Consider the following 53334-nt stretch of genomic DNA (forward strand, 5'->3'; position numbering starts at 1 on the left):
TGAACCGGGGATGGGCCAGACGCGCCCGCCAGGTCGCCACGGCGTCGGGGTCGAGATGGCTGTACAGGTCCGGAAGGTCGTGGGCGGCTCGGGCGAGCAGATCGGTCACCTGTCGCGACAGGAACGGATCAAGCCGGTCGGCGATGCGACGGAACAGGGTCTGCTTCGTTCGCAAGGCCTTCCAAGCGTCGTGGCCGACGGTCATGGGCCGGGCCAGCCGTTCTATGATGAGGGCCGTCTCGCGGCGCTGCAGGACAGGCTGGGCGTGGGACATGTCAACGCCGACCCGTCCGCTGTCCCAGCCGAAGAATTTGACCGCTGACTCAATCAGGCTGTCGGCCGCCGGGCCGCCGCGGGCGATGGCGTGGGCCAGCCAGTACTCGGTGTTTGCATGAACTCGCAGCGAGTCCATGGCGGGCGAGCGAAAGATGCGCAGCATGATGCCGAGCGCATCGCCGGAGGGCGCGGTGGTCTGGCGAAGCAGGCCTTCAAGTTGGTCGCACAGGGCGGCGTGCGCCGCCAGCCGGGCCTTTTCGGCCTCCAGCTCGGCGGCGATCTCAGGCGACAGCTTCGGTTCAGGCGCGGACGGTGGAGGGGCGACGTCCCACCGGTCTGTCCCGGCGTCGTTCCAGCCTTCACCCGAGTCAGCCTCAGGCTCCGTCCAGCGGTCCGCATCGTCGTCCGCCCAGCGGTCGTCGGAAGCAGGCGCATCGATGACAGTTTCGGCCTTTTTCTTGCGCGGCTTGCGCGCAGGGGGGACAGCCCAGCCGCGGCGGGCCATGTCGAGGGCGCGTTCATAGGCCTCGCGCAAGGCCTGAAAGCCTTCGGCGTCGTCTTCGGGATGGACCTCTTTCAGACGACGGGCGTAGGCGCGGCGAACCTCGCGCTCGTCATTGGTCGGCTCGAGACCGAGAATGGACCAGATGGATCCGCCTAGAGCCACGTCTGGCCCTCGAACTGGTCGAGGACGGCGGTGAGCTGGCCGATGGCGTGCTCGATCTCGCGCGGGTCCTGGCCTTCGACCACCAGTTCGAAGCGGGTGATCTGGTCGCCGAGGAACTGGCGCGTTTCGCCGAGTGCATCCTCGTAGCAGCGGTGGCCGCGGGCGAGGACGGTCTTCACCGCATCGGAATCCCGCGGGTGCTGCTTGAGCGCAGCGAGCGCGGCGCGGCGCTTCTCGAAGTCCGGTGCGGCGGCGACATCGTCATCGACGATCATCAGCTGACGGGTCTCACCGGTCTTCATCACCGTGACGTCGACCTCGAGCAGGCCGTTGATGTCATAGGTGAACCGGACATCGGTGGCGCCGTCCTCGGCGCGGCCGCCGGCGAGGGGGACCTTGATTTCGCCGAGGTGGACGTTGTCGACGACATGGCGCGACTCCCCTTGATAGATGCGCAGGATCAGCTCGCGCTGGTGATCACGCATCGGGGCGTAGTTTTGTGTCCGACTGGCCGGAATGACGGTGTTCCGCTCGATAATCGGCGAGAAGATGCCGTCGATGATGCGTCCGCCCGGACCGCGCTCGGCGACCTCGACCCCCAAGCTGTAAGGGCAGACGTCGGTCATGACGACTTCCTTCAGGGCCACGTCGCGGGACTTGAGCCCGGCCTGGACGGCGGCGCCAAGGGCGACGGCCTCGTCCGGATTGACGGCGTTGGCGGGGAACCGGCCGAACATGCGAGTGATGGCCTTGCGGACCACGGGCATGCGGGTCGAGCCGCCGACCAGAATGATTTCGGACAGGTCCTCGGAGCGGATGCCCGCGTCGCGCAGCGAGCGCAGGACCGGATCGCGCAGGCGGTTGAGCAGGCCAGTGCAGAGGATTTCGAACTCTTCGGTGCTGATCTGCCGCTCGATCGCCTGGTCCTTCCAGACGATGGACATGGTGGCCGAGGAGCCCTCGGTCAGCGCGCGGCGGGCCCGCTCGGCGGCGACGCGGATGCGTTCGCGCAAGGTGGGGTCAGCGCGGTCCTTTTCGCTGATGTCCTTGCCCGCGGTGCGGCGGAATTCCTCGATGAGGACGTCATTGAAGTCCTCGCCGCCCAGACGATTGTCGCCGGTGGAGGCCCGGACCTCGATCACGCCCTCGAAGATTTCGAGCACGGAGACATCGAAGGTGCCGCCGCCGAGGTCGAAAACCAGGAAACGGCTCTCATTGCCGAGTTCGTGGATGCCGTAGGCCAGTGCGGCGGCGGTGGGTTCGTTGAGCAGGCGTTCGACGCGAAGGCCTGCCAGTTCACCGGCGCGGCGGGTGGCCTTGCGCTGCTTGTCGTTGAAATAGGCGGGGACGGTGATGACCGCCTCGGTCACCGGCTCGCCCAGATAGGCCTCGGCGTCGGCCTTGAGGCGGCCGAGAACGAGGGCCGACAGTTCCTCGGCCGTGAAGTCACGTTTGCCCAGGGGCGTCGCGCGGTTGGCGCCCATGTAGCGCTTGAAGGCCGTGGCGGTGTGGCGGGGGTGGGTGGACTGACGCTCCCGCGCGGCCAGGCCGACCATGACTTCGCCCGAGGTTTCATCGACGTTGACGGCCGAAGGCGTCAGGACGTGGCCGAGACTGTTCGGAATCAGCTCCGCCTTGCCATTGCGAAAGACGCCGACCGCGCTGTTGGTCGTGCCCAGATCGATGCCGATGATCACGCGTATCCCCCGAACGCCACTCGATTTTCCCTACCTTGACGGCGGCTTTCGGGGAAGTGCCCCGGCGACACAAGGCCCCGATCGGCGTATGGAGCCGCCGATGACCGCCTTCTGGGAAACCAAGACCCTCGACCAGATGACCCGCGAACAGTGGGAAAGCCTGTGCGACGGCTGCGGTCTGTGCTGCCTGGTGCGGTTCGAGGACGAGGACACCGGCGAGGTGATCCCGACACGGGTGCACTGCAAGCTGTTCGACCCGGTGCGATGCACCTGCTCCGACTACGCCAATCGGAAGGAGCATGTGCCGGACTGCATCAAGCTGACGCCCTGGAACATCGAGGCGCTGGAGTGGATGCCAAAGTCCTGCGCCTATCGCCGCATCCATGAGGGGCGGACCCTGGCGCCGTGGCATCATCTGGTCTCGGGCAGCCGCGAGACGGTGCACGAGGCGGGCGTTTCTGTGCGCGGGCAGACCGTGTCGGAACTGGCGTTGAAAGAGGCCGAAGACGCGCTGGACTTCGAGGCCCCCGAGTGGCGGGAAGAGCGCGGCGTCTGAGGCTGTCGCGAACCTTCGTCCGAACTGGCGCTGAGAAGCGCAGGAAGATCAGCCACTTGTAAGAAAGAGTCCGCGATCTTCCAACGGTCGGGCGCTGGCGCCCCATACTATTGGCAAGACGGAAAAGACCGGCAGGCGGCGTCCCCCGGTTCCGGGCCAACGGAGATCATCATGCTGAACTGGCGACGGCCCTTCGGGGATCGGCGGCGCGTCGCCGCGCCCGAGATCAAGGACAGCCGGGTCGGCGCCCTGATCGCGTTGGCGGGCGGCGGCCGGGCGCGTTGGACCCCCCGGGACTACGCCAGCCTTGCGACGGAAGGCTTCACCAAGAACCCGGTGGCCTACCGGTGCGTGCGGATGATCTCGGAGGCCGCGGCGGCGACGCCGCTGGCGGTGTTCGCGGGCGGCGTTCGGGCCGACGAGCATCCCCTGGCGGACCTTCTGGCGCGGCCCAATCCCGAGCAGTCCGGAGTGGAATGGCTGGAAGGGGTCTATGGCGCGCTGCAGACGGCGGGGAACGCCTATGTCGAGGCGGCGGGGGACGTGGCGCCGGACGAGCTGTGGTCGCTGCGGCCCGACCGGATGAAGGTCGTACCGGGGCGAAGCGGTTGGCCTGAGGCCTATGAGTATTCGGTGCACGGACGGTCCGTGACCCTGGCGCGGGCGGCGGACGGCTGGATGCCGGTGCTGCATCTGAAACTGTTCCACCCGGTTGACGATCACTACGGCTTCTCGCCGCTGGAGGCGGCCGCCTTCGCCATCGACGTGCACAACGCGTCCGGGCAATGGAACAAGGCGCTGCTGGACAATTCCGCGCGACCGTCCGGGGCGCTGGTCTTTTCGGCGAGGGACGGCGAGCGGCTGACCGACGAGCAGTTCGTTTCCCTGAAGACCCAGATCGACGACCTGCACAGCGGCACGGCGAACGCCGGCCGGCCACTGGTGCTGGAGGGCGGACTGGACTGGAAACCGCTGAGCTGGACGCCGGCGGAGATGGATTTCATCGCCGGGAAACACGCGGCGGCGCGGGAGATCGCGCTGGCCTTCGGAGTTCCGCCGCAACTGCTGGGGATTCCCGGGGACGCGACCTACGCCAACTATCGCGAGGCTAATGTGGCTTTCTGGCGCGGGACCGTGGCCCCTCTGGTGCGCAAGACGGCGGCGGCGTTGACCGGCTGGCTGGGTGGTCGCTTTCCGGACGTGCGGATCGAGCCGGACATGGATGCGGTTCCGGCGCTGCAGCCCGAACGGGAGGCACTATGGGCGCGACTGGAGGCGGCGAGCTTCCTGACCGACGAGGAGCGTCGGCGCATGGCCGGCGTGGGGGCTTGAGCATGGACGGCGTGCGAAAAATTCCCGTGGCCCTGATCACCGCGCTGGCGGTGCAGACGATCGGCGGCCTGGTCTGGGCGGGCGGCGCGGCGGCGCGGATCGGAACCCTAGAGGATCAGGTCGCCGAACAGAGGCTGGTCGCGGAACGGCTGGCGCGACTGGAGGCCCAGGGCGAGGCGACGCGGGCGGCCATGGATCGGATCGAGCGACGGCTGGAGACGCAACGATGAGCCGGTTGGTGGAACGGGCGGCGTCCATCCTGCCGGAGGCCGTCGTCATCGAAGGCTACGCCTCGCTGTGGGGCGTGGCGGATCTGAACCGGGACGTGGTGGCGAAGGGGGCGTTCGAGGCCTGTCTGGCCAGGACGGGCGCCGGCGGGGTGCGAATGCTGCACCAGCACGAGGGGCGGGCGGTGGTCGGGCTCTGGAACCGGATGGTCGAGGACGATCGAGGCTTGTTCGTCAGTGGACAGATCCTGGACTGGTCAGCCGAGGCGCGGTTCGCCGGGGCCTTGGCGAAGGCCGGGGCGATGGACGGGTTGTCCATCGGCTTTCGCGCGGTCCGGGCCCGGCGCGACGGGGCGCTGCGGGTGCTGACGGAAGTCGATCTGTGGGAGGTGTCGCTGGTGACCTTTCCCATGCTGCCGGGGGCGCGGTTCAGTCCGGTCCGATAACCCGAGAGGTTTGCCATCCATCGACCACCTTGCGGACGGCCGTGAGGAACGTCTGCTGCTTTACGGCGCGGCCCGCGACGATGGCGAAGAAGACGCCCAGGGCGAAGGGCAGGCGGAAGACGAAGACGAGCAGGAGGGCGATCACGCCGATCAGGGCCCAAAGCCCGATCAGCAAAGACATCTGGTCCGTGGGAACCCGGGGTTCGGGCGTGGGATCGGGTGTCAGGACCGAGGCCGGGAGGTGGCGCGGGGGCGCATCGACCTCCTGAACCCGCTGGAGCGCGCCGACATTGACGAGCGGGGGCGGTTCGACCGGCCGGGCGGCGGGATCGTGGTCGTTGTGACGATGCAGGTCCAGCAGGGGGCTGGGCGGCATTTGCCGCGTCGGCTCGAAGGGAATGGACTGCCCCCGGGCGTCGACGGTGAAGACCTGATCGAAGGCCACGGTGGCGAAATCGATGGCGCGGGTGTCCTGGCCGTAGCTGTCGCCGAGGAGGCCGAGCAGGACGCCGTGGCGGACGCGGGCCTTGAAGGCGATCGGGTCGGGGAGGTGACCGACCATGACGTGGACCGTACCGAGGTCGCCGGTCGGGCCCGTGGTGGGCGCCGGACGGCTGCGATCGACGATCATTTCGGTGAACAGGCCGAAGCCGGAGTTGCGGCGTTGGCTGGGCCGGCTTTCCTCGAACTGGCCCGCCAGATCGGGGATCTCCGCGCGGAGGTCGTGGACCAAGGCGTCCATGACGGCCCGTTCGAGACGGGTGTAGCGGCTCATCGGACGGCGCCCGGGAGCGCGGCCGTGAGGCGGGCGAAACGAAGAGTTCCGGGGCGGTTCACGTCCCGACCCTAACCGCGATCGGCGGTTCTTCAACACCGGAGACAGAATGAAAGAGACCAAACAGGCCCCGGCCACGCCGGAGGCGCGCGCCGCCATGCATGAAATGATGGCCGCGTTCGAGGCGTTCAAAGGCGCCAACGACACGCGGCTGGATGAGATCGAGCGCAAGGCGTCGGCCGATACGCTGCTGGAAGAGAAGGTGGCGCGTATCGACCAGGCGGTGGCCAGCGCTCAGGCGCGGCTGGACCGGGTGGTCAGCGAAGGGCGTCGACCGCCGCTCGGGACCGAACCCAAGGTGATCGAGGCGCCCGAGGCCAAAGCGGCCTTCGACGGCTATCTGCGCGCGGGCGCATCATTCGGGCTGGAGCTGAAGGCGGGGCTGTCGTCGGCGTCGAACTCGGCCGGCTATGTCGTGCCTGAGCAGACCGAACGCGCCATCGAGCGGCGATTGATGGCCGGATCGCCGATGCGCGAGATCTCGACGGTGCGCACGGTGCAAGCAGGCGTCTTCCGCAAGCCGGTGTCCATCGCCGGCGTGGGCTCGGGCTGGGTAGCGGAGACGGCGGCGCGGCCCGAGACCGATCCGGCGACGCTGGCGCTGCTCGAGTTCCCGTCGGCCGACCTCTATGCCTGCCCGGCGGCGACCCAGTCGTTGCTGGACGACGCTCTGGTCGATCTGGACGAATGGCTGGCCGCGGAGGTCGAGGACGCCTTCACCGCGCAGGAAACCCAGGCCTTCGTCAACGGCGACGGGAGCAACAAGCCGCGTGGCTTCCTGGACTACACGATCGTCGCAGACGCCGATCAGGACTGGGGCGAGATCGGCTACGTCGCCTCCGGCGCGGCCGGCGCCTTCGCCCCGACCAGCCCGGCGGACCGCCTGATCGATCTGATCTACGCGCCGAAGGCCCAATACCGGCCCAACGCCCGCTTCGTGATGAACCGGCGCACGGTCTCGGCGGTGCGCAAATTCAAGGACGCGGACGGCAACTACATCTGGCAGCCGGCGCAGCGGGCGGGTGAGACGGCCTCGCTGCTGGGTTACCCGGTCACCGAGATCGAGACGATGCCGAACATCGCGGCCAATGCGGCGGCGATCGCGTTCGGCGATTTCCGGCGCGGCTATCTGATCGTCGACCGGGCGGGGGTGCGCGTGCTGAGGGACCCGTACTCGGCCAAGCCCTATGTGCTGTTCTACACCACCCGGCGTGTCGGCGGCGGGGTGCAGGACTTCGACGCGATCAAGGTGATGAAGTTCAGCGCGACCTAGCCCGCTGAGGGAGTGAGTTGGCGGCGGGTGGCGAGCGAGTCGCTACTCGCCGCCCGGCGTTCGCCACCATCAATCAAAGCGAGGTCGATATGACCGCACCGGTGTCCCTCACCGAGGCGAAGCTGTTCCTGCGCGTCGAGCACGGCGCTGAGGACGGGCTGATCCAGACATTGATCGACGCGGCCCGGGCGCGGGTCGAGGGCGACGTGGGCCTGATCCTGACGTCCACCTCGCCTGCTCCATTGCGGCTGGCCATCCTGATGCTGACGCTGCGCGGCTATGAGCGCGGCGAGACCGAAATGCCGATCCAGCCGGTCGAGGCCTGGCTGGCGCCGTACCGCGTGGTGCGGTTGTGATCGCCGCGCGCATGCCTTTGCTGGCCCAGGTGTTCGAGGTCATCGAGGCGGAGACGCCCTATGGCGGACGCAGCCTGACCTATGAGCTGATCGGTTCGGCCTGGCTAAGGGCGGGGCCGACGCGACGACGGGACAGGAGCGAAGCGGGGACCTTGACGACGGTTGAGACCCTGACGGCCGAGAGCCGGCTGGATTCCCGACTGACCGCCGGGCGTGTGCTGCGCTTCGGCGGAGGAGACTGGCGGATCGTCTCGGGCGAGCCGGTCGACCGCCGGAGCATCCTTCATCTGGAGCGGACGCGATGAGCCATGAACTGGCCCTGCAGAAGGCGCTGATCGTGCATTTTAAGCACGATCCGGCGACCTCGGCCTTGCTGGGCGGTCGGATGTGGGATGCGCCGCCGCCGGAGCCGAGCTATCCGCACCTGCTGATCGGCCGCAGCGAAAGCCGGCCGGTCGCGGCGGACGGCGGCGGGATCGAGCATCTGCTGACGTTGACCATCGTGTCCCGCTTCCAGGGCGCGGAGGAAGCCAAGGCCGCCCTGGCGTCGGTCCGTGCATGCCTGACTGATGCGACGCTGGAGGCGGACGGGGTGCGGACCGTCAGCCTGGGCGTGCGCTTCAGCGATGTCTGGCGGTCGCCCACCGGTCCCCGAACCTATGCGGTCCTGCGTGTGCGGGCCGTGACCGAAGAAATCTGAACCGGACGGAGATTCACATGAGCGCTCAACGCGGCAAGGACATCCTGCTGAAGATCGAAAGCGGGGGCGGCGGTTTCACGACCGTGGCGGGGTTGAGGGCGCGGACCATCGCGCTGAACGCCCGGACGGTCGACGCGACCGACGGCGACAGCGCCGGGCGTTGGCGTGAGCTGCTGTCCGGCGCTGGAGTGCGGTCGGCGGCGGTGAACGGACAGGGCGTGTTCCGGGATGCGGCCTCGGACGCCCTGATCCGCGAGGCCTTCTTCAGCCAGGCGACGCGGATCTGGCGGCTGATCGTGCCGGACTTCGGGCAGCTGGAGGGACCGTTCCTTGTGGCGGCGCTGGAGTACGCCGGGGAGCATGAGGGGGAGGCGACTTTCGCGATCAGCCTGGCCAGCGCCGGCGAGATCGCCTTCGAGGCCCTGTGATGAATGGCGCACGGGGCGAGGCGAGGGTTCGACTGGCCGGCGAGGAACGCACGCTTTGCCTGACGCTGGGTGCGCTGGCGGAGATCGAGACGGCGTTGGGCGTGGAAGGGTTGGGCGGATTGGCGGACCGGATGCGCCGGTTGTCTGCGCGCGATCTGACGGCGGTGCTTACGGCTTTGCTCAGAGGCGGGGGCGAGACGGCGCTGGCCGGCGACCTGGTCGTGGCGCTCGATCCGCGCGAGGCCGCTGAAGCGGTGGCGATGGCGTTCACGGCGGCGGCGGAATGAGCAACCGCTGGGGTGAGATGCTGCGGACCGCAGTGAGCCTGGGGATCCGGCCGGCGGTCTTCTGGCGCCTTTCGCTGAGGGAGTGGCGGATGCTGACGGCGCGGCCTTCCGGGCCGGAGCCCATGGGACGCGATGCGCTCGAACGACTGGCGGAGGCATGGCCCGATGAATGAGATGTTCAGGCCCGATGGGCTGGAGGAGACGCCCCGACGGGTCGCGGAAGCGGCCGCGGCCCTGGAAAGTCTGCGGGAGCCCGCAGAGCGGGCGGCGGCGGCGGTCGAAGACGCCTTCGGGAAGGCGGCCGACGGACTGGCGCGATCATTGGCGAGGGCGGCGGCGGATGGGGAGATCACGCTCGCCGAACTGGCGCGCGCTGTGCTGACGGTCGTCAACAGCGCGGGCGGCGGAGGGGCGTCGGGGTTGTCGGGCGCCATCGCCAATGCGGTGTCGGGACTGTTCTCGGGCAGCCGGGCCGATGGCGGACCCGTCTCTGGCGGGGGAGCCTATCTGGTCGGCGAGCGTGGACCGGAAGTGTTTCGTCCGATGGGCTCGGGGACGATCGAAGCGGCGACGGGGAGCGCGGTGACGGTGAATGTGTCCCTCGGCGGCGGGGTCCCGGGTTTGCTGCGCTCCGAGGCCCAGATCGCGCAGATGCTAGCTCGAGCGGTGGCCTTGGGCGCGAGGAGGCTTTGATGTCTTTCCATGAGGTGAGACTGCCCACCCGTCTGGCGTTCGGATCGACGGGCGGGGTCGAGCGGCGAACCGAGGTGGTGACGCTGGGGTCGGGCCACGAGCGGCGATCGACGCCATGGGCGGCCGGCCGAAGGCGTTATCTGATCGGGGCCAACCTGCGATCGCTGGACGACATGGCGACGCTGACAGCCTTCTTCGAAGCGCGGCGGGGGCGGTTGTACGGCTTCCGGTTTCGGGACTTCTCGGACTTCAAATCCTGTGCGCCGGGCGCGAGCGTCGGTCCGGCGGATCAGAGGCTGGGGCAAGGCGACGGAGCGCAAACGATGTTTACCTTGCGCAAGACCTACGGCGAGGGTCCGGACGCCTGGAGCCGCCTGATCGCCAAACCGATCGACGGATCGGTGCGGGTGGCCGTCAATGGAGTGGAGACCTCGGCCTTCACGGTCGATGTGGCGACGGGTCGGGTGACGCTGGCGGCGGCCCCTGCAATCGGAGCGGCGGTCACCGCCGGGTTCGAGTTCGATACGCCCGTGCGCTTCGACTCCGATCGGATCGAGGTGACGCTGGAGAGTTTCGACGCCGGCCGGGTAGCCGCCTTGCCGCTGATCGAGATCAGGATCTGAGACATGCGCGACATACCGACCGAGCTGGTCGCCCGCATTGAAAGCGGGGCGGCGACGCTGTGCCATGTCTGGCTGCTGATGCGGCAGGACGGCGAGCGATTGGGCTTCACGGACCACGACCGCGACCTGGACCTTGACGGCGTGATCTGCCGCGCGGCCAGCGGCTGGACGGCCGGGGTAATGGAGAGCGCGGTGAATCGCGTCGGGACGGTCTCAGTGGCAGGTGTTCTGGATGACGCGATGATCCGCGCGGAGGATCTGAACGCCGGTCTGTACGACCGTGCGAGCATCGATCTGTGGCGGGTGGATTGGGCCAGGCCCGAACTCAGGGTGCGGCTTTGGTGCGGACGGCTGGCCCGGGTGCGGCGGGAGGGTGAGGCCTTTACGGGAGAGCTGGAAGGGCCGTTCGCGGCGCTGGATCGGGTGGTCGGCCGGACCTTCGGCCGGGGCTGCGAGGCCGAACTGGGCGACAGTCGGTGCGGCGTGGTGCGCGCCGCCTTTCCGGGCCTGACCTGCGACCGGCGCTGGGCGACCTGCGTAGGCGTGTTCGGAAACGGGGCCAATTTCCGGGGCTTTCCCGACATCCCGGGCGACGATTTTCTCGCTGCATCTCCCGTGGAGGGTGGTCGGAACGACGGCGGGAGCCGCCGGTGAGGGCGCGGGTGCTGGCGGCGGCCCGGAGTTGGCTGGGAACACCCTATCGACATCAGGCCAGTATGAAGATGCAGGGGGCGGATTGCCTGGGGCTGGTGCGCGGGGTGTGGCGCGAGGTCGTGGGCGTGGAACCGGAGGCGGCCCTCGCCTACGGGCCCGACTGGGCGGAAGCGGGCGGTGAAGAGCTGTTGTGGGCTGCGGCGCGGCGATGGCTGGTCGAAATTCCGGTGGCGAGAGCGCAGGCGGGAGACGTGTTGCTGTTTCGCATGGCGGCGGGTGTGCCGGCCAAGCACTGCGCCATTCTGAGCGATGAGGCCGGCGAGGGGCGGATGATCCACGCCTATTGGGGGCGGGCGGTGGTGGAGAGCTGGATGGGGCGGTGGTGGCGCCGGCGGCTGGTCGCGGCTTTTGCCTGGCCCGCGCCCCGGGTCCTGGAAACAGACGGAGAATAGAGAAGATGGCGCAGGTGGTGCTGGGCGGCGTTGGGCAGGCCCTGGGCGGCGCGCCGGGCGCGATGCTGGGTAATTTCATCGGCCGCGGTATCGATCAGGCGGTCGTCGCGGGCCTGCAGCCGGCCCGGCAACGCGGGCCGAGGCTGGAAGGCCTGAAGCTGCAGAGCACTTCGGAAGGCGCTCCGATGGCCTGCATTCTGGGACGTGCCCGCGCGGTCGGACAGCTCATATGGGCCGCACGCTTCCTGGAGAACCGCCACACGTCGTCGGCCGGAAAGGGAGGGCCGCGCACAGTGGAGTACGGCTACTCCCTGAGCTTCGCGGTGGCGCTGTGCGAAGGCGAGATCGACGGCGTCGGAAGGATCTGGGCCGATGGCCAGCCGATGGATCTGTCCGGGGTCGTCTTCAGGGTGCATCGGGGCGGCGAGACCCAGGCGCCGGATCCCCTGATCGAGGCGGTTGAAGGCGCGGCGCCCGCCTATCGCGGGACAGCCTATGTGGTGTTCGAGGACTTGCCTCTGGGGCCGTTCGGCAACCGGATTCCGCAGCTGGCCTTCGAAGTTTTCAGGCGGCCGCGGGGCGTGGAGGCGCGACTCGAGGACCGGCTCGAGGGCGTCTGCCTGATCCCAGGCGCTGGGGAGTTCGTGCTGGCGACCGAAGCGGTTCTGCGGCGCGAAGGGCTGACGCGGACGACGCCGGAAAACGTCCATGGCGACGGGCGCGCCGATCTGACGGCTTCGCTGGATCAGCTCCAGGCGCAACTGCCGAATCTCAAGCGAGTCAGCCTGGTGCTCGGCTGGTTCGGTGACGACCTGCGCGCGGAGCATTGCCGGATCCGGCCCGGCGTCGAACGCGTCGGGAAGGCGACCGAGCCCCTGTCCTGGTCGGTGGCCGGGTTGGAACGACAGGACGCGCACCTGATCTCGGTCGCGAGCGGCGGCCCGGCCTATGGCGGCACGCCTTCCGATGACTGCGTGCGACAGGCCGTGGCGGAACTGAAGGCCCGGGAGCTGGAAGTGACATTGTACCCCTTTGTCTTCATGGACATTCCGGCGGACAACGCCTTGCCCGATCCGTATGGCGGATCGGCGCAGGCGGCCTATCCGTGGCGAGGGCGTCTGAAAGGGCGTGACGGTGCGGCTGCGGCGGATGATGTGGCTGAGGTGTTCGGCGCCGAAGACGGCTGGGGGCTCAGGCGTCTGGCGCTGCACTATGCGGCTCTGGCGGTGGAGACCGGCGCCGACGGATTGCTGATCGGCTCGGAGATGCGCGGGCTGACGACGACGCGCGACGTCCCCGGCGGCTTCCCGGCGGTCGGCGCATTCCGCGATCTGGCCGCCGAATGCAGGGCCGTAGTGGGCGCGGACGTCAAGTTGTCCTACGCCGCCGACTGGTCGGAGTACGCCGGCCCGCGCGATGGCGGAGACGTGCGGTTTCACCTTGACCCGCTGTGGGCCGATCCGAACATCGATTACGTCGGCATCGACTGGTATCCGCCGCTGGGCGATTGGCGCGACAGGGATGGCGGGCTGGATGCGGCGAACCACAAAGGTCCGGATGATCCTGCCTATCTGGCGGCCCAGGTCGCGGGCGGCGAGGGCTTTGACTGGTTCTACCGCGACGACGCCGATCGCGCTGCGCAGATGCGGACTCCGATCACCGACGGTCTGACGGGTGAGGACTGGGTGTTCCGGGCCAAGGACCTGGTCGGCTGGTGGAGCCATCCGCATCATGAGCGGACCAGCGGGGCGCGCAATGCGTCTCCGACAGCCTGGCTGCCCGGCATGAAGCCGGTACGGCTGGCGGAGTTCGGCTGTGCGGCAGTGGATCGGGGCGGCAATGCACCGAACCTGTTTCAGGACCCGAAGAGCGCAGAGAGCGCCCTGCCGCCGTTCTCGACCGGAGCGCGGGACGACCGGATGCAGCGGCGCGCGCTGGAGGCGGTGCTGAGTCATTTCGCGGAGAATAATCCGCTATCGCCCATCTACGGCGGACCGATGCTTGAGGCCGCCGACGCCTGGTGCTGGGACGCCCGACCATGGCCGGCCTTTCCCGGTCGAGACGACATCTGGGCCGATGCGTCGGGCTGGCGCTGCGGCCATTGGCTGAATGGCCGTCTGCACGGCGAGACGCGGGACCTGATCCACGCGCTTCTGGAACGAGGCGGGCTGGACACGTTCGAGATCGGCGCGGTGACGGGGCAGATGGATGGATACGTCGTCGATCGCCCGATGCGGGTCCGCGACGCGCTTGAACCTCTGCTGGCGGGGCTCGGGATGCGCATGGTCGAACGGGGCGGGCGCATCGCCGTGATCGGCGATGAACCGGTGACGGCGAACCTTCAGGTTGAGGCCTTCGCCTTGCCGGACGAGGGAGCTGCGGTCGGCGTGGAGCGGAGCCTGGAGCCGCGCCCGGCGATCGCGCGGGTGCGCTTCATCGACGGGGCGCGGGACTATCAGATCGGTTCGGTTCTGGCGCGCACGGCCGGGGACGGCGGGGACGTCGATCTGGACTTGCCCGCGGTGTGCGGGCCGGCGCTGGCGCAAGCGGCCGCGGAACGCGCCCTGATCGCCGGCGAGGGCGGGCGCCTGAAGGTGACGCTCGGCCCGGTCGAGGCCCTGCGGCTGGAGCCCGGCGATGTCGTCGCCATCGACGGATGGAGCGGGCTGTGGCGCGTGAGCGGCCTTGATGTCTCCGAGGCCGCCTCGGCGACGCTGGAACCGGTCCGATCGGTTCACCCTGGCGATGACATGACCGTCCCTGGCCGTCCCGATGACGGCGCTGTGGTCGGTGCGCCCTTCTTCCGCATGCTTGAGCTGCCGCCCTTACCGGGCGTGGAAGACGCCGTAGGGCCGCTCGCGGTGGTGGCGGCGGAGCCTTGGCGGCCGATGCAGGTTCGGGCGGGGACGTCGACCGACGCCCTGACCTTGCGCACGGATGTCGACCGGCCCGCGACGGTGGGCGTCCTGACAGCGCCCCTGTCGTCCGGCCCGCGGCACCGCTGGGACGAGACCTCCGTCCTGACGGTTCAGGTGGAGGGACGGGCGCCCGAAAGCCGGAGCGAAGCCGCTGTACTGGCCGGAGCCAATGCGGTCGCGGTCGAAACCCCTGCGGGATGGGAGTTGCTCCAGTTCCGGCAGGCGGACTTGCTCGGCGACGACGTGTGGCGGCTTTCGGGACTGCTGAGGGGACAGCAGGGCACCGAGGCGGCGATGCGCGTGGGCGCCGGAGCCGGAGCTATCGCAGTGCTTCTGGACGCCGTTCCGCCGAAGGTATTGTCGCCCCGGGCGGAGCGCGGTCTGCCGTTGCTCTGGCGTGCGGGACCGACCGGCCTGCCGGGCGGGCGAGGCGTCAGCGAACTTCATTGGACGCCCAGGGGGCTGCATGATCGGCCGTGGAGCCCCGCGCACCTGCGGTGTCGGGCGCGATCGAACGGCGACTATGACCTGACCTGGGCGCCTCGCGCCCGTCTCGACGGGGACCGATGGGACGGTGAAATCGCCGCGAGCGATCCCTCGCGGTTCCGGGTCCAGGTCATCCATGAGGGCGCGCCCGTACGGAGCGTCGAGGTCGAGACGGCGGCGGTCGTCTACGCGGGGGCGGATGTCGGGGCCGATTTCCCGGCAGGGCCACCCGAAGGCGTCATGATCTCGGTGGCGCAGTGGGGCGAAGGCTATGGTTGGGGCGAGACCGCGACCACGACGCTCTGAATTCGTCCATGAACGACGGAAGTGGTTTGCGGAATCCGCCGGATGACCTAACTGAAACGCTCGGCATCCAGCGCAGGAGCGGACTCGAACGTGGCGGGCGATCCCTACAAGGAACTGGGCGTGGCCCGGGGCGCGAGCCAGGACGAGATCAAGAAGGCGTTCCGCAAGCTCGCCAAGGAACTCCATCCCGACAAAAACCCCGGCAACAAGGACACCGACGAGCGCTTCAAGCGCGTGACGGCGGCCTTCGACATCCTGGGCGACAAGGACAAGCGGACGAAGTTCGACCGCGGCGAGATCGACGCCGACGGGCGCGAGCAGTTCCGCGGCTACGGCGGCGGTGCGGCGGGCGGCGGGCGTGGCCCCGGCCAGAGCCCGTTTGGCCAGGGCGGCCAGCGCGGTGGTTTCGAAAACATCGACCTGGATGAAATCTTCGGCGGCATGTTCAGCGGCGGAGCCCGTCCCGGGACGCGCGGTGGCGGGTTCGCGGCCAAGGGCCAGGATGTGCGGGCGACGCTGGAGATCGGCCTTGAGGATTCGATCTCCGGTGCAACCCGGCGGATCCAGTTCTCGGACGGGCGCACGTTGGACGTGGCCATTCCCAAGGGGGCAGGCGACGGCCAGACGATCCGTTTGAAAGGGCAGGGCATGCCCGGCCGCGGCGCCGAGAACGGCGACGCCCTCATCGAACTGAAGCTGATGCCGCACCCGATCTTCACGCGTGACGGGGCTGACCTGACCATGGATCAGCCGGTGCCGCTGTACGATGCGGTGCTGGGGGGCAAGGTTCCGGTCCGGACGCCGGAGGGCACGGTCAGCATGACCATCCCGGCCGGCTCCAGTTCGGGCAAGGTGCTGCGCCTGAAGGGGCGGGGCGCCTACGCCAACGGCAAGCGCGGCGACCTGCTGGCCAAGCTGATGATCGTCCTGCCTGAAGACGACATGGCGCTGACCAAGCTGGCGCAGAAGGCGCGGGACGAGGGGCCGATCCGGCCGTTCCGGGACTAGGGCGGCGATGGCCAGCAAACCCAATATCAAACCGGCCCGCCCGTGGTTCTCCTCCGGGCCGACGGCGAAACGACCCGGATGGTCGTCGCAGGCCTTGTCGCATGACCTGCTGGGCCGCGGCATTCGCGCGCCCGAGGTGGTGGCGCGGTTCGCCCACGGACTGAAGCTGACCCGCGACCTGCTGCAGGTCCCGGCGGACTGGGCTCTGGTCTATGTGCCCGGTTCCGACACCGGCGCCGTCGAGGCGGCCATGTGGTCGATGCTGGGCGAGCGTCCCGTACAGGTCCTGGCGTTCGAGAATTTCGGCAAGGTCTGGGCGACCGATGCGAAGACCCACCTGAAGCTGGAACCCGAGGTGCTCTCGGCGCCGTGGGGTCAGTTCCCTGATGTGTCGAAGGTCGATCCGACGAAGGATCTGATCTTCCCCTGGAACGGCACGACCTCGGGCGTGAAGGCACCGGGGGCCGACTGGATCGCCGCGGATCGCGAGGGAATCGTGATCTGCGACGCCACCTCGGCCGCCTTCGCCATGCCCTTGCCGTGGGACAAGCTGGATGTGGTGACCTTCAGCTTCCAGAAAGCGCTGGGCGGCGAGGCGGGACTGGGCGTGGCCGCGTTGTCGCCCTGGGCGGTGGAGCGGCTGGACCGCTACGAGCCGCCACGGCCGGTGCCCAAGGTGCTGCGGCTGCGCGATGACAAGGGCTTCGACCGGCTTCTGGCGACCGGCTCGATGCTGAACACCTTTTCGGTCTGGACGTTGGAAGACTGGATCGATGGGGTCGAATGGGGGCTGTCGGTCGGCGGTCTGGACGCCCTGATCGCCCGGACGGACGCCAATGCGGCGGCGCTGGACAAATGGGTGTCGCGCACGCCGTGGGTCGAATATCTGGCCGAAACCGCTGACATCCGCTCGACCACCTCCGTCTGCCTGAACATCGTCGATCCACGCGTTAGGGCCATGGACGACGATGCGCGCCGCGATCTGGTCATCCGCATGAAGGCGCTGGTCGAGGATGACGGCGCAGCGTTCGACATCGAAGGCCACCGCAACGCGCCTGCCGGACTGCGTGTGTGGTGCGGCTGTACGGTCGACGCCGACGACATCGAGGCCCTGACGCCGTGGCTGGACTGGGCGTTCGCGACGGCGATGGCGGATTATTCCGCCGACTGACGGGACACCCGGCGATTCCCCGGTTATAGGCTGCGCCCGCATTCCGGATACCGGACAAGCGGAGAGTGAACCTTGGCGAACGTCGCAGTGGTCGGCGCCCAGTGGGGCGACGAGGGCAAGGGCAAGATCGTCGACTGGCTGTCGAACCGGGCCGATATGGTCGTGCGGTTCCAGGGCGGTCACAACGCGGGCCACACGCTGGTCGTCGACGGCAAGGTCTACAAGCTGGCGCTGCTGCCGTCAGGCGTGGTGCAGGGCAAGCCCTCGATCATCGGCAACGGCGTGGTGGTCGATCCATGGCACCTGGTCGGCGAGATCGAGAAGATCCAGGCCCAGGGCGTCGCCATCACCCCCGACATCCTGACGATCGCGGACAACGCCTGCCTGATCCTGCCGATCCATCCGGCGCTGGACGTGGCGCGCGAAGCCGCCGCCAGCGCGCCGGGCGCCAAGATCGGCACGACCGGCCGCGGCATCGGCCCGGCCTATGAGGACAAGGTCGGCCGCCGCGCCATCCGTGTCTGCGACTTGGCCAACGAGGAAGACCTGAAGGTCAAGATCGACCGCCTGCGCTCGCACCACGATCCGCTGCGCGCGGGCCTGGGGCTGGAGCCGATCGATCCGGCGGCCCTGCTGGCGCAACTGCTCGAGATCGCGCCGAAGATCCTTCCTTACGTGAAACCGGCCTGGCGGGTGCTGGATCAGGCCAAGAAGGACGGCAAGCGCGTGCTGTTCGAGGGCGCGCAGGGCGCCTTCCTGGACGTGGACCACGGCACCTATCCCTATGTCACCAGCTCCAACACGGTGGCCGGACAGGCGGCGGCGGGGGCGGGCATCGGGCCGCGCGGCGTCGGCTATGTGCTGGGCATCGTGAAGGCTTATACGACCCGCGTCGGCGAAGGCCCGTTCGCCTGTGAGCTGAACGACGAAGTCGGAGAACATCTGGCGGTCGTAGGCCGCGAGGTCGGCGTGAACACCGGCCGTGCGCGTCGCTGCGGCTGGTTCGACGCCGTGCTGGTTCGCCAATCGGTGGCGATCAACGGCATCGACGGCATCGCGCTGACGAAACTCGATGTGCTGGACGGTCTGAAGACGCTGAAGATCTGCGTCGGCTACCGCATCAACGGCGAGGTGCTGGACTACCTGCCGTCCAGCCTGAAGGATCAGGCGTCGGCCGAGCCTGTGTTCGAGGAGCTGGAAGGCTGGACCGAGAGCACGGGCGGCGTGCGGACGTTCAAGGACCTGAACGCCCACGCGCTGAAATACGTGCGCCGGATCGAGGAGTTGATCGGGGCGCCCGTGGCCCTGCTGTCGACCAGCCCCGAGCGGGACGACACCATCATGATGCGCGATCCCTTCCTCGGTTAAGCCGGAACGCCAGCGTTCAAGGCAATTTAACCCCACGCGGTCATAGGGTGGCGGACCTGAGGGAGGTTCGTGCGTGTTCGCAATTGATCGTCGTATCCTGGCCCGGATCGAACCGGTGACGAAGCGGGTCCTGATCGTGGATCCGAACCCTCACGCCGCGCGTCTGCTCAACGACATCGTCAAGGCGCTCGGCGCCCGCGACATCATCATCGAGGTCGATGAAGAGCGGGCGATGAAGGCCGCCGCTGCGCTGGAACCTGGGATCGTCTTCACCGAACGCACCGGCCCGGGCCTGGCCGGTGAAAGCCTGTCTCGCCGCATCCGCCGCTCCGATATGGACTGTCGGCGCGCGCCCATCATCATGGTGACGGCCGAGGCCACGGCCACGACCATCCTCGGCGCTCGCGACGCCGGCGTGCACGAATTCCTGCGCAAGCCCTTCACCAGCGGCGATCTGTTCAAACGGGTCGAGAACGTGGCCCTGAAGCCGCGCGACTGGATCGAGGCCGTCGGCTACGTCGGTCCTGACCGCCGCCGCTTCAACTCGGGCGAATACACCGGTCCGGCCAAGCGCAGGGGGGACCGCGCCGCCAGCGGCGCCGCCGCCGTTGAGGCCGCCAAGGACCAGGCCATGCGCATCCTGGCCTCGGCCCTGGACCAGTTCGATCACGATCCGATGCAGGCCGTCCGCGCGATCCGCGAACAGGCCGCGACGCTGAAGACCATCGCGATGAAGGTTTCGGACACACGGTTGGTGGTCGCCGTCGGCGCGCTGGAAGTCAGCCTGGCCTCGGGGCCTGGCACCAAGGAAACGTTGTCAGCCCCCATCGGCGCTCTGCTGGCCATGCATCAGGCCCAGCCCATGAAAAAGGCGGGCTGAAAACAGCCCGCCTTCGTTTCTTTCCTTTGGCGCTAACGCTCGCGACGCAGCTCGCTGCGTGAGCGACCTTATGCGTTGACCAGGTTCCGCTCTTCAGCGGCGGCGCGCATGGCCTTCTGCAGCTTCTCGAACGCCCGCACCTCGATCTGGCGCACGCGCTCGCGGCTGACGCCGTACTGGCCGGCGAGTTCTTCCAGCGTGACCGGATCGTCCTTCAGGCGACGTTCGGTCAGGATGTGCTTCTCGCGGTCGGTCAACTCCTGCATGGCTTCCTGCAGAAGGCCCATGCGGAGCGACTTTTCCTCGCTCTCGGCCAGCGCCGTCTCCTGCGAAACGGCGGTGTCGTCGGCCAGCCAGTCCTGCCATTCGCTCTCGCCGTCGGCGCGGAGCGGTGCGTTCAGCGAGGCGTCGCCGCCGAGACGGCGGTTCATGCTGATGACGTCCTCGTTGGTCACGCCCAGCTTGGTGGCGATGGCCTCGACGTGCTCAGGGCGCAGGTCGCCTTCCTCGAAGGCCGAGATCTGGCTCTTGGCCTTGCGCAGGTTGAAGAAGAGCTTCTTCTGCGCCGCGGTGGTGCCCATCTTCACGAGCGACCAGCTGCGCAGGATGTATTCCTGGATCGAGGCGCGGATCCACCACATGGCGTAGGTCGCCAGGCGGAAGCCCTTGTCCGGATCGAATTTCTTGACGGCCTGCATCAGGCCGACGTTGCCCTCGGAGATCACTTCGCCGATCGGCAGGCCGTAGCCGCGATACCCCATGGCGATCTTTGCCACGAGACGAAGATGCGAGGTTACGAGGCGGTGGGCGGCTTCGGGGTCCTGATGCTCGGTCCAGCGCTTGGCCAGCATGAACTCTTCGTCCTTGGCCAGCATCGGAAACTTACGGATTTCCGTGAGATAGCGCGACAGCCCCTGTTCAGGCGACATTACCGCGAGAGATTTAGCGACAGCCATGTGGTCCCTCCGACCGAAACTATGAGCGGGTCCATCGGAAACGGCCACCGAATGTGCGCCGCCGCCTCACCCCTCAACTGATGAAGTAGGGACGGGTTTCCGTCTTTGTCAGAGGCGGATCGTCACACGAAAGCGTGACCGTTGCCCGGGCGCCACTACGCCAGTCGAGGGAGCTTATAACCGATAGTCCGTCCTTAATCAAGACTGACTATTCAGAGGCCCAGAATCTGGCGGTAGGTCGGGTGAACGACGTCCGCGTGTTCCGGGTGCTTCTGGAAATAGGCCGAGAAGAACGGACAGACGGGCAGGATCAGAAGGCCGCGCGCGCGGGCGTCCTCGATCACGTACTTGGCCAGGCGGCTGGCGATGCCGCGGCCCTCCAGCTTCACGGGCACCAGGGTCTCGGTGATCATCAGGTTGGGCGGCGACAGGTTGTAGGTCACCACGGCGATCTCGCCCTCGACCGGCAGTTCGTAGCGTTTGGCGTCGGCGTTATCGCGGATGTCTGAGTCGGCCATGGGAGTGTCCTTCAAAGCTCTGACAGCAGGGCCTCGAGCCGCTGCATGTCAGGAGGGGGAGGGGTTTCGAACCGCAGGGTTTCGCCCGTCACTGGATGGACGAACCCCAGGACGGCGGCGTGCAGGGCTTGTCGTGTCAGCCCGGCCTCGGCGATGGTCGCCCGAACGGGCGCCGCCGGGCTGCCGGAGCCGTAGGTCGCGTCACCTAGGATGGGAGAGCCTTTCGAGGCCAGATGCACGCGGATCTGATGGGTGCGGCCCGTATGCAGGGTGCAGGCGACCCGGGCGGACAGGGGCGCGCCGCCCGCACGGACGGGCTCGCCGAAGGTGCGCTGGACCACATAGTCGGTGATGGCGTTGCGGCCGCCGGAGCGTAGCACGGCCATCTTCTTGCGGTCCGACGACGAGCGGCCGATCAGGGTCTCGATCCGGCCCCTTTCCGGACTGGGCGCGCCGCGCGTCAGAGCGATGTAGGTGCGTTCGATATCGTGCGTCGCGAACAGGGCCGAGAGGCCCGCATGCGCCCGGTCGGTCTTGGCCGCGACCATCACGCCCGAGGTGTCCTTGTCCAGCCGGTGGACGATCCCCGGCCGGGCCACGCCGCCGATCCCGGACAGGCTGTCGCCGCAGTGGGCCAGCAGGGCGTTGACCAGCGTGCCGGTCTCGCTGCCCGGCGCCGGATGGGCGGCCATGCCCGCCGGCTTGTCGATGACGATGAGGTCCGCGTCCTCGTAGAGCACGGTCAGCGGAATGGCCTCGGGCTGCGGAGTGGCCGGCGCCACGGGCGGCAGGATGACGACGTACTGACCCGCCCGCGCCTTGGCCGAGCCGCTGGTGAGAGTTTCGCCCTCGAAGCTGACCGCGCCCTCGGCCAGCAGCGCCTGCAGACGGGCGCGCGAAAGGGTGGGGAAGACATCCGCCAGCGCCTTGTCCAGACGCACGCCCGGCGTCTCGATGCGGGCCTCCAGCACCGTCGTCTCGTCGTCTTCCGTCAGCAGGGGTTCGTCGGACACCAGGCGCTCCGCCGCCGGACGGCGGTTCCGTCCGTCTAGCATGCTCTGGACCGGCGGCGTCAAACGGGGGCTTGGTCAAAGCTTAACCGTAAGTTACCCTCCGACCCTCTTCCGGGGAGGGGTCCCATGCGTACCGTTCTGTTGAGCATCGGCCTGATTGTCGCCACCACGCTGCTGGGCAGCTGCGCGACGATGAGCGCCGAAGAATGCGTGGCCGGCGACTGGAGCGGCAAGGGTTTCTCGGACGGCGCGGCGGGCTATGCCCAGAGCCGTCTGGGCGAGCATGCCGCAGCCTGCACCAAGCACGGGATCACGCCGGACGACGACGCCTACCGGGCCGGTTGGGCTCAGGGCGTGCTGCGCTACTGCACCCCGCCGAACGGCTTCGCGCAGGGCCGCAACGGCTCCGCCTACAATGGGGTCTGCCCGGCAGATCTGGAGGATGACTTCCTGCCCGCCTATCAGGACGGCCAGCTGGTCTATGCTTCGGAGCAGGCCATCTCCAATGCGCGCAGCAGCGTCGATAGTCTGGGCGGGCGGCTGGAAGAGCTGGACGACAAGCTCGCGTCCAAACAGCGCGAGCTGCGCGGCGAAGGGCTGACGGACGAGCAGCGCGACCAGCTCCGCAACCGTATCCAGGAAATCCGCCGAGAGCGCGAGGATACCGAGCGCAACTGGCGCCGTGCGCAGCGCGACCTCGACGACGCGGAGCGCAATGCGCGCGACGTCCGCTATCGTCTGCAGCGCCACTACGGCGCCTGGTGAATCCGGCGGGCGGGCGTCACGCGCCCGCCCTGCCGACAGGCGGTCAGGCCGCCTTCTTTTCCAGCTTGGCGTCCCACTGACCCAGCGAGGCCAGGCCGTTCATGCGGGCGCGGTGGTGGAAGGCCGCCTGGGCCTTGGCGACGTTCTCGGCCTTGCCCGACCAGGCGCGCTGCGGCGCGGCCTGCAGGGCGCGGCCGTACGAGAAGGTCATCTTCCACGGGAAGCCGCCGATGCGGTTCATGGCGTCCAGGTGAGCCGTCGCCTGTTCGTCCGTCTGGCCGCCCGACAGATAGGCGATGCCCGGCACGGCCGACGGCACGGTGGCCTTCAGGGCGGCGATGGTGCGCTCGGCGACTTCCTCGACCGTCGCCTGACGCAGGCTGCCCTTGCCCGAGATGACCATGTTCGGCTTCAGGATGATGCCTTCCAGCGCCACGCGCTGCTCGGCCAGTTCGTTGAAGACGGTCTGCAGCACCTGACGGGTGACCTCGTCGCAGCGCGCGATGTCGTGCGAACCGTCCATCAGCACTTCCGGCTCGACGATCGGCACGATCTGCTCCTGCTGGCAGATGCGGGCGTAGCGGGCCAGGGCGTGGGCGTTGGTCTTGATCGCGCCCCAGGTCGGGATGCCGTCGGCGATGTCGATGACGCCGCGCCACTTGGCGAAGCGGGCGCCGCGCTCGTAATGGGCGCGCAGGCGCTTGGACAGGCCGTCCAGGCCCTTGGTCGCCGTCTCGCCCGGGAAGCCGGCCATCTTGGAGGCGCCCTTGTCGACCTTGATGCCCGGGATCGAGCCGGCGGCCGAGATCAGGTCGACCAGCGGCGTGCCGTCCTTGGCGTCCTGGTACAGGGTTTCCTCGAACAGGATCACGCCCGAGATGTGCTCGCGCATCGTCTGCTCTGAGCGGAACATCAGCTCGCGATAGTCGCGGCGATTCTCTTCGGTGTTCTCGACGCCGATCGCGTCAAAGCGCTTCTTGATCGTGCCCGTGGATTCGTCAGCCGCCAGAATGCCCTTGCCGGGCGCGACCATGGCTTCGGCCACGAGGTTGAGAGCCGCCAGATCCATCGGATTTCCCCTGAGTTGATGATTTGCGTGGCGGTCTAGCGCCGAACGCGGACGAAGTCATCACGCCTTGTTACAGGCGCGGGGCTCAGCGGCCCTTGAAAAACGGTGTCCTTACTGCGCCTGCAGCGCCTCGACGCCGGGCAGGGGTTTGCCTTCCATCCATTCCAGGAAGGCGCCGCCGGCTGTGGAGACGAAGGTCATGTCGTCGGCCACGCCCGCATGGTGCAGCGCCGCGACCGTGTCGCCGCCGCCGGCCACCGCCACCAGCGCACCGGCCTTTGCCAGTTCCGCCGCATGCTTCGCCGCGGCCACCGTGGCGGCGTCGAAGGGCGGCACCTCGAACACGCCCAGCGGGCCGTTCCAGATCAGGGTCTTGGAGGCGTCCATGGCGGCGATCAGGCGCGCCACGGTCTCGGGGCCGGCGTCCAGGATCTTGTCGTCGGCGGACAGAGCCTCGCCCGCCTTGACGGTCCGCGTCGCGGCGCCCGGCTTGACCTCGGTCGCGACCACCACATCGACGGGCAGCAGCAGTTCACAGCCCTTGGCCTTCGCCGTCTCCATGATGGCGCGGGCGGTGTCGGCCATGTCCTTCTCGGCCAGCGAGCCGCCGATATCCACGCCCTGCGCATACAGGAAGGTGTTGGCCATGCCGCCGCCGATGGCCAGGCGGTCCAGCTTGGCGACCAGGTTCTGCAGCAGGTCCAGCTTGGTCGAGACCTTGGCCCCGCCCACGATGCCGATCACCGGCTTGACCGGATTGCCCAGCGCCTTGTCCAGCGCATCCAGCTCACGGCGCATCGACTCGCCCGCATAGGCCGGCAGCAGGCGCGCCAGTCCCTCGGTCGAGGCGTGGGCGCGGTGCGCGGCGGAGAAGGCGTCGTTGACGTAGACGTCGCCCAGCTCGGCCAGCTGCTTGGCGAAGGCCGGATCGTTCTTTTCCTCGCCCGCATGGAAGCGAATGTTCTCCAGCAGCACCACGCCGCCCGCATCCAGGTCGGCGATGGCGGCCTTGGCGTCCTCGCCGACGCAGTCATTGGCGAAACGGACGGGCGCGCCCAGCAGCTGCTCCAGGTCGTCGACGACCGGCTGCAGGCTCATCGACGGCACGCGCTGGCCCTTGGGCCGGTCGAAGTGGGCCAGCAGGGCCACCTTGGCGCCCGCGTCGCGCAGCTTGTTTATCGTCGGCAGGGCTACGCGCAGGCGGGTGTCCTCGGTGACCTTCCCGGCCTCCATCGGCACATTGAAGTCCACGCGAACCAGCGCGGTCTTGCCGGCGAGAGAGCCTGCGTCGTCGAGAGTGCGGAAGGTCATGGCAGGCATCCGGTTACATCTGGCTCCACGCCCAGATGACGTAGACGAAAAAGACGGTGACGAAGGTGAGCATCAGTAGCAGGCCGCCGACAAGAATGCTCAGCAGAAGCCTTGGAGGACGAACCGATCCGCGCCGCCGCCAGAGGATGATCACCCAACCGGCGGAAAGCAGCCAGAAGATCGGGATGAGGCGGAGGAAGAGGTTCCACAGGCCGCCGGAGGTCAGCAGGTTTCCCTGCGACAACCCTTGGCCAATGTAGTGGGGCAGGTCGAAAGCGGTCGGGCCACAGTACAGGGCCAGCGGCGCTGACAGAACCAGAAGGACCGTCAGCGCCCACTTCATTCTAGAGGAACTTCGCCATCACCAGCGCGGTGTCGGCCATACGCGTCGCGAAGCCCCACTCGTTGTCGTACCAGCTGAGGACGCGGGCCAGCTTGCCGTCGACGACCTGGGTCTGCGGCAGGGCGGCGGTCGAGGACGCCGCGATGTGGTTCAGGTCCGACGAGACCAGCGGGTCGGTCGTCGTGAACAGCACGCCCTTCATCGGGCCATCGGCGGCGGCCTGCAGGGCGGCGTTGATCTCGGCGACGGTCACTTCACGACCGGCGACGACCTTCAGGTCGACGACCGAGACGTTCGGGGTCGGGACGCGGATCGACGAGCCGTCCAGCTTGCCCTTCAGTTCCGGCAGGACCAGGCCCAGGGCCTTGGCGGCGCCCGTCGAGGTCGGGATCATCGACAGGGCGGCGGCGCGGCCGCGGTACAGGTCCTTGTGCATCGTATCCAGCGTCGGCTGGTCGCCGGTGTAGGCGTGGATGGTGGTCATGTAGCCGCGCTCGATGCCGAACAGGTCGTTCAGCACCTTGGCCACCGGGGCCAGGGCGTTGGTGGTGCACGAGCCGTTCGAGACGATGATGTCGTCGGCGGTCAGGGTCTCGTGGTTGACCTTGTAGACGATGGTCTTGTCGGCGTTCTCGCCCGGGGCCGAGATCAGCACACGCTTGGCGCCGGCCTTCAGGTGGGCCTCGGCCTTGTCACGGGCGGTGAAGATGCCGGTGCACTCGAACGCGATGTCGACGTTCAGTTCCTTGTGCGGCAGGTTCGCGGGATCGCGCTCGGCGGTCACCTTGATCTTGCCCAGGCCCACGTCGATCCAGTCGTCGCCGTGCTCGACCGTGCCGGGGAAGCGGCCGTGGACCGAGTCGTACTTCAGCAGGTGGGCGTTGGTGGACACCGGGCCCAGATCGTTGATCGCCACCACTTCGATGTCGCGACGGCCGTGCTCGACGATCGAACGCAGGACGAGGCGGCCGATGCGGCCGAAACCATTGATGGCGACGCGGACGGTCATGGGCAGGGCTCCTTTGGAAGCGCGATGTTCAGGGTCGGCGCTTCAATGGAACCCCCGGGCCGGGGATTCAACCCCGCGACCGTAACAAGGCGTGATCAACTGTAACGCCGACCCTCAATCGGTGCGGCGCGACCGGGGCCCCGGACCATTCGGGCTCAGCCCGTCGAAGGCCGTCACCCGCCCGCCCGCATCGCGGCTGAAGCGGTAGCGCCGCGAGGGATCGCCGACCACGGTGAAAGTGTCTCCGTCCAGCCGCCGCAGCAGAACCGGCGGGCGCCGGCCGCGCGCGATGGCCAGGCCGTCGCCGCTCACCGACACCGCGGCCTCGCCGTAGGTCCCGGCATAGGGGGCCAGATCGCCCGGCGCGGTCGATGCGGTCAGCGCCTCCAGCGCCCAGGCGGCGTCGCGGCGCCCGGCGTCGGCCGCGACGATTCGCTCCAGCGCCAGCGCCTGCGCGCGGTCCAGCGCTTCGTTCCACGGCGTGGCCTCGTCGGGCTGCACGCCGCTGCCTTCCCAGTTTCGGCCCGTGACGGGATTTCGGGGCGACCCTTGCGAGATGAAGACCGCGAACCCGCCGCCGACGGGAACCATGCCGCCCGGATTGGCCGCGCCTCCGGAGGCCTCGCCGACGATCGTCGCGCGGCGGGCGCCCTGCAGGGTGTAGGGGAAGGCCTCGCCCGCCGATCCGGTCCGGGCGCTGATCAGCACATACAGCGGCACGTCCAGCCGGGGCGTCGGATAGAAGACCGTCGGGGCTTCGCTCTCGGTCCCCTCCCGGCTGTGGAAGACGTTGTAGATCGGCGCGGTGGCCGGGGTGAAGGCGCTGGTCAGATAGCCGACCATCGACGGCGCGCCGCCGCCGTTGTCGCGCAGATCGAAGATGACCGCGTCCGTATCCGCCACGAAGGCCAGGGCCGCGTCCGCCGCCTTGCGCGCCGGGTCATCCGGATTGGCGAAGTCGATGTTCGAGAACTGGCGCAGGTCGATGTAGCCGATGTTGCCCGGCAGGATCTCGACCTTGCGGAAACCGTAATGGGCGCGCGCCTCGGGGTTTTGACCCCGCGCCATGGGCCGGGGCGGCGGCCCGCCCTCGCCCGGACGCGGGCGCGCGGCCGGCGCGTCCGGATCATAGGCGACGTTGAAATGCGCGTCGGCGGGCCGCAGGCGGGCGCTCAGCGCGGCGGCCAGGTCCGGTCCGTCCGTCAGGGCGTCGAAGGCGCCGGAGGCGGCGACCTGTTCCAGATCGCCGGCGATCCGCTCGGCGGCGGCGGGATCGAAATAGAGCTGGCGGATGCGGGCCGCGACGGCCTCGGCGGTCTGGCGCGGCGTCTGCCGCTCCGCCGCCGCGACCGGCGCAGGCGGCTGCTGGGCCAGGGCGGGCGTGGCGGCCAGCAGGGCGGCGGCGATCAGGAGATGACGCATCAGGCGGACTCCGCGGGGTTCAGGGGCAGATGCAGCCGGGCGGTCAGGCCGCCGCCCGTTCGGTTGGACAGGATCACGTCCCCGCCCGAGGCGCGCGCCGCCTGCCGGGCGACGGTCAGGCCCAGGCCCGCGCCGCCGGTCTCGCGGCTGCGCGACCGCTCGCCGCGATGGAAGGGCTCGAACGCGGTCTCCAGTTCCTCTTCCGGCAAGCCGGGCCCGTCGTCCTCGACGGTGACGACCGCGGCTCCGTCGGCGGCGAAGGCCTTCACCCGCGCGCCGCCGCCGTACTTCACGGCGTTGCCGATCAGATTGTCCAGCGCCCGGCGCACGGCGGCCGGGTCGGCCAGTACGGGCAGGCCGCCGCCGCCGTCGAACGCCGCCGCCGCCCCGGTCTCGGCGAAGCCCGCCACGCAGTCGGCGGCCAGGGCGTCGAGGTCCAGCGCCTCGCGCCGCTCCGGCTGCGTCTCGCCGCGTACGAAGGCCATGGCCTGGGCGATCAGGGCGTCCATCTCCTCGATGTCGGCGGCCATGCGGTCGCGCACCGCGTCCGGCGCCTGCTCGGCCCGGAAGCGCAGCCGGGTCAGGGGGGTGCGCAGGTCGTGGGCGATGGCCGCCACAGTCTGGGTGCGCTGGCGCATGTGATTGCGCAGGGACGCCTGCATGTCGTTGAACGCGTGGATGGCGGTGCGCACCTCGCTGGGGCCCGAGGGCGTCAGCGGTTCGGCGTCGGGATCGGCGCCCAGCCGTTCGGCGGCGTCGGCGAAGACCCGGATGGGCCGGGTCAGCCGCCTCGCCATCCACCACACCAGCGGGGCCAGCAGCAGCATCGAGATCATCAGGCCCAGCAGCACCCTCTGCTGCCAGGGCGACAGCAGGCCGCGCGGCGGCTCGACCGTGGCCCAGCGCCCGTCGTCCTGCTGCACCGAGGCGGTGAAGGGGGCAAAGGTCAGCCGGTCGGCCTGGATGGTGAACTGCTGGATCGTCGAGTTCATGATCGTGCGGCCGTCGCCTTCCGCACGGCGCATGGTGAAACGCGTCGGACCGTTCGGGGACGTCACGACCGCGCCGCTGCGGACGGTTGTCGCGCTTCCCGGACCTTCGGGGCGGACGAAGATGAAATCCGTCTCGCGCCTGGGGCCTTCCGCCTCGGGCGGCCTTTCGCGGCGCGGACCCCGACGGCGCGGACCGTGCTCGACCGAGACCCGCACCTTGCCCGGCGCGACGTCCAGCCGTTGGGCCAGGTAGCCGGCTATGGCCAGGGCGATCGGGTCGCCGGCGTCGCGGTCGCTGCGTTTGACGGGTTCATCGGTGATGCGGCGGCGCAGGGGGCGCCCGTCGGAGGTCTCGGCGGTTTCGCCCTTCAGCGCCTGGACGGCGGCGGCCATGCTGAAGCCCACCGGCTTGGGATCGGGCGACAGCACGACCAGGCCGAAGGTCACGGCCTGCGACAGGATCAGCGCCACCGCCGCCAGCGCGGCGACCTGGACGAAGACCGGGAAGGAGGATGGACGCTTCAAGTCGCGGCCCGTTGCCGTTCGACCTTCACGTCGAACATATAGCCCTCGCCGCGCAGGGTCTGGATCATCTCCAGCCCCGAACCGTCATCCAGCTTCTTCCTCAGGCGGCTGATCTGCACGTCCATGGCGCGGTCGAAGACATCGGCGTCCGCGCCCCGCGCCCGCTCCAGCAGCTGGTCGCGGGTCATGACCCGCCCGGGCCGCTCGGCGAAGGCGCGCAGCAGGGCGAATTCACCGGCGGACAGGCTGACCGGCTCGCCGTCCGGCCGGGTCAGGTCGCGCCGCAGCAGGTCCAGCCGCCAGCCGGCGAAATTCAGCGCCGGTCCGGTCGCGCCGGGCTCCTCGCGCGGGCGGCGCAGCACCGCCCGCACCCGGGCCAGAAGCTCGCGGGGATTGCAGGGCTTGGCCAGGTAGTCGTCGGCGCCCAGTTCCAGGCCGATAATCCGGTCGGTGTCCTCGCCCATGGCGCTCAGCATCACGATCGGCACGCCCTTGCCGGACATGCGGCGGCAGACGGACAGCCCGTCCTCTCCCGGCATCATCAGGTCCAGCACGATCAGGTCGGGCGCGCGGGCCGCGATCGCGCGGTCCATCTCGGCGGCCGAGGCGGCGCCCACGGCGTCATAGCCGTGCTGGATCAGGTAGTCGCACAGCACCTCGCGGATGCCGGGATCGTCGTCGACGACGAGAATGCGTTGAGTGTCGTTCTGCATGGCCGCCATTCTGTCGAACCTTGAAGACGCCGTCATTTCAGCACTGAAACATTGTCCGCGAACGCTGAAATATCGATGCAAGGCGGTGGTGCTTCAACAGACCGTCGAAAACTCCGGAAGGCCCTTCGCCCATGCTGACCCTGATCGCCCTGTCCGCGGCCCTGCTGCAGGATCCGCCCGCGCCGCCGCCCCCGCCGGAAGTGCGCAGCCACTTCGTCTTCATGGGCGCCGGCGGCGACGGTCCGGGCAATATCGACGCCGACGGAGACGGCCAGGTCACCCGCGAGGAGTTCGCCGCCCCCCTGAACGACGCGTTCGCCAAGATGGACAAGGACGGCGACGGTCGTCTGTCGCGGGACGAGCTGGCGTCCGGACATGGACCGGGCGACGGTCATGTCGCTGTCCGGCGTCTGGGCGGCGGAGCCGGCGTGGAACGGTTCGAGTTCCGGCGTCCGGGTCCGGGGGGCGAGCGCGCCGCCCGCATCGAACGCGACGGCGAGCACACCATGGTCTTCGTCGGTCCCGACGGCCCGGGCGAGGACGGTCGCGTGGTGGTCCGGACCCTGCCGGACGGCGGTCCCGGCGTCATCCGCTTCCGGCGCGGGCCCGGCGGCGAACCCGGCGGACGCGTCGAGGTCCGCACCGCCGTCAGCGACCACGGCTCCGACGATCTGGACAAGGACGGCGACGGCAAGATCAGCGAGGCCGAGTTCACCGCGCCGCTGCGTGAGGCCTTCTCCCGCATGGACGCCGATCACTCCGGTTTCGTCGAGGAAGGCGAGGGCGCCGGCGAGAACCAGGTCCACGTCTTCGCCCGTCGCGTCGCGCCGGCCGATGGCGAGTGATCCGCACCCGGCGAATTCGTGATTTGGCCGTCATACGGCGGGCGCCCTAACGTGGGTTGATGTCCTTCCGTCGTCTCGTTTCACGACTGACCGTGTCAGCCGCGATGGGCCTTGCGCTCGTCGCGGCTCCGTCGTTCGCCGGGGCGCGCGCTACTGACGAGGCGCCCGCCGTCGCGGCCCCTGCCGCCTCGCCGGTCCTGTCCCCGCGCGAACGGATGCGGATGAACCAGCGGGTCTTCGACCAGGTCTGGGGCGAGGTCCGCACCCAATACTACGACCCCCGCCTGCATGGGGTCGACTGGAACGCGGCGCGCGGCGTCTACCGCCCGCGCGCCCTGGCCGCGCAGGACGACCGCACCCTCTATGTCGTGCTGGACGAGATGCTGGGCCTGCTGGACGACGACCACGCCGGCGCCGCGCCGCCCGCCGTCGTTCGCCGCCAGGACACCCTGCGTCAGCCCCGCGCCGCCATCGGGGTCACCCTGCGGCCGGATCCTGCCCATCCCGGCGACTACACCATCGAGTCCGTCCGTCGCGGCTCTCCGGCCGAGGCGGCGGGCGTGACCGAGGGCTGGCGGCTGCATACGGGCGAAGGCCTGTGGAGCCCCGAACAGGATGTGGTCGCGGGCCGCGTGATCAACCTGGCCTTCGTCGATGAGGAGGGGCGGCCTCGCCCTCTGGATCTGACCCCCGTCGTCATGGAACCCCAGCCCGCGTTCGTCGCCGACCGCTCGCGGCCCGGCGTGGTGGTGCTGAAGGTCGACGGCTTCGAGCCCGGGCTCGGCCGCTGGATGGGGCGGGAACTGGCGGACCTGCCGCCCGAAACCGACGTCATCGTCGACCTGCGCGGCAACCCCGGCGGGCGGCTGATGGAGGCCGAGGCCGTGCTCAGCTGCTTCCTGCCGCGCGATCAGGTCTGGGCCACGCGCACGCCGCGCTCGGGCCGCCAGATCGTCATGCGCGCCGGCGGCGGCTGTGGCGAGCTGAACGGGCCGGTGGCCAATCCTGTCGCCGTTCTGGTCGATGGCGACAGCCGCAGCGCCGCCGAACTGACCCCCGCCGCCCTGCAGGAAGCCGGGCGCGCCACGGTCGTGGGCGAGCGGACCGCCGGCGCGGTGCTGGTGTCGCAGGAGACGCGTCTGCCCGATGGTGGACGCCTGACGCTCAGCCGCGCCGACTTCGTCACCTCGGGCGGGGTGCGGCTGGAGAAGCGCGGCGTGACCCCCGATTATGAGGCCGCCGCGACCCGCGAGGATCGTCAGGCCGGTCGCGATCCGGCCCTCCAGGCCGCGATTTCCGCCCTTGCGGCCCGGCCCCAGGGCGAAACAGCCTTGGCCGGAGCGGCTCCTGCGCTCTAGCTTGGGCGGATGATCCGCACCGCTCAACGCCTCCTTGTCGTCGCTTTCGCCCTGTCGCTGGCGGCCTGTGCCTCAATCCCCTACGCCCGTCTGGATGAACTGCCCCCGCCGGTGCGGGTCGCCGACGGTTCACCGGCGCGAGCCGCGCTCAACGCCGAGGTCTATGACGCCGCGGTCGGTTATGTGGAGCGGCTGTTCTACAAGCGCGACTTCGGCGGCGTGCCCTTCAGGGAGGCCGCCGCCTCCCGCCGCGCCGCCGCCGTGGCCGAGCCGGACGAGGACGGCTTTTACGCCCGGCTGACCGAACTTCTGGAGCTGCTGGACGACGACCACACCCACACCCTCAGCCCGGTCGAGCGGGAGATGGTGCGCGCCCGCGAACAGGGCGAGGCGCGGGCCGGCTTCGGCATCGTGGTCACCCCGCGTGGCGACGAGCGCTACGTCGCCCTTGTCCGTCCGGGCACGCCGGCGGCGGAGGCGGGCGTCCTGCCGGGCTGGAAGATCCACACAATCGCGGGCCGTCCGGCGCTTCTGGCCTCGCCACCCGTCGTCGGCCGGACCGACCGGGTCGTCTTCCTGGACGAGGAGGGCCGGGAGCATGCCCTGGACCTCACCGCCGTCCTGACCCCGCCCATCGCCCGGTTCGAGACGCGGACGCTGGAGGGCGGCGTCGCCTATATCCGCTTCGATGACTTCGACCAGACCCGTTACGACCAGTTCAAGGCCGAGATGCAGCGGCTGGCGGGCGAGCCGCCTCCCGGCCTGATCCTTGACTTGCGCACCAATGGCGGGGGGCAGTTGAACCTCGAAGCCCTGACGATGTCCTGGTTCTTCACCGAAGACCGGGACGTCGTCATCCTCAAGGGACGCTTCATCGACAAGCGGATGCACGTCGATCCGGCCCCGCAACCCTATCTGGGACCTGTCGTCATCCTGACCGGCCCCGGTTCGGCCAGCGCGGCCGAGCTGCTGGCGGGTGTGATGCGCGAGCACGGCAGGGTCACCATCGTCGGGGGAACCACGCGCGGGGCGGTCACCGGCACCCGGGCGATCAATCTGCCGGACGGCGGTCTGCTGCGGGTCGGAATGCTGGTCATGACCACGCCCAACAGGGTGACGCTGGAGAAGGTCGGGGTCACGCCCGACATCGTCGTGCCCGACGACTGGCGCGCCGTCCGCGAGGGGCGTGATCCGGCGCTGGAGGCGGCGTTGGCCGCCGTCCGCGACCTGGCGTCTAGCGCAGCGCCACGCTGATCCGGAGGGAGGCCACGACCAGGGCCGACGCGTCTCGGTCGCCGCCGGGATTGTTCACCCATTGGACGCTCGGCTGCAGGGTCACGCGCCCGAAGGTGTCGGCATAGGTCAGCTCGATTCCTTCCTCGGCGTGGGCGGCGTCGATGCCCTCATCGCGGAAATTGGCCCGCGCCTTGTTCGACAGCAGCCCCTGATGCAGGCCCAGCGACAGGGCCGCGTCGGGCCGTGACGGGAAGACGTGGTCCAGCCGCACCCCGGTCTGCCAGCCGCCCTCGAAATCGGTGGTGTCGCCGTCCGAAAGCCCGACCCGCAGGAAGGCGCGCGCGTTCAGCCCGGCGTCGTTCTCATAGAAGCCGCCCTCGGCCAGGGCATAGGCGCCCTGGGCCTGGCGGTGAGCCGGATCGCCCAGGACCGTGGTGTCGCGGATATCGTCCTGGTCCTCGCCATAGCGCCAGCCGCCGACAGCCAGCCGCACCGGACCGTTCCAGCCCGCTTCAGCCAGGTAGAGGGCGCCGCTGTCCAGGTCGGTGTCCACATGGGCGTCGCCCAGCGAGCCCGCCTCGGCGTTCACCGCCGCGACCTGCACATAACGGCCGTCCAGGTCGCCCAGCCGCAGGCGCACGGCCAGGGCGGTCGAGGGGAAGATGGAGGGGCCGTTGGGACCGGTCGCCGCCAGCTCCGAGCCGATGCCGAACGGCGGGGCGATCAGGAGGTCCGAGGCCGAGGTGGAATAGAATTCGCTATTCACGTCATACAAGCCGGCCAGCACCGAACCGGCGCCGAAGTCCTGCTCGACCCACAGCTCGTAGACGCGGGCGCCCTGGTCGGCGACCTCGATGTTGTCGACGCCCTGCAGCGTTCCGGCCACCGCATTGGGCTCGCCGCCGTTGTTGTTCAGCAGATAGACGTGAAGCTTGGCGCCGCGCAGGCCGATCAGCCGCTCAAGATCGCCGTCGATGATGACGTCCAGATTGTCCAGAAATCGCCCGGCCCTCGCCGGTCCGCCTGAGACGACGCCAGTGATATCGGCGGTATAGGTAACCTCGGTCGTCCAAGCGCCGCCTGTGTCCTGAGCCGAACATTGGGATGAAATCGCGATTGAACCCAGAACCGCGGCGGCGGACAGGCCAAACAACTTGATGCGTCTCGAAGTCGTCATATAGAATGTTCTTCACGTCAGGAGAATTGTAGCCCAGTCGTGAGTCATTACACATCGACTTTGCACAGATTGACTTCTACCGATAACGATTTGAACTTGACTTAAGCTTCGCATACGTAGTTTCCACCGAGCAAAAAAGCGAAGTATTAACCGCTTTCGGTGGAATTAGCCTTCAATCGAGAGGGCTGTATGTTCAAGACGATCCGTACCAAGGTCGCGTTCGCGGGCCTTTCCGTTCTCCTGCTTTGCGGATTCAGCGCCGGCGCGGGCCTCTGGATGACCACCGCCCTGGGCGACGCCCTGGAGCAGTCCAGCCATTCGTCGGAGGTGCTGCGCAATCACATGCTGGCCGACATGATGCACGACGCCCTGCGCTCGGACGTGTTGTCGGCCATTCTCTCCTCCGACCCCTCCGCTGGCGTCAGCCTCTCCGATGTGCGGACCGAGACGGGCGAGCATGTCGCCACCTTCCGCGAGGCCATGGAATCCAACCGCGCGCTGGCCACCGACCCCCAGATTCGCGAGGCCCTGACCGGCATCGAGGCCCCGCTGCAGGCCTACATCGCCTCGGCCGACCGTATCGTCGACCTGGCCGGCCGGGACCCCGCCGCGGCCCGCGCGGCGCTTCCGGCCTTCAAGACCGCCTTCCTCGAACTCGAAACGCAGATGGAGACGGTGTCCGAGCGCATCGAGGCCGTCGCCGGCGCCGCCAAGGCCTCAGCCGACGCCCAGGCCGCCCTGGGCGAACGCATCATGCAGGGCGCCATCGGCCTGGGCGTGCTGTTCAGCGTGATGCTGATCATCGCCTCCCTGCGCATGGTCGTGGTCCCGATCCAGGCTCTGGCGCGCGAGATGCGCGCCCTGGCCTCGGGCCAGACCGGCGTCGACCTGACCAGCGCCCGCCGCGGCGACGAGATCGGCTCCGTCGGGCGTGCGGTCGAGGACCTGCAGGCCCTGATCGTCGAACGCATGAACGCCGAGACCGCCGAGGCCGACCGCCGCCGCGCTGCCGAGGACGCCCAACGCCGCCTGACCGAGAGCGAGCGCGAGGCCCAGGCCCGCGACCAGAGCCTGGTCGTCACCGCCCTCGGCGACGGCCTGGCCTCGCTCAGCAAGGGCGACCTGACCCACCGCATCGACGAGCGTTTCCCCGTCGACTACGAGCAGCTCAAGGCCGACTTCAACGCCGCCATCGCCCAGCTTGAACAGGCCATGTCGCAGGTCGTCGCCAATGTCGCGGGCATCCGGTCTGGCTCGGGCGAGATCAGCCACGCCGCCGACGACCTGTCGCGCCGCACCGAACAGCAGGCCGCCTCGCTCGAAGAGACCGCCGCCGCGCTGGACCAGATCACCGCCACGGTGAACCGCACCGCCTCCGGCGCCCGTCAGGCGGCGGGCGTGGTGCTCGCCGCGCGCGGCGACGCCGAAACCAGCGGGGCCGTCGTGCGCGACGCCGTCGCGGCCATGAGCGCCATCGAGCGCTCGGCCCAGGAGATCAGCCAGATCATCGGCGTCATCGATGAGATCGCCTTCCAGACCAATCTGCTGGCCCTGAACGCCGGGGTCGAGGCCGCGCGCGCCGGCGATGCCGGCCGCGGCTTCGCGGTCGTCGCCTCCGAAGTTCGAGCCCTGGCCCAGCGCTCGGCCGAAGCGGCCAAGGAGATCAAGTCGCTGATCTCGGCCTCGACCAGCCAGGTCGACACCGGTGTGAAGCTCGTCGGCCAGACGGGCGAGGCCCTGCAACGCATCGTCGGCCGCGTCGCCGAGATCGACGGCCTGGTCTCCGAAATCGCGGCCTCGGCCAATGAACAGGCCACCGGCCTCCAGCAGGTCAACACCGCCGTCAACCAGATGGACCAGGTCACCCAGCAGAACGCCGCCATGGTCGAGCAGTCGACCGCCGCCAGCCACTCGCTGTCGCAGGAGGCCGATGTGCTGGCCAGTTCGGTGTCACGCTTCCGCACCTCGGGCGCGGCGACCCAGCCGCAGACCGCCCGCACGCAGGCCCGTCCGGTCGCACAGATGCGGACCGTGGGTCGCGGCGGCGCGGCGCCCCGGCCGCACGCGGTCGAGGACGGCTGGGAAGAGTTCTAGGCGCGGCTCAGTTCGCGACCGGCTTCACGCGCGACGCCGCCTCGCGGGCGCGCTCGCGGGCCTGGTCGGTGTCCGCGCCCCGGGCCAGGGCCACGCCCATGCGGCGGCGCTCGAAACTCTCGGGCTTGCCGAACAGCCGCAGGTCGGCGGTCGGCACCGACAGGGCCTCGGCCACGCCCTCGAAGGCGATCCCTACGGCGTCCATGCCGCCGTAGATCACCGCGCTGGCGCCGATGTCGCGTTGGCTGACGTCGACCGGCAGGCCCAGAATGGCGCGGGCGTGCAGGGCGAATTCGCTCATCGTCTGGGTCGCCAGGGTGACCAGTCCGGTATCGTGCGGACGGGGCGAAACTTCCGAGAACCAGACCTGGTCGCCCTTCACGAACAGCTCGACCCCGAACACGCCCAGGCCGCCCAGCGCGTCCGTGACCTTGGCGCCGATATCCTGCGCCGAGGCCAGGGCGACGGCGCTCATCGCCTGCGGCTGCCAGCTCTCGACATAGTCGCCCTTCACCTGCCGGTGGCCGATGGGCGCGCAGAAGTCGGTGCGGGTCGAACCGTCCGCCGCCTTGGAGCGCACGGTCAGCAGGGTGATCTCGAAATCGAAGTCGATGCGGCCCTCGACGATCACCGTCGCCGTCTCGACCCGTCCGCCGGACTGCGCATAGGCCCAGGCGGCGCCCGCGTCCTCCAGCGCCTCGATCATCGACTGGCCCTTGCCCGAGGACGACATCACTGGCTTCACAAACACCGGCAGGCCGATGCGATGCGCCGCTTCCGCCAGTTCGGCCGCCGAGGTCGCGAAGGCGTAGGGGCTGGTCGGCAGGCCCAGTTCTTCCGCCGCCAGCCGCCGGATGCCCTCGCGGTTCATGGTCAGCTGGGTCGCGCGCGCGGTCGGGATCACGGTCGCCAGGCCGGCGGCCTCGATATGGGCCAGCACCTCGGTGGCGATGGCCTCGATCTCCGGCACGATGATGTGCGGCGCCTCGGCCATGATGACGCCGTTCAGCACCTGCGGGTCGGTCATCGGGATGACGTGGCTGCGGTGCGCCACCTGCATGGCCGGGGCGTTGGGATAGCGGTCCACCGCGATCACCTCGGCGCCCAGCCGCTGCAGCTCGATGGCCACCTCCTTGCCCAGTTCGCCTGAACCTAGGAGCATGACCCGCACGGCGGTGTCGGACAGCGGCGTTCCCAATTTCATCGCGGGATCTCCAGTCAGTTTTCGGGCGGGACGGCGTACAGCCGCCGAAAGGCGTCCAGCGCCGCGCCGTGATAGATGGTGGCGTGGCTCTCGGTCGGGCGGGGCTGATAGTCCCAGGTGAGGCCCGGCATGGCGTACTGGCGCAGGTTGCCGACCAGCACGTCCATGGCCGCCTGCATCTCTCCGCCTTCGTCGGCGATGGTCAGGATCAGGGTGCGTGGATCGTTCGAGTGATCGCGCAGATGGGCTCCGGCCTGCCGCGCCAGCCGCCCGCCGTCCCACCACAGGCTGGGGCTGACGGCGACGTAGGCGTCGAACAGCTGCGGCTCCTTCAGGAAGGTCTCGACCACGAACAGCCCCGCCAGCGACTCGCCCATCAGGGCGGTCTCGCCATTGGTGCGGAAGCGGCCCTCCACGAACGGCTGGACCTCCTTCCACAGGAAGTCGCGGAAGCGCGCCGACTGACCCTGCGTCGGATAGCGGGCGATCAGTTCCGGATCCTCGGTCGGCAGGGCCAGTTCGTTGCGGCGGTCGACCGAGGCGACGCCGACCACGATCACGTCCCGCGTCGTGCCGACGATGGTCCCCAGCTGGGCCAGGCCCGAGATGTGGTGGAAGTCCTGCGCCTGCCCGCCGTCCAGCAGGTAGAGCACCGGATAGGTCTTGCCGCTCTCGGCATAGCCGGGCGGCAGCCAGACGTTGATCTCCCTCGTCCCGCCATAGGTCGCGGAGGGCAGGGCGTAGGACTGGCCGATGACGATGGGCGTTGGTTCGGGCCCCGTGGTCTGCGCGGCCGCGGGGGTCGTGAAAGCCAGCAGGGCGATCAGGGCGGCGACGGCGCGGATCATCAGACGGTCTCTCCTTTGGCGGGCTCGATCAGGTCCCAGGCGTTGCCGTACAGGTCCTCGAACACCGCCACCACGCCATAGGGTTCATGCCGCGGCGCCTCCCGGAAGGCGACGCCCGCCGCCGTCCATGCGGCGTGGTCGCGCGCGAAGTCGTCGGTCTCCAGGAACAGCCAGACCCGCCCGCCGGCCTGATCGCCGATGCGGGCGACCTGTTCCGGCGTCGTGGCCTTGGCCAGCACAAGGGCGGTATCTCCGCCCTTCGGCGTCACCGTTACCCAGCGCTTGCGGCCCTGGTCGATATCGGCGGTCAGATCGAAGCCGAGCTTGCCGACATAGAAGGCGATCGCTTCGTCGTAGTCACGGACCAGCAGGCTGACGGCGCCGAGGCGGGACACGGCCTTACAGCCGCGCCTTGACCGCCGCGACCACGGCCTGGGTGGTGATGCCGAACTTCTCGTACAGCACTTCCGCCGGGGCCGAGGCGCCGAAGCCGGTCATGCCTACGAAGGCGCCGTCCTCGCCGATGAAGCGCTCCCAGCCCTGCTGGATCGCGGCCTCGACGGCGACGCGCACCGTGCCCCGGCCGATGACCGAGGCCTGATAGGCCTTGGGCTGCTGGAAGAAGAGCTCGAAGCAGGGAACCGAGACCACGCGGGTCGGCGTGCCTTCGGCTTCCAGCTGGTCGGCGGCGGCCAGGGCCAGCGGAACCTCGGTGCCGGTGGCGAACAGGGTCGCCCTGGCCTCGCCCTTGGCGGCGCGCAGCTCATAGGCGCCCTTGGCCGTCAGGTTCTCCGACGAGGCCGTGACGCGTACGGCGGCGGTCTTCTGGCGCGACAGGGCCAGGGCCGAGGGGGCGTCCTTGGTCTGCAGCGCGATCTTCCAGGCCTCCATCGCCTCGATCGTGTCGGCCGGGCGGAAGACCAGCAGGTTCGGAATGGCGCGCAGGGCGGCCAGGTGCTCGACCGGCTGGTGGGTCGGGCCGTCTTCGCCCAGGCCGATGGAGTCGTGGGTCAGCACGTGGATCGCGCGCACGCCCATCAGGGCGCCCAGGCGGATCGCCGGGCGGCTGTAGTCCGAGAACACCATGAAGGTGCCGCCGTACGGGATGACCCCGCCGTGCAGCGCCAGGCCGTTCATCGCCGCGGCCATGCCGAACTCGCGGATGCCGTAGTTGATGTAGCGGCCCTCATAGGTCGGGGCGTCCAGGATCGGCGTGTCCTTGACGAAGGTGTTGTTCGAACCGGTCAGGTCGGCCGAGCCGCCGACCAGTTCCGGCACCGCCGCGAACAGCTCGTCCAGCGCCGCGCCCGACGACTGGCGCGTGGCCTGGGCGGGCTTGGTCTCGACCAGTTCGGCGATCTTGGCGTCCAGCTTGGCGAAGGCGCCGTCCGGCAGGTCGCCCTTCATGGCCCGGGTGAAGTCCGCCGCCTGCTTCGAGGCGTTCAGGCGGGCTTCCCACGCCTTGCGGTCCTTGGCGCCGCGACGGCCGACCTTGCGCCAGGCCGACAGGATGTTCTCCGGCATTTCGAAGGGATCGTGATCCCAGGCCAGGCCCAGGCGGGTGGCGGCGATCTCGGCCGCGCCCAGCGCCGCGCCGTGAGTCTTGTGGCTGCCTTCCATGGTGGCGGCGCCCTTGCCGATCTTGGTCTTGCAGGCGATCAGCGTCGGCTTGTCCTGCTTGGCGGCCCAGGCCAGCACCGACTTGATGGCCTTCATGTCGTGCCCGTCGACGGCCTTCACGGCCCAGCCGGCGGCCTTGAAGCGCGCCTTCTGGTCGGTGGCGTCCGACAGCGACACCTTGCCGTCGATGGTGATCTCGTTGTCGTCCCACAGCACCGTCAGCTTGTTCAGCTTCAGGCGGCCGGCCAGGGCGATGGCTTCCTGCGACACGCCTTCCATCAGGCAGCCGTCGCCGGCGATGACCCAGGTGCGGTGATCCACCAGATCGTCGCCGTACTTGGCCGCCAGATGACGCTCGGCCAGCGCGAAGCCGACCGAGGTGGCCAGGCCCTGACCCAGCGGACCCGTGGTGACCTCGACGCCCGGCATGTGGCCATACTCGGGGTGGCCGGCGGTCTTGGAGCCCCACTGGCGGAAGTTCGACAGCTCTTCCTTGGTCGCGGCCTTGTATCCGGTCAGGTGCAGCAGGGCGTAGATCAGCATCGAGCCGTGGCCCGCCGACAGGATGAAGCGGTCGCGGTCGGCCCAGTCGGGACGGCTCGCATCGAACTTCATGAACTTGGAGAACAGCACGGTCGCCACGTCCGCCATGCCCATCGGCATGCCCGGGTGGCCGCTCTTCGCCTTCTCTACACCATCCATCGCCAGGACCCGGATGGCGTCGGCCATCTGCTTCGGAGTGGCTTTCGCGGATACGGCTTTGGCGTCGGTCACTGTGGAGACCTTTCGTCGGAAGGCGGAAAAAGGGAGGCGCGCCGCTTTACCCCGACGCGTGCGCGGGTTCTATACGGATTCTGGAGGTTCTGACCGGATGGATGCTGCATCGGCCGCAAAGGATCGCGTTGATCGGGCTCTCGCCCTGCTCGAACGCCGTCTGCTCGACCTGAAAAGCCGCGCCGCGGGAAGCAGCCGTGTGCCCGAAGATGATCTGTTCGCGCCCCAGCCGTCCAGCGAGACCGACCGCGCCCGGATTCACGAGCTCGAGGCCGCCGGCCGCGACGCCGCCGAGACCCTGGCCCGCGCCGCCGATGCGATTCGCCTGGCCCTCTCCGAACAGGAGGGGCGCTGATGGCCACCGTCACGGTCGAGATCAACGGCCGTCCCTACGCCGTCGGCTGCGCTGACGGTCAGGAAGACCGGGTTCGCGCCCTGGCCGCCGAGTTCGACGGTCACGTCCGGCAGGTGTCGGGCGAGGTCGGTCACGTCGGCGACCTGCGCCTGTTCCTGATGGCCGGCCTGCTGCTGGCCGACGAACTGCACGAGGCCCGCACCAACGGCGGCGGCTCCGCCCCTGTGGGCGAGCCGGTCGCCACCACCGACGGCGTCGCCGAGGCGCTGAACGCCGTCGCCGCCCGCCTCGAGAAGATCGCCCAGGGACTTTAGGTCGCAGCGTCCAGTCTCGGCGCGCGATTGACTCATGATCTGTTATGTCTGATATTTCTGTAATGACAGAAATAAAGAAACTTCCCGGATCGCTCGAACGCTTCGTCCTCCATTGGGGCGAGATGGGCGGCTTCTGGGGCGTGAACCGCTCGGTGGCCCAGATCCACGCCTTCCTGATGACCGCTGACAAGCCGATGACCGCCGAGGACATCGCGGTCACGCTGGAGATGGCGCGGTCCAACGTCTCCAACTCCCTCAAGGAGCTGCTGGCCTGGAACCTGATCCGGCGGGTCCCGATCCGGGGCGACCGCCGCGACCATTTCGAGGCCGAGGTCGATGTCTGGGAGGTCGCCTCCCGCATCGCCGCCGGGCGCAAGGCCAAGGAAATCGATCCCGCGCTGGAGACCCTTCGCCAATGCGTGGCCGAGGCCGAAGCGGACCCGACGGTCCATCCGGTCGCGCTGAAGCGGTTGAAGGAGATGCTGGAGTTCACCGAGACGATCGACCGCTGGTACGGCCAGATCACCACGGTCGCTCGGCCCAAGCTGATGGCGCTGCTGAAACTGGGCGCCCGCATCGCGGCGCTCATTCCCGGCGGCAAGTAACGAAGAGGAGGGGACGGTGGGGGCTGTTGCAACGATCAGGACCGGGATCCAGCCGCGGGACGGCGAGCTCGCCGACCTCCGCTTCCGCACCCTGCTCCCCGCCGAGGACTGGGCCGCGCTTCCTCCCGCCGTGCGCCGCCGCTTCTCCAAGCGGATGAAGGGCGGCGCCACCGTCGTCTATCGCGGCGAGGTCGTCGCCGTCGAAGCGCATCCGATGGGCCGCCTGCTCGCCCAGGCCGCCCGGCTGATCGGCGGCCCCTTGCCGCTGGTGTTCAAACCGGGCGTCGCGGTGGTCGCCGTCACCGAGGACGCCGTCGGTCGAGGTCAGGTCTGGAGCCGCATGTATGTGCGCAAGACCGGCTTCCCGCAGGTGATCCACAGCGCCAAGCGCTTCGCCGGCCCCACGGGATTGGAAGAGCATGTCGGCGGCGGCGTCGGCATGGCCCTGACCGTGGCGGCGGAAGAGGGCGCGCTGGTATTCCGCAGCGCCTTCTATTTCGCGACCGTGCTGGGCCTGCGCCTTCGCCTGCCGCGCTGGACGGAGCCCGGCGCCCTGACCATCACTCACCGCGACCTGGGCGAGGGGCGCTTCGCCTTCACCCTGGCGCTGGACCATCCACTGCTCGGCCGCCTGATCGGCCAGGACGCGGTCTTCCACGACGCCTGAAGCGAGAGGGAAACACCTTTCTTCTTTGTCATTTGCGAAGATGTAACAGCGCTTATACATCTTTCGGCATGACCTATTCGCAGCGCACCCACGGCGTCCTGCTTCGCCGCCTGATCGAGCATCTCGACGGCGCTGTGGAGCAGGCCTACGTCAATGCGGGCCTCGACTACCGCCCACGCTTCACGCCGATCCTGCGCGCCCTGGTGAACCATGGCCCGGCCAGTCTCCGCGTCCTGTCGGCGCGAACCGGCGTCACCCATTCGGCCGTCAGCCAGACCGTCAGCCAGATGGCCAGGCGGGGTTGGGTCGCGCTGGAGCCGGGGGCCGACGCCCGCGAACGCATCGTCGCCCTGACACCCTTCGCGATGGAGCAGTTTCCCCTGCTGGAGCGCTGCTGGGCCGCCACCGCCGCCGCGGCGTCGGGGCTCGACGCCGACATCGGCCAACCGCTGGCTGACGTGCTGACCCGCGCCCTCGAGGCCCTCGACCGCCAACCCTTCTCCGACCGCCTCGCGGCGGCGTCCTCCCCCCGAACCGGAGCTGACCGATGACCCGTTTCCGCCTCGCCGTTTCCGTCTGCGCCCTGGCCTGCCTGGCGGGCTCCCCTGTGCTGGCCCAGCGCGCCGCCCCCGTGGCGGTCGCCCGAGCCGACCACGCCGCGCCCCTGACCGCTGCCCAGCGGACAACCGCCGTGGCCGCCATCATCAGCGCCGTCGAGGCCCGCTACGTCTTCCCCGACCGCGTGCCCGCCATCCGCGACCGGCTCAATGAAGGCCTGTCCAGCGGTCGCTACGACACCGCCGACCCGGGCGCTTTCGCCGAGCGGATCAGCGCCGATCTGCGATCGTCCAGCGGCGACGGCCACATGTACATGAACAACGCCCCGGCCCGGTACGCCGCGGCGGTCGCTTCCGCAGGCGATGTCTTCGACAATCCCGAGCTCGCAGCCATCTGGGCCGCCTCCGCCCGGCGCGCCAATCACGGCCTGGCCGAGATGCGCATCCTGCCGGGCAACATCCGCTACCTGCGCATCACCCAGTTCCATTGGGTCGCCGACCGCACCGGCCAGGCCTATGACGACGCCATGCGATTCCTGCGCGACGGGGACGCCTTCATCATCGACCTGCGCGGCAACGGCGGCGGCGATCACGCGGCGGTCCGCTACCTGCTCAGCCATTTCATGAAGCCGGACCAGCTGGACATCACCTTCCTGGAGGCCGGCAAGGAGCCGGTCCAGTCGCGCACCCTCGATAACCTTCCCGCCGGTCGCCTGACCGGCAAGCCGCTCTATGTCCTGATCAGCCCGCAGGTCGGCTCGGCGGCCGAGGCCTTCGCCTACGACGTCCGGCAGTTCCACCTCGGGACCCTGGTCGGCGCGACCACGGCGGGCGCGGCCAACAACAACACCTTCGTCCCCATCGCGCCCGGCTTCATGCTCAGCGTCTCCTACGGGCGTCCGGTGCATCCGGTCTCCGGAACCAACTGGGAGGCCGCGGGCGTCAGCCCAGACATCGCGGTCGATCCCGTCACCGCGCTGGACGCGGCGACCACGCTGGCCCTGGCCGGCCTGCTGGAGCGGACGGACGCCGATCCGGTCGATCGCGCGGGCTGGGAGTGGGCCCGGACGGGTGTCGAGGCCCGTCTGAATCCTGTCAGCCTGCCCGCCGCTCGGCTCGCGCCCCTGGCCGGAACCTACAGCGGCCGCGCTATCCTGTTCGAGGACGGCGGCCTCGTCTGGCGACGGTCGAACGGCCAGAAGGCCAGGCTGCGGCCCATGACCGCCGACGGCCTCTTCAGCGTCGAGGGCTACGACGACCGCGTGCGCCTGCGCCTGACCGGCGACGCTCTGGAGATGCAGTGGGTCGACGAGCCCGCGCCGTCACGCTTCCCCAGGGACTGACGCGCCGGCCATTGTTCCGCCCCGGGTGAAGGACTATCTTGCTCGGCGGCGGGTCCTGCTGCGGCCCACGTCGAAGGCAACATTTCCTCGCGACCTTAATTCACTCGAAGGGATCTGTCCCTGTTTGGGCTCGAGGGCCCGGGCACACGGAGCCCACCTGGCTACCCAGGTCGAGAGGATTTAAACGCCCTTCACGGTTCTTGCGGCGCCGCCACCCTTTCTCCCCGGAGCTGACGATGAAGCGCGGCTGGTTCGGACCCAAGGCGTTCGGCTGGGGCGCGTCCCCGGCCTCGTGGGAGGGTTGGGCGGCCACCGCTGCCATGATCCTGGCCATGATCGGCGCCGGTCTCCTCATCGATCCGGCTGACGGCGCCCTCGCCTGGAGCGCGCGGGGCCTCATCATCGCCGTCTATCTCGCCGTCGTCGCCTTCACCTACCGCAGCGACGCTCGGACTTCGCTTTGACCCCTCATGACAAGGCGGCCCTGCGCGCCGAGGCCCGCGCCCTGCGCAAGCGCCTAGCCGGACTCGATCCCGAGGCCGCCTCCCGCGCCGCCGACCATGTCGGAGCCCTCCCGCCGGGCGATCCGGTCGCGGTCTATCGCGCCATCGGCTCCGAACTGGACATGGGCGCCCTGTCCCTGGCCCTGACCCGTCAGGGACGGACCCTGTGCCTGCCGGTGGTGACGGCGCTCGACGCGCCGATGGTCTTCCGCCTATGGACGCCGGGCGAACCGCTGGAGCTGGACCAGGCCGGCGTTCCCGCGCCCCTGCCGCTGGCCGAAACGGTCACGCCAGAGCTGATCCTCGCCCCCCTGCTGGCCTTCGACGCCAGGGGCGGCCGGCTGGGGCAGGGGGGCGGCTATTACGACCGCACCTTCGCCGCCCTGCCGGACGCGATCCGCATCGGTTTCGCCTACGCCGGACAGCAGGTCGAGGACCTGCCGCTCGAAGGGCACGACATCCGCCTGCATGGCGTTCTGACCGAGGTCGGCTATACCGCCGCCCGAAAGGTACTCTGAATATGCGTCTCGCGTTCTTCGGCGATGTGGTCGGCAAGTCCGGCCGCGACGGCCTCACCGACCACCTGCCCGGTCTCAAGCGGGACCTGAAGCTCGACTTCGTGGTGGTCAACGCCGAGAACGCCGCGGGCGGTTTCGGCATCACCGAGCACACGGCCAACGAGCTGTTCATGGCCGGCGCCGACTGTCTGACGCTGGGCAACCACAGCTGGGACCAGCGCGAGGCCCTGACCTATATCGTGCGCGAGCCGCGCCTGATCCGGCCGCTCAACTATCCGCGCCTGATGGACGCCCCCGGCGCCGGCGCCAATCTGTTCGAGACCCATTCGGGCAAGACGGTGCTGGTCATGAACGCCCTGGGCCGCATCCACATGGATGCGGTCGACGACCCGTTCGGCGCCGTCGAGAAGGAGCTGGCCGCCTGTCCCATGGGCATGGCCGCCGACGCCATCATCGTCGACATCCATTGCGAGGCGACCAGCGAGAAGATGGCCATGGGCCATTTCTGCGACGGGCGCGCGTCGCTCGTGGTGGGCACCCACACGCACGTCCCGACCGCCGACTGCCAGATCCTGCCCGGCGGCACGGCCTACCAGACCGACGCCGGCGGCTGCTGCGACTATGACTCGGTCATCGGCAACGAGAAGGAAGAGCCCCTGCGGCGCTTCACGACGCGTCTGTCTGGCGGCCGCTACACCCCCGCCCACGGCCCGGCCACCATCTGCGGCGTCTATGTCGAGACCGACGACCGCACCGGCTTGGCCACCCGCGTCGAGCCGATCCGGGTCGGCGGGCGGCTGAGCCAGGCGATCCCGGTTCTCTGAGGGATTGACGCGAAAGATTACATACGTAATCTGACTGGATTACAAACGTAATCCAGAGGGCACCATGTCGACCATCCGTCTCACTGCCATCGGCGCCGCGGCGTCGCTCATCCCCGGACTGGCGCTCGCGCAGACCCGGATCACCCCGGCTGTAGTGTTCGCCGACGCCGCGCCGGCGATGAAGCTCATCATGGTGCTGCTGCTGGTCTCAGCGATCGCCGCCATCGTCGTCACGGTGCTCAAGGTCCTGTCGGGTCCTCGGTTGACCGGCGGATCGGCCTATCTCCAAGCCCTGCGTCTGGGCGGGCCTTTGATCGGCCTGCTGGGTGCGGCCTACAATGTGCTGATGATTAACATCGGCATCGCCAATATCGGCGAGCAGCCGCCGTACAACGTGCTCGCTCCCGGCGTGGCCGAGGCGGCCTTCATCTTCGTCCTCGGCCTGATCGCGGGCGTGGTCGCGGTCATCTGCAACTGGATCGTCGAGGCGCGCATCGACCGCGCGGTGCTGCGGTCCTGACCCGCATCGCCGTCACCGAGGCGGAGAGCGCCGTCCTCGCCGCCCTGTGGCGCTGCGGGCCGCTGTCCGCCGCCTCCCTGATGGACGAGGTCAAGTCGCGCCAGCCGTGGGGCGACGCCACCATCAAGACCCTTCTGCATCGCCTCATGCAGAAGGGGGCGGTCCGCTCCGAGCGCGAGGACGGGCGCCAGCGCTATCACGCCGTGCTGGCGCGCGACGTCTGGCTGGACGCCGAGATCGGCGACCTCGTCGACCGGCTGTTCGGCGGGGATTTCGAGGCGTTGGTCGCGCATGCGCGGCGGGACCGGTCGGACAAGGGCTGAACCTGTCCAAGACTTAACTCGCCCCGCCGCATCCGTGCGTTACAGCCGACGCCTCATAGAGGTGAAAGCCTCCGGGGAGATCATCATGCTGAAAGTCGTCGCGGCCCTCGTCGCCCTTGTCATGCCGACCGCCGCCCTGGCCCAGACCGCCGCACCGGCGCCTGAACCCGCGCCCATCGAGGTGATGATCCTCGGCAGCTATCACATGGATAATCCGGGTCAGGACGTTCACAACGCCCGCATCGACTCGGTCCTGACGCCGGAGAAACAGGCCCAGCTTCAGGCCGTGTCGCGGGCGCTGGCGCGGTTCAACCCCACCGCCCTGGGCATCGAGCGGATCGCGGACGACCGGACGACCCTGCTCGATCAGGCCTATCCGAACTACACGCCCGCCGACGTGCTGACCGACGCCGACGAGCGGGTGCAGATCGGCTACCGGCTCGCCCACGACCTGGGGATCCAGCGCGTCTACGCCATCGACGAGAACGACCGGGAAGGCCAGCCCTCCTACTTCCCGTTCGACGAGGTGATCCAGTGGGTGCGGGCCAACGGCCGCGACGCCGACTTCGCCGCGTTGAACGATCAGATGGGCGCCATCTCGGCCGAGATGGAACGCCGCCAGCACACCGGCACGGTGGCTGAACTGCTGGCCTGGATGAACACGCCCGAGCACATCGCCTACGGTCAGGGCGTCTACGCCCAGCTCCTGACGTTCGGCGCCGGCGACGCCCAGCCGGGCGCCGTCCTCAACGGCCGCTGGTACACCCGCAACGCCGTCATCTTCGCCCACCTGAGGCAGGTCGCGCGACCGGGCGACCGGATCGTGATCCTTTACGGCGCCGGCCACAACTACTGGCTCCGCCAGATGGTCAGCACCACGCCGGGCTACAAGCTGGTCGAGCCCAACGACTACCTGCTGCCCTAGGGCGCGACCGCCCGGGCGTCCAGCAGGCGGCGGCGCAGGGCCGACAGTTCGGCCGCGCGCGCGGCGGGCGTGTGCGTTTTCATCACGTGGTCCTGGCCGGTGCGGGCCAGGGCCAGGCGCCGTTCCGGATCGGTGATCAGGGCCTCGATGGCGGTCGCCAACGCATCAGCGGTCAGAGGCTCGACATAGACGGCGTGCGGACCGCTGACCTCCCGCAGACCGCCTCGGCCGGAAGACACCAGGGCCGCTCCGGCGGCGTGGGCCTCCAATGCCGACAGGCCCAGCGGCTCGGCCCAGACGGACGGGACCACGGCGATGGCGGCGCGCCGCGTCGCCTCCCGCACCTCGGTCAGCGGGGCATGGGGCCGGATGACGACCCGGTCCGTGCGCGCCAGCATCCGCTCGACGTGAGGTCCGGCCCAGCCCACGTGTTTCCGCCAGTCGCCGAGGAACAGCTCCGCCCGCCACTCGGGATGCCGGTTCAGCACGTCCGGCAGCGCCTCGCACAGCAGGTCCATGCCCTTTTCCGGAATGGCGCGACCGGCGAAGACGATCAGCGGCTCACGGGTGTCCGGGGATGCGGCCCATAGCGTGGCGTCGATCGGATTTCGCACCGCGAAGGCGCGATCGGCGAAGGTGGGATAGACCGCGATGAAGGCGGCGCGGGACGCCTCGCTGACGAAGATCAGCCCGTCGAACGCCTTGTAGCGCTGGCGGTAGCGCCACATGTCGATCGGGTTGCGAGGCGCTTTGACGTCATTGTGGCGGTACAGCAGCCGAAGCGCCTTTGGGAACCGACGGGCCAACCGGGCGGCGCTGATGGCGTGCTGGTGAAACTCGATGATGTCCGGCGCGAAGGCTTCCAGGGCTTGGACCAGACGCTCGTGGCGGTCGCCGCCCGCCGGCGTGACGTGCACCGGCAGATCGCCGTGCGTCCTGGCGCCCTCGTCGCAGAAGATCTTCAGGACTTCGTCTTCGCCCGCCTGCGTGGCCAGCGTCCGGATCACCGTCTCGATGGAGTTCGGCTGCTCAACAGCGAACAGGCCGCCCGGGGGCAGGACGATCGCGATTCTCATTCGGCGGGGGCGCTCGGGACGAACGATTCCAGCTCGGCGATCTCACGCGTCCGGTTGTCGATGACCGCCTGTGCCGACCGGCGAATGCGTGGGTCCCGGGAGTCCGCCAGAACGGCGCGCGCCGTGGTGATGGCCTCGCGGTTCTCCCGGATCATCACCTCGGCGTAGGCGGCCTCGGCTTCGGTGGGCGCGGCCGGGGGACTAACCCCTTGAGGCGCGGCGCTCTCGTCATAGGTCACGGTCGCCGACTGGTTCGCCGCCGCCGTCTCGCGCAGGGCCTGCTCGACCGGGTCGCCGCCGCCGTCGCAGGCGGCCAGCGTCAGGATTGCAGCCAGCCCTGACACGGCGACGCGCATCAGCCGTTCATCCAGTTCGGCATCCAGCTTTCGTGCATCTCGCGCAGGTGATCCAGCGGCAGGGTGAACAGCTCGCCCGAGCGGAAGTCCCGGCCCTTGGCGCGGCCGACGACCGACGCGTGCAGGCCGGCGGCCTGGGCCTTGGCGATGACCTCGGTCGGGTCGGACACGGCGACCAGGTAGCGGGCCTGGTCTTCGCCGAACAGGAAGACGTGGGCGTGGGTCGCCGAGGTGGCGTCCAGCTCGACCCCGACGTCCGAGGCCAGGGCGATGTCCGCCGCCGCGCCGATCAGGCCGCCGTCGGACAGGTCGTGAACGCAGGTCAGGTCGCCCTTCGTGATCAGGTCGCGCACGAAGTCGCCGGTCTTGCGCTCCAGCTTCAGATCGACGGGCGGCGGGGCGCCGTCCTCGCGGCCCAGCACTTCGCGCAGATAGATCGAGGCGCCCAGCTCGCCGTGCGTCTCGCCGATCAGCACCAGCACGTCGCCTTCGACAGCGCCGCCGAAGCCGACGGTCACGTCATAGTTGGACAGCAGGCCCACGGCGCCGACCGTCGGGGTCGGCGGGATCGCGGCGCCGTTGGTCTCGTTGTAGAGGCTGACGTTGCCGCTCACGACCGGGAAGTCCAGGTCGCGGCAGGCCTCGGCCATGCCGTCGATCGCGCGCACGATCTGGCCCATGATTTCGGGGCGCTGCGGGTTGCCGAAATTCAGGTTGTCGGTGATCGCGATGGGCAGGGAGCCAACGGCGGTAAGGTTGCGCCAGGCCTCGGCCACGCATTGCTTGCCGCCCTCATAGGGGTCGTTCTGGACGTAGCGCGGGGTGCAGTCCGAGGTGACGGCCAGCCCCTTGTCCGTCCCGTGCACGCGGACCACCCCGGCGTCCGCGCCGGTGGACGAATCCTGCAGGGTGTCGGCCATCACGTGACGGTCGTACTGCTCCCAGATCCAGCGCTTGGAGGCCATGTCGGGGCAGGTCAGCACCTTGATCACCGCATCGACCCAGCTCTCGGGCGCGGGGACCTCCTTCGGATCGAGGCGCGGGTGCAGCGCCGGCTGGACCCACGGACGGTCGTACATCGGCGCGTCGTCGAACAGCGGGGCCAGCGGCACGTCGCAGACCGTCTCGCCGTGATGCTTCAGCACCAGGCGGCCGGTGTCGGTGGTCACGCCGATCACGGCGGCGTCCAGGCCCCATTTCTCGAAGATGCGGTGGCCGTCGGCCTCGCGGCCCGGCTTCAGGACCGCCAGCATCCGCTCCTGGCTTTCCGACAGCATCATCTCATAGGCGGTCATGCCCTCTTCGCGCTGGGGCACGGCGTTCATGTTCAGCTCGATGCCGACGCCGCCCTTGCCGGCCATTTCGACCGACGACGAGGTCAGGCCCGCCGCGCCCATGTCCTGGATCGCGGCGACCGCGCCCGAGGCCATCAGCTCCAGCGTCGCCTCGATCAGCAGCTTCTCGGCGAAGGGATCGCCGACCTGAACCGTGGGACGCTTCTCGTCCGAATCCTCGTCGAACTCGGCAGAGGCCATGGTCGCGCCGTGGATGCCGTCGCGGCCGGTCTTAGAGCCGAAATACACCACGCTGAAGCCCGCCGACGGCGCGGCCGAGTAGAAGATCGCGTCCGACTTCGCCAGGCCCACGCACATGGCGTTGACCAGGATGTTGCCGTTGTAGCCGGCGTGGAAATTCGTCTCGCCGGCCACGGTCGGAACCCCGACGCAGTTGCCGTAGCCGCCGATGCCCGAGACCACGCCCGAGACCAGACGCTTGGTCTTCTCGTGGTTCACGTCGCCGAAGCGCAGGGCGTTCAGCAACGCCACCGGGCGCGCACCCATGGTGAAGACGTCACGCATGATGCCGCCCACGCCCGTCGCCGCGCCCTGATAGGGCTCGATGTAGGACGGGTGGTTGTGGCTCTCCATCTTGAAGATACAGGCGTCGCCGTCGTCGATGTCGATGACGCCGGCGTTCTCGCCCGGCCCACAGATGACGCGCGGTCCCTTGGTCGGGAACTTGCCCAGATGGATCTTGGAGGATTTGTACGAGCAGTGCTCGGACCACATCACCGAGAAGACGCCCAGTTCGACATGGTTGGGCTCGCGGCCCAGTCGGTCGAGGACGACCTGATATTCGTTCGGGGCCAGGCCGTATTCGGCGGCCAGCTCGGCCATGGTCTTTTCAGGAGCGCTCATGGCCCGGCCTTCTAGCGACAGAAGACCCCTCTGTCAGCCTTGCAGAGCGGAACATCGGCCCCGCGTGGCCATTGAATCGGGGAACGCCCGCTGAAGGAGCCTCCCATGCCCGACCAGCCCATCGATCCGGCCGCCACGCCGGAAGACCCGGACACCCCGACCATCGCCGCTGATGACGCCGGCGCCACGGCCTTGGCCGAACGCGCCGCCCGCGAGGCGGCTAATGACGACGGCGGACAGGAGGACGACTGATGCGCCGCGACGACATCACCCCCGACCATCAGCAGATGGACCTTTCGAACGATCCGGTGGAGGCGGCCCGGCTGAAGGCGCTGGCCCCAGAACTGGCCATGGCCAGCCGCCAGCGCCTGACCGGTTCGGCCACGGGCGTCGGCAGCGTCGGCTTCGACGAATCAGGCGCCTTCGACGTGGGCGCCGCGGACGACGACCCCGATGATCCCGAGCCCGGCGCCCCGCCCTTCGCCGGACGCCTCTAGTTCGGTTTCTCGACCGGCGGCTTCAGCCGGAAGGTCAGGATGAAGGCGCCGACCAGCGTCAGGCCGGACGCCACCATCGCGCCGCCCGCCAGCGCCGGATTGCGCTCAACCTCGGCCACGAACACCCCCAGCAGGCCCCAGGCGATCGGCAGGGCGTAGGCGGGAGTGCGCATCGTCCATGTGACGGCCAGCGCCTTCACCATCACGACGACGATGGCCAGCAGGGCCCACACGGTGGGGGACAGCACGGTCGGCAGGTCGCCGTTGCCGGTCAGCACCGTCAGCAGGTTCACCGGGGCGGCCACGCCCAGCCAGCCGGCCA

Annotated in this window: 61 protein-coding genes and 1 other RNA gene (2 of these 62 only partly in view); 40 read left to right on the forward strand and 22 right to left on the reverse strand. The window is 69.3% G+C overall.

Annotation, left to right across the window (positions count from 1 at the left end; genetic code table 11):
* Together AC3WRV_RS05480 and AC3WRV_RS05485 are read right to left on the reverse strand one after the other, a co-directional pair.
* Window positions 1-943, reverse strand: partial view of a J domain-containing protein gene (locus AC3WRV_RS05480; protein ID WP_492312444.1) — the 5' portion only. The gene continues 905 nt to the left of window position 1, outside the view; only the first 943 of its 1848 coding nucleotides appear in the window; it begins with the start codon at window positions 941-943; its stop codon lies beyond the left edge, outside the window.
* Entirely contained in the window at window positions 934-2640 is a 1707-nt protein-coding gene (locus AC3WRV_RS05485; RefSeq protein ID WP_492312445.1) for an Hsp70 family protein, read from the reverse strand. Before AC3WRV_RS05485 ends, AC3WRV_RS05480 begins: the two co-directional genes overlap by 10 nt.
* 88 nt (window positions 2641-2728) lie before the next feature.
* Here AC3WRV_RS05485 and AC3WRV_RS05490 point away from each other — a divergent pair, with 88 nt between their 5' ends.
* From AC3WRV_RS05490 to AC3WRV_RS05505, 4 genes are all read left to right on the forward strand, one after another.
* Window positions 2729-3196 (forward strand): YcgN family cysteine cluster protein, encoded by a 468-nt coding sequence (locus tag AC3WRV_RS05490; protein WP_492312446.1) that lies wholly within the window; start codon window positions 2729-2731, stop codon window positions 3194-3196.
* 171 nt (window positions 3197-3367) lie between these two features.
* The gene (locus tag AC3WRV_RS05495) at window positions 3368-4528 is read left to right on the forward strand and encodes a phage portal protein (protein ID WP_492312447.1); all 1161 of its coding nucleotides are present in this window, start codon (window positions 3368-3370) and stop codon (window positions 4526-4528) included.
* A 2-nt stretch (window positions 4529-4530) separates the two neighbouring features.
* Window positions 4531-4758, forward strand: a complete 228-nt coding sequence (locus AC3WRV_RS05500; protein WP_492312448.1) for a hypothetical protein — start codon at window positions 4531-4533, stop codon at window positions 4756-4758.
* Window positions 4755-5201, forward strand: a complete 447-nt coding sequence (locus AC3WRV_RS05505; RefSeq protein ID WP_492312449.1) for an HK97 family phage prohead protease — start codon at window positions 4755-4757, stop codon at window positions 5199-5201. The genes AC3WRV_RS05500 and AC3WRV_RS05505 overlap by 4 nt, the downstream gene beginning before the upstream one ends.
* Here AC3WRV_RS05505 and AC3WRV_RS05510 read toward each other — a convergent pair.
* Window positions 5185-5976, reverse strand: coding sequence for a hypothetical protein (locus AC3WRV_RS05510; RefSeq protein WP_492312450.1), 792 nt, complete (start codon window positions 5974-5976; stop codon window positions 5185-5187). The two genes, AC3WRV_RS05505 and AC3WRV_RS05510, sit on opposite strands and share 17 nt — an antisense overlap.
* A gap of 109 nt (window positions 5977-6085) precedes the next feature.
* Between AC3WRV_RS05510 and AC3WRV_RS05515 the strand changes: the two genes are divergently transcribed.
* The 16 genes from AC3WRV_RS05515 to AC3WRV_RS05590 all read left to right on the forward strand — a co-directional run bounded on the left by AC3WRV_RS05515 (window position 6086) and on the right by AC3WRV_RS05590 (window position 19639).
* A complete protein-coding gene (locus AC3WRV_RS05515; RefSeq protein WP_291833053.1) occupies window positions 6086-7309 on the forward strand; it encodes a phage major capsid protein in 1224 nt (407 codons plus the stop codon).
* Window positions 7310-7398: 89 nt separating this feature from the next.
* Window positions 7399-7665, forward strand: coding sequence for a head-tail connector protein (locus AC3WRV_RS05520; RefSeq protein ID WP_291833056.1), 267 nt, complete (start codon window positions 7399-7401; stop codon window positions 7663-7665).
* A gap of 11 nt (window positions 7666-7676) precedes the next feature.
* Window positions 7677-7970: a phage head-tail adapter protein gene (locus tag AC3WRV_RS05525; protein ID WP_492312451.1), complete on the forward strand. Its 294-nt coding sequence runs from the start codon at window positions 7677-7679 to the stop codon at window positions 7968-7970.
* A complete protein-coding gene (locus AC3WRV_RS05530) occupies window positions 7967-8365 on the forward strand; it encodes a DUF3168 domain-containing protein (protein WP_492312452.1) in 399 nt (132 codons plus the stop codon). The genes AC3WRV_RS05525 and AC3WRV_RS05530 overlap by 4 nt, the downstream gene beginning before the upstream one ends.
* A gap of 17 nt (window positions 8366-8382) precedes the next feature.
* Window positions 8383-8793 (forward strand): phage major tail protein, TP901-1 family, encoded by a 411-nt coding sequence (locus tag AC3WRV_RS05535; RefSeq protein WP_492312453.1) that lies wholly within the window; start codon window positions 8383-8385, stop codon window positions 8791-8793.
* Complete coding sequence (locus AC3WRV_RS05540) at window positions 8793-9080, forward strand: GTA-gp10 family protein (RefSeq protein WP_492312454.1); 288 nt, start codon at window positions 8793-8795, stop codon at window positions 9078-9080. Before AC3WRV_RS05535 ends, AC3WRV_RS05540 begins: the two co-directional genes overlap by 1 nt.
* 17 nt (window positions 9081-9097) lie before the next feature.
* A complete protein-coding gene (locus tag AC3WRV_RS05545) occupies window positions 9098-9253 on the forward strand; it encodes a phage tail assembly chaperone (RefSeq protein ID WP_492312722.1) in 156 nt (51 codons plus the stop codon).
* Window positions 9246-9773, forward strand: a complete 528-nt coding sequence (locus AC3WRV_RS05550; protein WP_492312455.1) for a phage tail tape measure protein — start codon at window positions 9246-9248, stop codon at window positions 9771-9773. The genes AC3WRV_RS05545 and AC3WRV_RS05550 overlap by 8 nt, the downstream gene beginning before the upstream one ends.
* Window positions 9773-10396, forward strand: coding sequence for a phage distal tail protein, Rcc01695 family (locus AC3WRV_RS05555; protein ID WP_492312456.1), 624 nt, complete (start codon window positions 9773-9775; stop codon window positions 10394-10396). The genes AC3WRV_RS05550 and AC3WRV_RS05555 overlap by 1 nt, the downstream gene beginning before the upstream one ends.
* A 3-nt stretch (window positions 10397-10399) precedes the next feature.
* Window positions 10400-11050 (forward strand): phage/gene transfer agent baseplate hub protein, encoded by a 651-nt coding sequence (locus AC3WRV_RS05560; RefSeq protein WP_492312457.1) that lies wholly within the window; start codon window positions 10400-10402, stop codon window positions 11048-11050.
* Window positions 11051-11058: 8 nt separating this feature from the next.
* Window positions 11059-11502: an NlpC/P60 family protein gene (locus tag AC3WRV_RS05565; RefSeq protein ID WP_492312458.1), complete on the forward strand. Its 444-nt coding sequence runs from the start codon at window positions 11059-11061 to the stop codon at window positions 11500-11502.
* A 5-nt stretch (window positions 11503-11507) separates the two neighbouring features.
* A complete protein-coding gene (locus tag AC3WRV_RS05570) occupies window positions 11508-15212 on the forward strand; it encodes a baseplate multidomain protein megatron (RefSeq protein WP_492312459.1) in 3705 nt (1234 codons plus the stop codon).
* A gap of 90 nt (window positions 15213-15302) precedes the next feature.
* Window positions 15303-16220, forward strand: a complete 918-nt coding sequence (locus AC3WRV_RS05575; RefSeq protein ID WP_291833083.1) for a J domain-containing protein — start codon at window positions 15303-15305, stop codon at window positions 16218-16220.
* A 7-nt stretch (window positions 16221-16227) separates the two neighbouring features.
* Entirely contained in the window at window positions 16228-17391 is a 1164-nt protein-coding gene (locus AC3WRV_RS05580) for a phosphoserine transaminase (protein WP_492312460.1), read from the forward strand.
* Window positions 17392-17463: 72 nt separating this feature from the next.
* Window positions 17464-18759: an adenylosuccinate synthase gene (locus tag AC3WRV_RS05585; RefSeq protein WP_492312461.1), complete on the forward strand. Its 1296-nt coding sequence runs from the start codon at window positions 17464-17466 to the stop codon at window positions 18757-18759.
* Between the two features lie 73 nt (window positions 18760-18832).
* Window positions 18833-19639: a response regulator gene (locus tag AC3WRV_RS05590; RefSeq protein WP_291833092.1), complete on the forward strand. Its 807-nt coding sequence runs from the start codon at window positions 18833-18835 to the stop codon at window positions 19637-19639.
* 68 nt (window positions 19640-19707) lie between these two features.
* Here AC3WRV_RS05590 and rpoH read toward each other — a convergent pair whose 3' ends face one another.
* The 3 genes from rpoH to AC3WRV_RS05605 all read right to left on the reverse strand — a co-directional run bounded on the left by rpoH (window position 19708) and on the right by AC3WRV_RS05605 (window position 22126).
* Window positions 19708-20595 carry an RNA polymerase sigma factor RpoH gene (gene rpoH, locus AC3WRV_RS05595; protein WP_291833096.1) on the reverse strand — a complete coding sequence of 296 codons (888 nt, stop codon included), beginning with the start codon at window positions 20593-20595 and terminating at the stop codon, window positions 19708-19710.
* Window positions 20596-20807: 212 nt separating this feature from the next.
* Window positions 20808-21113: a GNAT family N-acetyltransferase gene (locus AC3WRV_RS05600; RefSeq protein ID WP_492312462.1), complete on the reverse strand. Its 306-nt coding sequence runs from the start codon at window positions 21111-21113 to the stop codon at window positions 20808-20810.
* A gap of 11 nt (window positions 21114-21124) precedes the next feature.
* Window positions 21125-22126, reverse strand: coding sequence for an RluA family pseudouridine synthase (locus AC3WRV_RS05605; RefSeq protein WP_492312463.1), 1002 nt, complete (start codon window positions 22124-22126; stop codon window positions 21125-21127).
* 126 nt (window positions 22127-22252) lie between these two features.
* On the opposite strand from AC3WRV_RS05605, the gene AC3WRV_RS05610 reads away from it, so the two are divergent.
* Complete coding sequence (locus tag AC3WRV_RS05610; RefSeq protein WP_492312464.1) at window positions 22253-22891, forward strand: DUF2799 domain-containing protein; 639 nt, start codon at window positions 22253-22255, stop codon at window positions 22889-22891.
* 43 nt (window positions 22892-22934) lie between these two features.
* Here the strand turns inward: AC3WRV_RS05610 and AC3WRV_RS05615 are convergent, their stop codons facing one another.
* From AC3WRV_RS05615 to AC3WRV_RS05645, 7 genes are all read right to left on the reverse strand, one after another.
* Window positions 22935-23960 carry a class I fructose-bisphosphate aldolase gene (locus AC3WRV_RS05615; protein ID WP_291833109.1) on the reverse strand — a complete coding sequence of 342 codons (1026 nt, stop codon included), beginning with the start codon at window positions 23958-23960 and terminating at the stop codon, window positions 22935-22937.
* A 111-nt stretch (window positions 23961-24071) separates the two neighbouring features.
* Window positions 24072-25271 (reverse strand): phosphoglycerate kinase, encoded by a 1200-nt coding sequence (locus AC3WRV_RS05620; protein ID WP_492312465.1) that lies wholly within the window; start codon window positions 25269-25271, stop codon window positions 24072-24074.
* A gap of 13 nt (window positions 25272-25284) precedes the next feature.
* A complete protein-coding gene (locus tag AC3WRV_RS05625; protein WP_492312466.1) occupies window positions 25285-25614 on the reverse strand; it encodes a hypothetical protein in 330 nt (109 codons plus the stop codon).
* 1 nt (window position 25615) lies between these two features.
* A complete protein-coding gene (gap, locus tag AC3WRV_RS05630) occupies window positions 25616-26623 on the reverse strand; it encodes a type I glyceraldehyde-3-phosphate dehydrogenase (RefSeq protein ID WP_492312467.1) in 1008 nt (335 codons plus the stop codon).
* A gap of 114 nt (window positions 26624-26737) precedes the next feature.
* Window positions 26738-28045: a S41 family peptidase gene (locus AC3WRV_RS05635; protein ID WP_492312468.1), complete on the reverse strand. Its 1308-nt coding sequence runs from the start codon at window positions 28043-28045 to the stop codon at window positions 26738-26740.
* The gene (locus AC3WRV_RS05640; RefSeq protein ID WP_492312469.1) at window positions 28045-29562 is read right to left on the reverse strand and encodes an ATP-binding protein; all 1518 of its coding nucleotides are present in this window, start codon (window positions 29560-29562) and stop codon (window positions 28045-28047) included. Before AC3WRV_RS05640 ends, AC3WRV_RS05635 begins: the two co-directional genes overlap by 1 nt.
* Entirely contained in the window at window positions 29559-30275 is a 717-nt protein-coding gene (locus AC3WRV_RS05645; protein ID WP_492312470.1) for a response regulator, read from the reverse strand. The genes AC3WRV_RS05640 and AC3WRV_RS05645 overlap by 4 nt, the downstream gene beginning before the upstream one ends.
* A 131-nt stretch (window positions 30276-30406) precedes the next feature.
* Between AC3WRV_RS05645 and AC3WRV_RS05650 the strand changes: the two genes are divergently transcribed.
* The 3 genes from AC3WRV_RS05650 (at window position 30407) to AC3WRV_RS05660 (ending at window position 33732) form a co-directional block, all read left to right on the forward strand.
* Window positions 30407-31120: a hypothetical protein gene (locus tag AC3WRV_RS05650; RefSeq protein ID WP_492312471.1), complete on the forward strand. Its 714-nt coding sequence runs from the start codon at window positions 30407-30409 to the stop codon at window positions 31118-31120.
* 104 nt (window positions 31121-31224) lie between these two features.
* The gene (locus AC3WRV_RS05655; protein WP_492312472.1) at window positions 31225-32478 is read left to right on the forward strand and encodes a S41 family peptidase; all 1254 of its coding nucleotides are present in this window, start codon (window positions 31225-31227) and stop codon (window positions 32476-32478) included.
* 9 nt (window positions 32479-32487) lie between these two features.
* The gene (locus tag AC3WRV_RS05660; protein WP_492312473.1) at window positions 32488-33732 is read left to right on the forward strand and encodes a S41 family peptidase; all 1245 of its coding nucleotides are present in this window, start codon (window positions 32488-32490) and stop codon (window positions 33730-33732) included.
* Here AC3WRV_RS05660 and AC3WRV_RS05665 read toward each other — a convergent pair.
* Window positions 33713-34891, reverse strand: a complete 1179-nt coding sequence (locus AC3WRV_RS05665; RefSeq protein WP_492312474.1) for a carbohydrate porin — start codon at window positions 34889-34891, stop codon at window positions 33713-33715. The two genes, AC3WRV_RS05660 and AC3WRV_RS05665, sit on opposite strands and share 20 nt — an antisense overlap.
* A 189-nt stretch (window positions 34892-35080) precedes the next feature.
* Between AC3WRV_RS05665 and AC3WRV_RS05670 the strand changes: the two genes are divergently transcribed.
* Window positions 35081-36985: a methyl-accepting chemotaxis protein gene (locus tag AC3WRV_RS05670; RefSeq protein ID WP_492312475.1), complete on the forward strand. Its 1905-nt coding sequence runs from the start codon at window positions 35081-35083 to the stop codon at window positions 36983-36985.
* 7 nt (window positions 36986-36992) lie between these two features.
* Here AC3WRV_RS05670 and purT read toward each other — a convergent pair whose 3' ends face one another.
* The 4 genes from purT to tkt are packed head-to-tail and all read right to left on the reverse strand — an operon-like array spanning window position 36993 to window position 41386.
* On the reverse strand, window positions 36993-38189 hold the full coding sequence (gene purT, locus AC3WRV_RS05675) for a formate-dependent phosphoribosylglycinamide formyltransferase (protein ID WP_492312476.1): 1197 nt from the start codon (window positions 38187-38189) through the stop codon (window positions 36993-36995).
* A gap of 14 nt (window positions 38190-38203) precedes the next feature.
* Window positions 38204-39037 (reverse strand): alpha/beta hydrolase, encoded by an 834-nt coding sequence (locus AC3WRV_RS05680; RefSeq protein ID WP_492312477.1) that lies wholly within the window; start codon window positions 39035-39037, stop codon window positions 38204-38206.
* Window positions 39037-39432 (reverse strand): VOC family protein, encoded by a 396-nt coding sequence (locus AC3WRV_RS05685; RefSeq protein ID WP_492312478.1) that lies wholly within the window; start codon window positions 39430-39432, stop codon window positions 39037-39039. The genes AC3WRV_RS05680 and AC3WRV_RS05685 overlap by 1 nt, the downstream gene beginning before the upstream one ends.
* A gap of 4 nt (window positions 39433-39436) precedes the next feature.
* On the reverse strand, window positions 39437-41386 hold the full coding sequence (tkt, locus tag AC3WRV_RS05690) for a transketolase (protein ID WP_492312479.1): 1950 nt from the start codon (window positions 41384-41386) through the stop codon (window positions 39437-39439).
* Here tkt and AC3WRV_RS05695 point away from each other — a divergent pair.
* From AC3WRV_RS05695 to AC3WRV_RS05755, 13 genes are all read left to right on the forward strand, one after another.
* Window positions 41373-41786 carry a hypothetical protein gene (locus AC3WRV_RS05695; protein WP_492312480.1) on the forward strand — a complete coding sequence of 138 codons (414 nt, stop codon included), beginning with the start codon at window positions 41373-41375 and terminating at the stop codon, window positions 41784-41786. The genes tkt and AC3WRV_RS05695 overlap by 14 nt on opposite strands.
* Window positions 41786-42100 (forward strand): cell division protein ZapA, encoded by a 315-nt coding sequence (locus tag AC3WRV_RS05700; protein WP_291839674.1) that lies wholly within the window; start codon window positions 41786-41788, stop codon window positions 42098-42100. The genes AC3WRV_RS05695 and AC3WRV_RS05700 overlap by 1 nt, the downstream gene beginning before the upstream one ends.
* Before the next feature lie 62 nt (window positions 42101-42162).
* Window positions 42163-42705, forward strand: coding sequence for a GbsR/MarR family transcriptional regulator (locus tag AC3WRV_RS05705; protein WP_492312481.1), 543 nt, complete (start codon window positions 42163-42165; stop codon window positions 42703-42705).
* 16 nt (window positions 42706-42721) lie between these two features.
* Window positions 42722-43372: a DUF4166 domain-containing protein gene (locus AC3WRV_RS05710; RefSeq protein ID WP_492312482.1), complete on the forward strand. Its 651-nt coding sequence runs from the start codon at window positions 42722-42724 to the stop codon at window positions 43370-43372.
* Between the two features lie 68 nt (window positions 43373-43440).
* On the forward strand, window positions 43441-43923 hold the full coding sequence (locus AC3WRV_RS05715; protein WP_492312483.1) for a MarR family winged helix-turn-helix transcriptional regulator: 483 nt from the start codon (window positions 43441-43443) through the stop codon (window positions 43921-43923).
* Window positions 43920-45272, forward strand: a complete 1353-nt coding sequence (locus AC3WRV_RS05720) for a S41 family peptidase (RefSeq protein ID WP_492312484.1) — start codon at window positions 43920-43922, stop codon at window positions 45270-45272. The genes AC3WRV_RS05715 and AC3WRV_RS05720 overlap by 4 nt, the downstream gene beginning before the upstream one ends.
* A gap of 52 nt (window positions 45273-45324) precedes the next feature.
* Window positions 45325-45485, forward strand: a non-coding RNA gene (ssrS, locus tag AC3WRV_RS05725) — 6S RNA.
* Window positions 45486-45508: 23 nt separating this feature from the next.
* Window positions 45509-45736: a hypothetical protein gene (locus tag AC3WRV_RS05730; protein ID WP_492312485.1), complete on the forward strand. Its 228-nt coding sequence runs from the start codon at window positions 45509-45511 to the stop codon at window positions 45734-45736.
* The gene (locus AC3WRV_RS05735) at window positions 45733-46293 is read left to right on the forward strand and encodes a 5-formyltetrahydrofolate cyclo-ligase (protein ID WP_492312486.1); all 561 of its coding nucleotides are present in this window, start codon (window positions 45733-45735) and stop codon (window positions 46291-46293) included. The genes AC3WRV_RS05730 and AC3WRV_RS05735 overlap by 4 nt, the downstream gene beginning before the upstream one ends.
* Window positions 46294-46295: 2 nt before the next feature.
* Window positions 46296-47117, forward strand: coding sequence for a TIGR00282 family metallophosphoesterase (locus AC3WRV_RS05740; protein WP_492312487.1), 822 nt, complete (start codon window positions 46296-46298; stop codon window positions 47115-47117).
* A gap of 64 nt (window positions 47118-47181) precedes the next feature.
* A complete protein-coding gene (locus AC3WRV_RS05745) occupies window positions 47182-47637 on the forward strand; it encodes a MotA/TolQ/ExbB proton channel family protein (protein ID WP_492312488.1) in 456 nt (151 codons plus the stop codon).
* 5 nt (window positions 47638-47642) lie between these two features.
* Window positions 47643-47960: a BlaI/MecI/CopY family transcriptional regulator gene (locus AC3WRV_RS05750; protein ID WP_291834541.1), complete on the forward strand. Its 318-nt coding sequence runs from the start codon at window positions 47643-47645 to the stop codon at window positions 47958-47960.
* Between the two features lie 85 nt (window positions 47961-48045).
* The gene (locus AC3WRV_RS05755; RefSeq protein WP_492312489.1) at window positions 48046-48885 is read left to right on the forward strand and encodes a DUF5694 domain-containing protein; all 840 of its coding nucleotides are present in this window, start codon (window positions 48046-48048) and stop codon (window positions 48883-48885) included.
* Here the strand turns inward: AC3WRV_RS05755 and AC3WRV_RS05760 are convergent.
* Genes AC3WRV_RS05760 through purL form a run of 3 tightly spaced genes read right to left on the reverse strand, consistent with a single transcriptional unit; the run spans window position 48882 to window position 52515 of the window.
* On the reverse strand, window positions 48882-49961 hold the full coding sequence (locus tag AC3WRV_RS05760) for a glycosyltransferase family 4 protein (RefSeq protein ID WP_291834521.1): 1080 nt from the start codon (window positions 49959-49961) through the stop codon (window positions 48882-48884). The two genes, AC3WRV_RS05755 and AC3WRV_RS05760, sit on opposite strands and share 4 nt — an antisense overlap.
* On the reverse strand, window positions 49958-50317 hold the full coding sequence (locus tag AC3WRV_RS05765; protein ID WP_291834518.1) for a DUF305 domain-containing protein: 360 nt from the start codon (window positions 50315-50317) through the stop codon (window positions 49958-49960). Before AC3WRV_RS05765 ends, AC3WRV_RS05760 begins: the two co-directional genes overlap by 4 nt.
* A complete protein-coding gene (gene purL, locus AC3WRV_RS05770; protein WP_492312490.1) occupies window positions 50317-52515 on the reverse strand; it encodes a phosphoribosylformylglycinamidine synthase subunit PurL in 2199 nt (732 codons plus the stop codon). The genes AC3WRV_RS05765 and purL overlap by 1 nt, the downstream gene beginning before the upstream one ends.
* Before the next feature lie 105 nt (window positions 52516-52620).
* On the opposite strand from purL, the gene AC3WRV_RS05775 reads away from it, so the two are divergent.
* Both AC3WRV_RS05775 and AC3WRV_RS05780 read left to right on the forward strand, forming a co-directional pair.
* On the forward strand, window positions 52621-52767 hold the full coding sequence (locus AC3WRV_RS05775; RefSeq protein WP_291834513.1) for a hypothetical protein: 147 nt from the start codon (window positions 52621-52623) through the stop codon (window positions 52765-52767).
* Window positions 52767-53012, forward strand: coding sequence for a Tat pathway signal protein (locus AC3WRV_RS05780; protein WP_291834510.1), 246 nt, complete (start codon window positions 52767-52769; stop codon window positions 53010-53012). The genes AC3WRV_RS05775 and AC3WRV_RS05780 overlap by 1 nt, the downstream gene beginning before the upstream one ends.
* Here the strand turns inward: AC3WRV_RS05780 and AC3WRV_RS05785 are convergent.
* Window positions 53009-53334, reverse strand: the 3' portion of a protein-coding gene (locus AC3WRV_RS05785) for a TspO-related membrane protein (RefSeq protein WP_492312491.1). It continues 472 nt past the right edge of the window; 326 of the gene's 798 nt are visible here — the last part of the coding sequence; its start codon lies beyond the right edge, outside the window; its stop codon occupies window positions 53009-53011. The two genes, AC3WRV_RS05780 and AC3WRV_RS05785, sit on opposite strands and share 4 nt — an antisense overlap.

The sequence above is a fragment of the Brevundimonas sp. EU05-FHT14B11 genome, assembly GCF_058790835.1.

Excerpts from the sequence above, each read along its gene's own strand:
- AC3WRV_RS05490 (WP_492312446.1), top strand. The coding sequence starts at position 2,729 with ATGGAGCCGCCGATGACCGCCTTCTGGGAAACCAAGACCCTCGACCAG.
- AC3WRV_RS05495 (WP_492312447.1), top strand. The coding sequence starts at position 3,368 with ATGCTGAACTGGCGACGGCCCTTCGGGGATCGGCGGCGCGTCGCCGCG.
- AC3WRV_RS05500 (WP_492312448.1), top strand. The coding sequence starts at position 4,531 with ATGGACGGCGTGCGAAAAATTCCCGTGGCCCTGATCACCGCGCTGGCG.
- AC3WRV_RS05505 (WP_492312449.1), top strand. The coding sequence starts at position 4,755 with ATGAGCCGGTTGGTGGAACGGGCGGCGTCCATCCTGCCGGAGGCCGTC.
- AC3WRV_RS05510 (WP_492312450.1), bottom strand. The coding sequence starts at position 5,976 with ATGAGCCGCTACACCCGTCTCGAACGGGCCGTCATGGACGCCTTGGTC.
- AC3WRV_RS05515 (WP_291833053.1), top strand. The coding sequence starts at position 6,086 with ATGAAAGAGACCAAACAGGCCCCGGCCACGCCGGAGGCGCGCGCCGCC.
- AC3WRV_RS05520 (WP_291833056.1), top strand. The coding sequence starts at position 7,399 with ATGACCGCACCGGTGTCCCTCACCGAGGCGAAGCTGTTCCTGCGCGTC.
- AC3WRV_RS05525 (WP_492312451.1), top strand. The coding sequence starts at position 7,677 with ATGCCTTTGCTGGCCCAGGTGTTCGAGGTCATCGAGGCGGAGACGCCC.
- AC3WRV_RS05530 (WP_492312452.1), top strand. The coding sequence starts at position 7,967 with ATGAGCCATGAACTGGCCCTGCAGAAGGCGCTGATCGTGCATTTTAAG.
- AC3WRV_RS05535 (WP_492312453.1), top strand. The coding sequence starts at position 8,383 with ATGAGCGCTCAACGCGGCAAGGACATCCTGCTGAAGATCGAAAGCGGG.
- AC3WRV_RS05540 (WP_492312454.1), top strand. The coding sequence starts at position 8,793 with ATGAATGGCGCACGGGGCGAGGCGAGGGTTCGACTGGCCGGCGAGGAA.
- AC3WRV_RS05545 (WP_492312722.1), top strand. The coding sequence starts at position 9,098 with ATGCTGCGGACCGCAGTGAGCCTGGGGATCCGGCCGGCGGTCTTCTGG.
- AC3WRV_RS05550 (WP_492312455.1), top strand. The coding sequence starts at position 9,246 with ATGAATGAGATGTTCAGGCCCGATGGGCTGGAGGAGACGCCCCGACGG.
- AC3WRV_RS05555 (WP_492312456.1), top strand. The coding sequence starts at position 9,773 with ATGTCTTTCCATGAGGTGAGACTGCCCACCCGTCTGGCGTTCGGATCG.
- AC3WRV_RS05560 (WP_492312457.1), top strand. The coding sequence starts at position 10,400 with ATGCGCGACATACCGACCGAGCTGGTCGCCCGCATTGAAAGCGGGGCG.
- AC3WRV_RS05570 (WP_492312459.1), top strand. The coding sequence starts at position 11,508 with ATGGCGCAGGTGGTGCTGGGCGGCGTTGGGCAGGCCCTGGGCGGCGCG.
- AC3WRV_RS05580 (WP_492312460.1), top strand. The coding sequence starts at position 16,228 with ATGGCCAGCAAACCCAATATCAAACCGGCCCGCCCGTGGTTCTCCTCC.
- rpoH (WP_291833096.1), bottom strand. The coding sequence starts at position 20,595 with ATGGCTGTCGCTAAATCTCTCGCGGTAATGTCGCCTGAACAGGGGCTG.
- AC3WRV_RS05600 (WP_492312462.1), bottom strand. The coding sequence starts at position 21,113 with ATGGCCGACTCAGACATCCGCGATAACGCCGACGCCAAACGCTACGAA.
- AC3WRV_RS05610 (WP_492312464.1), top strand. The coding sequence starts at position 22,253 with ATGCGTACCGTTCTGTTGAGCATCGGCCTGATTGTCGCCACCACGCTG.
- AC3WRV_RS05615 (WP_291833109.1), bottom strand. The coding sequence starts at position 23,960 with ATGGATCTGGCGGCTCTCAACCTCGTGGCCGAAGCCATGGTCGCGCCC.
- AC3WRV_RS05620 (WP_492312465.1), bottom strand. The coding sequence starts at position 25,271 with ATGACCTTCCGCACTCTCGACGACGCAGGCTCTCTCGCCGGCAAGACC.
- AC3WRV_RS05625 (WP_492312466.1), bottom strand. The coding sequence starts at position 25,614 with ATGAAGTGGGCGCTGACGGTCCTTCTGGTTCTGTCAGCGCCGCTGGCC.
- gap (WP_492312467.1), bottom strand. The coding sequence starts at position 26,623 with ATGACCGTCCGCGTCGCCATCAATGGTTTCGGCCGCATCGGCCGCCTC.
- AC3WRV_RS05635 (WP_492312468.1), bottom strand. The coding sequence starts at position 28,045 with ATGCGTCATCTCCTGATCGCCGCCGCCCTGCTGGCCGCCACGCCCGCC.
- AC3WRV_RS05645 (WP_492312470.1), bottom strand. The coding sequence starts at position 30,275 with ATGCAGAACGACACTCAACGCATTCTCGTCGTCGACGACGATCCCGGC.
- AC3WRV_RS05650 (WP_492312471.1), top strand. The coding sequence starts at position 30,407 with ATGCTGACCCTGATCGCCCTGTCCGCGGCCCTGCTGCAGGATCCGCCC.
- AC3WRV_RS05655 (WP_492312472.1), top strand. The coding sequence starts at position 31,225 with ATGGGCCTTGCGCTCGTCGCGGCTCCGTCGTTCGCCGGGGCGCGCGCT.
- AC3WRV_RS05660 (WP_492312473.1), top strand. The coding sequence starts at position 32,488 with ATGATCCGCACCGCTCAACGCCTCCTTGTCGTCGCTTTCGCCCTGTCG.
- AC3WRV_RS05665 (WP_492312474.1), bottom strand. The coding sequence starts at position 34,891 with ATGACGACTTCGAGACGCATCAAGTTGTTTGGCCTGTCCGCCGCCGCG.
- AC3WRV_RS05670 (WP_492312475.1), top strand. The coding sequence starts at position 35,081 with ATGTTCAAGACGATCCGTACCAAGGTCGCGTTCGCGGGCCTTTCCGTT.
- purT (WP_492312476.1), bottom strand. The coding sequence starts at position 38,189 with ATGAAATTGGGAACGCCGCTGTCCGACACCGCCGTGCGGGTCATGCTC.
- AC3WRV_RS05680 (WP_492312477.1), bottom strand. The coding sequence starts at position 39,037 with ATGATCCGCGCCGTCGCCGCCCTGATCGCCCTGCTGGCTTTCACGACC.
- AC3WRV_RS05695 (WP_492312480.1), top strand. The coding sequence starts at position 41,373 with ATGGCGTCGGCCATCTGCTTCGGAGTGGCTTTCGCGGATACGGCTTTG.
- tkt (WP_492312479.1), bottom strand. The coding sequence starts at position 41,386 with ATGGCCGACGCCATCCGGGTCCTGGCGATGGATGGTGTAGAGAAGGCG.
- AC3WRV_RS05700 (WP_291839674.1), top strand. The coding sequence starts at position 41,786 with ATGGCCACCGTCACGGTCGAGATCAACGGCCGTCCCTACGCCGTCGGC.
- AC3WRV_RS05705 (WP_492312481.1), top strand. The coding sequence starts at position 42,163 with ATGACAGAAATAAAGAAACTTCCCGGATCGCTCGAACGCTTCGTCCTC.
- AC3WRV_RS05715 (WP_492312483.1), top strand. The coding sequence starts at position 43,441 with ATGACCTATTCGCAGCGCACCCACGGCGTCCTGCTTCGCCGCCTGATC.
- AC3WRV_RS05720 (WP_492312484.1), top strand. The coding sequence starts at position 43,920 with ATGACCCGTTTCCGCCTCGCCGTTTCCGTCTGCGCCCTGGCCTGCCTG.
- AC3WRV_RS05730 (WP_492312485.1), top strand. The coding sequence starts at position 45,509 with ATGAAGCGCGGCTGGTTCGGACCCAAGGCGTTCGGCTGGGGCGCGTCC.
- AC3WRV_RS05740 (WP_492312487.1), top strand. The coding sequence starts at position 46,296 with ATGCGTCTCGCGTTCTTCGGCGATGTGGTCGGCAAGTCCGGCCGCGAC.
- AC3WRV_RS05745 (WP_492312488.1), top strand. The coding sequence starts at position 47,182 with ATGTCGACCATCCGTCTCACTGCCATCGGCGCCGCGGCGTCGCTCATC.
- AC3WRV_RS05755 (WP_492312489.1), top strand. The coding sequence starts at position 48,046 with ATGCTGAAAGTCGTCGCGGCCCTCGTCGCCCTTGTCATGCCGACCGCC.
- AC3WRV_RS05760 (WP_291834521.1), bottom strand. The coding sequence starts at position 49,961 with ATGAGAATCGCGATCGTCCTGCCCCCGGGCGGCCTGTTCGCTGTTGAG.
- AC3WRV_RS05765 (WP_291834518.1), bottom strand. The coding sequence starts at position 50,317 with ATGCGCGTCGCCGTGTCAGGGCTGGCTGCAATCCTGACGCTGGCCGCC.
- purL (WP_492312490.1), bottom strand. The coding sequence starts at position 52,515 with ATGAGCGCTCCTGAAAAGACCATGGCCGAGCTGGCCGCCGAATACGGC.
- AC3WRV_RS05775 (WP_291834513.1), top strand. The coding sequence starts at position 52,621 with ATGCCCGACCAGCCCATCGATCCGGCCGCCACGCCGGAAGACCCGGAC.
- AC3WRV_RS05780 (WP_291834510.1), top strand. The coding sequence starts at position 52,767 with ATGCGCCGCGACGACATCACCCCCGACCATCAGCAGATGGACCTTTCG.